At 48.9% G+C, this 56394-nt stretch carries 54 protein-coding genes and 2 tRNA genes (2 of these 56 running past the window's edge); 37 read left to right on the top strand and 19 right to left on the bottom strand.

Annotated elements, in window-relative coordinates; all coding sequences use genetic code 11:
* A protein-coding gene (locus ACTHUR_RS06160; RefSeq protein ID WP_004520108.1) for a type B 50S ribosomal protein L31 crosses the window boundary here: on the bottom strand, positions 1 to 6 show its 5' end (the start). 270 nt of this gene lie to the left of the window's left edge; only the first 6 of its 276 coding nucleotides appear in the window; its start codon is at positions 4 to 6; its stop codon lies beyond the left edge, outside the window.
* Positions 7 to 177: 171 nt separating this feature from the next.
* Here ACTHUR_RS06160 and ACTHUR_RS06155 point away from each other — a divergent pair, with 171 nt between their 5' ends.
* Positions 178 to 1674, top strand: coding sequence for a TrkH family potassium uptake protein (locus ACTHUR_RS06155; protein WP_070608141.1), 1497 nt, complete (start codon positions 178 to 180; stop codon positions 1672 to 1674).
* Between the two features lie 53 nt (positions 1675 to 1727).
* Here ACTHUR_RS06155 and galU read toward each other — a convergent pair whose 3' ends face one another.
* From galU to ampD, 4 genes are all read right to left on the bottom strand, one after another.
* Positions 1728 to 2591, bottom strand: coding sequence for a UTP--glucose-1-phosphate uridylyltransferase GalU (galU, locus tag ACTHUR_RS06150; RefSeq protein WP_049336474.1), 864 nt, complete (start codon positions 2589 to 2591; stop codon positions 1728 to 1730).
* 127 nt (positions 2592 to 2718) lie between these two features.
* Positions 2719 to 5187, bottom strand: a complete 2469-nt coding sequence (ligA, locus tag ACTHUR_RS06145; RefSeq protein ID WP_440361186.1) for an NAD-dependent DNA ligase LigA — start codon at positions 5185 to 5187, stop codon at positions 2719 to 2721.
* Between the two features lie 139 nt (positions 5188 to 5326).
* Complete coding sequence (locus tag ACTHUR_RS06140) at positions 5327 to 6595, bottom strand: cell division protein ZipA C-terminal FtsZ-binding domain-containing protein (RefSeq protein WP_070695495.1); 1269 nt, start codon at positions 6593 to 6595, stop codon at positions 5327 to 5329.
* 175 nt (positions 6596 to 6770) lie between these two features.
* Complete coding sequence (gene ampD, locus ACTHUR_RS06135) at positions 6771 to 7337, bottom strand: 1,6-anhydro-N-acetylmuramyl-L-alanine amidase AmpD (RefSeq protein ID WP_039862241.1); 567 nt, start codon at positions 7335 to 7337, stop codon at positions 6771 to 6773.
* 115 nt (positions 7338 to 7452) lie between these two features.
* Here ampD and mltG point away from each other — a divergent pair, with 115 nt between their 5' ends.
* From mltG to ACTHUR_RS06120, 3 genes are all read left to right on the top strand, one after another.
* Positions 7453 to 8448: an endolytic transglycosylase MltG gene (gene mltG, locus ACTHUR_RS06130; RefSeq protein ID WP_004520116.1), complete on the top strand. Its 996-nt coding sequence runs from the start codon at positions 7453 to 7455 to the stop codon at positions 8446 to 8448.
* A 67-nt stretch (positions 8449 to 8515) separates the two neighbouring features.
* Positions 8516 to 9142, top strand: a complete 627-nt coding sequence (tmk, locus tag ACTHUR_RS06125; RefSeq protein ID WP_004520117.1) for a dTMP kinase — start codon at positions 8516 to 8518, stop codon at positions 9140 to 9142.
* A gap of 263 nt (positions 9143 to 9405) precedes the next feature.
* Positions 9406 to 10686 (top strand): malic enzyme-like NAD(P)-binding protein, encoded by a 1281-nt coding sequence (locus ACTHUR_RS06120; RefSeq protein ID WP_083314053.1) that lies wholly within the window; start codon positions 9406 to 9408, stop codon positions 10684 to 10686.
* 299 nt (positions 10687 to 10985) lie between these two features.
* On the opposite strand, the gene ACTHUR_RS06115 is transcribed toward ACTHUR_RS06120, so the two are convergent.
* The 7 genes from ACTHUR_RS06115 to ACTHUR_RS06085 all read right to left on the bottom strand — a co-directional run bounded on the left by ACTHUR_RS06115 (position 10986) and on the right by ACTHUR_RS06085 (position 18663).
* Positions 10986 to 12329 (bottom strand): aldehyde dehydrogenase family protein, encoded by a 1344-nt coding sequence (locus ACTHUR_RS06115; protein ID WP_070695497.1) that lies wholly within the window; start codon positions 12327 to 12329, stop codon positions 10986 to 10988.
* A 79-nt stretch (positions 12330 to 12408) separates the two neighbouring features.
* Entirely contained in the window at positions 12409 to 13068 is a 660-nt protein-coding gene (locus ACTHUR_RS06110) for a MarC family protein (protein ID WP_004520122.1), read from the bottom strand.
* A gap of 1 nt (position 13069) precedes the next feature.
* Positions 13070 to 14221, bottom strand: a complete 1152-nt coding sequence (gene rodA, locus ACTHUR_RS06105) for a rod shape-determining protein RodA (RefSeq protein ID WP_049336483.1) — start codon at positions 14219 to 14221, stop codon at positions 13070 to 13072.
* Positions 14214 to 16262, bottom strand: coding sequence for a penicillin-binding protein 2 (gene mrdA, locus ACTHUR_RS06100; protein WP_049336484.1), 2049 nt, complete (start codon positions 16260 to 16262; stop codon positions 14214 to 14216). The genes rodA and mrdA overlap by 8 nt, the downstream gene beginning before the upstream one ends.
* 4 nt (positions 16263 to 16266) lie before the next feature.
* Complete coding sequence (mreD, locus tag ACTHUR_RS06095; protein ID WP_049336486.1) at positions 16267 to 16767, bottom strand: rod shape-determining protein MreD; 501 nt, start codon at positions 16765 to 16767, stop codon at positions 16267 to 16269.
* 4 nt (positions 16768 to 16771) lie between these two features.
* Entirely contained in the window at positions 16772 to 17614 is an 843-nt protein-coding gene (mreC, locus tag ACTHUR_RS06090; RefSeq protein WP_049336487.1) for a rod shape-determining protein MreC, read from the bottom strand.
* Positions 17615 to 17625: 11 nt separating this feature from the next.
* A complete protein-coding gene (locus ACTHUR_RS06085) occupies positions 17626 to 18663 on the bottom strand; it encodes a rod shape-determining protein (protein ID WP_039862245.1) in 1038 nt (345 codons plus the stop codon).
* A 224-nt stretch (positions 18664 to 18887) separates the two neighbouring features.
* On the opposite strand from ACTHUR_RS06085, the gene gatC reads away from it, so the two are divergent.
* The 5 genes from gatC to ACTHUR_RS06060 all read left to right on the top strand — a co-directional run bounded on the left by gatC (position 18888) and on the right by ACTHUR_RS06060 (position 24111).
* Positions 18888 to 19178 (top strand): Asp-tRNA(Asn)/Glu-tRNA(Gln) amidotransferase subunit GatC, encoded by a 291-nt coding sequence (gene gatC / locus ACTHUR_RS06080; RefSeq protein WP_003685110.1) that lies wholly within the window; start codon positions 18888 to 18890, stop codon positions 19176 to 19178.
* A gap of 150 nt (positions 19179 to 19328) precedes the next feature.
* Positions 19329 to 20777 (top strand): Asp-tRNA(Asn)/Glu-tRNA(Gln) amidotransferase subunit GatA, encoded by a 1449-nt coding sequence (gatA, locus tag ACTHUR_RS06075; protein WP_049336489.1) that lies wholly within the window; start codon positions 19329 to 19331, stop codon positions 20775 to 20777.
* Between the two features lie 97 nt (positions 20778 to 20874).
* Positions 20875 to 21495 carry a trimeric intracellular cation channel family protein gene (locus tag ACTHUR_RS06070; RefSeq protein WP_049336490.1) on the top strand — a complete coding sequence of 207 codons (621 nt, stop codon included), beginning with the start codon at positions 20875 to 20877 and terminating at the stop codon, positions 21493 to 21495.
* A gap of 101 nt (positions 21496 to 21596) precedes the next feature.
* Positions 21597 to 23027 carry an Asp-tRNA(Asn)/Glu-tRNA(Gln) amidotransferase subunit GatB gene (gatB, locus tag ACTHUR_RS06065; RefSeq protein WP_003685244.1) on the top strand — a complete coding sequence of 477 codons (1431 nt, stop codon included), beginning with the start codon at positions 21597 to 21599 and terminating at the stop codon, positions 23025 to 23027.
* 79 nt (positions 23028 to 23106) lie between these two features.
* Positions 23107 to 24111 (top strand): FAD-binding oxidoreductase, encoded by a 1005-nt coding sequence (locus ACTHUR_RS06060; protein WP_004520131.1) that lies wholly within the window; start codon positions 23107 to 23109, stop codon positions 24109 to 24111.
* A gap of 240 nt (positions 24112 to 24351) precedes the next feature.
* Here the strand turns inward: ACTHUR_RS06060 and ACTHUR_RS06055 are convergent, their stop codons facing one another.
* The gene (locus ACTHUR_RS06055; RefSeq protein ID WP_049336493.1) at positions 24352 to 26460 is read right to left on the bottom strand and encodes a LysM peptidoglycan-binding domain-containing protein; all 2109 of its coding nucleotides are present in this window, start codon (positions 26458 to 26460) and stop codon (positions 24352 to 24354) included.
* A 155-nt stretch (positions 26461 to 26615) separates the two neighbouring features.
* On the opposite strand from ACTHUR_RS06055, the gene ACTHUR_RS06050 reads away from it, so the two are divergent.
* The 5 genes from ACTHUR_RS06050 (at position 26616) to ACTHUR_RS06030 (ending at position 31582) form a co-directional block, all read left to right on the top strand.
* Positions 26616 to 27275 (top strand): class I SAM-dependent methyltransferase, encoded by a 660-nt coding sequence (locus ACTHUR_RS06050; protein WP_049336494.1) that lies wholly within the window; start codon positions 26616 to 26618, stop codon positions 27273 to 27275.
* A 44-nt stretch (positions 27276 to 27319) separates the two neighbouring features.
* On the top strand, positions 27320 to 28147 hold the full coding sequence (gene mutM / locus ACTHUR_RS06045) for a DNA-formamidopyrimidine glycosylase (RefSeq protein WP_070504764.1): 828 nt from the start codon (positions 27320 to 27322) through the stop codon (positions 28145 to 28147).
* Between the two features lie 64 nt (positions 28148 to 28211).
* The gene (locus tag ACTHUR_RS06040) at positions 28212 to 28997 is read left to right on the top strand and encodes a 1-acylglycerol-3-phosphate O-acyltransferase (RefSeq protein ID WP_049336498.1); all 786 of its coding nucleotides are present in this window, start codon (positions 28212 to 28214) and stop codon (positions 28995 to 28997) included.
* Positions 28998 to 29185: 188 nt separating this feature from the next.
* Entirely contained in the window at positions 29186 to 29923 is a 738-nt protein-coding gene (locus ACTHUR_RS06035; protein WP_004520136.1) for a redoxin family protein, read from the top strand.
* A gap of 252 nt (positions 29924 to 30175) precedes the next feature.
* Positions 30176 to 31582: a dihydrolipoyl dehydrogenase gene (locus tag ACTHUR_RS06030; RefSeq protein ID WP_004520137.1), complete on the top strand. Its 1407-nt coding sequence runs from the start codon at positions 30176 to 30178 to the stop codon at positions 31580 to 31582.
* A gap of 79 nt (positions 31583 to 31661) precedes the next feature.
* On the opposite strand, the gene ACTHUR_RS06025 is transcribed toward ACTHUR_RS06030, so the two are convergent.
* Positions 31662 to 32792 carry a PilT/PilU family type 4a pilus ATPase gene (locus tag ACTHUR_RS06025; RefSeq protein ID WP_004520139.1) on the bottom strand — a complete coding sequence of 377 codons (1131 nt, stop codon included), beginning with the start codon at positions 32790 to 32792 and terminating at the stop codon, positions 31662 to 31664.
* A 204-nt stretch (positions 32793 to 32996) separates the two neighbouring features.
* On the opposite strand from ACTHUR_RS06025, the gene ACTHUR_RS06020 reads away from it, so the two are divergent.
* The 3 genes from ACTHUR_RS06020 to lepB all read left to right on the top strand — a co-directional run bounded on the left by ACTHUR_RS06020 (position 32997) and on the right by lepB (position 36643).
* Positions 32997 to 33698 (top strand): 5'-methylthioadenosine/adenosylhomocysteine nucleosidase, encoded by a 702-nt coding sequence (locus ACTHUR_RS06020; protein WP_049336499.1) that lies wholly within the window; start codon positions 32997 to 32999, stop codon positions 33696 to 33698.
* A 132-nt stretch (positions 33699 to 33830) separates the two neighbouring features.
* A complete protein-coding gene (gene lepA, locus ACTHUR_RS06015; RefSeq protein ID WP_049336500.1) occupies positions 33831 to 35624 on the top strand; it encodes a translation elongation factor 4 in 1794 nt (597 codons plus the stop codon).
* Positions 35624 to 36643 carry a signal peptidase I gene (lepB, locus tag ACTHUR_RS06010; RefSeq protein ID WP_049336502.1) on the top strand — a complete coding sequence of 340 codons (1020 nt, stop codon included), beginning with the start codon at positions 35624 to 35626 and terminating at the stop codon, positions 36641 to 36643. The genes lepA and lepB overlap by 1 nt, the downstream gene beginning before the upstream one ends.
* A 53-nt stretch (positions 36644 to 36696) precedes the next feature.
* Here the strand turns inward: lepB and ACTHUR_RS06005 are convergent, their stop codons facing one another.
* Complete coding sequence (locus ACTHUR_RS06005; protein ID WP_049336504.1) at positions 36697 to 37575, bottom strand: DMT family transporter; 879 nt, start codon at positions 37573 to 37575, stop codon at positions 36697 to 36699.
* A gap of 238 nt (positions 37576 to 37813) precedes the next feature.
* Here ACTHUR_RS06005 and ACTHUR_RS06000 point away from each other — a divergent pair, with 238 nt between their 5' ends.
* The 12 genes from ACTHUR_RS06000 to greB all read left to right on the top strand — a co-directional run bounded on the left by ACTHUR_RS06000 (position 37814) and on the right by greB (position 47047).
* On the top strand, positions 37814 to 38353 hold the full coding sequence (locus ACTHUR_RS06000; protein WP_049336505.1) for a gamma carbonic anhydrase family protein: 540 nt from the start codon (positions 37814 to 37816) through the stop codon (positions 38351 to 38353).
* Between the two features lie 14 nt (positions 38354 to 38367).
* A complete protein-coding gene (locus tag ACTHUR_RS05995) occupies positions 38368 to 38967 on the top strand; it encodes a Maf family protein (RefSeq protein WP_049336507.1) in 600 nt (199 codons plus the stop codon).
* An 88-nt stretch (positions 38968 to 39055) separates the two neighbouring features.
* On the top strand, positions 39056 to 39835 hold the full coding sequence (rsmA, locus tag ACTHUR_RS05990; RefSeq protein ID WP_004520146.1) for a 16S rRNA (adenine(1518)-N(6)/adenine(1519)-N(6))-dimethyltransferase RsmA: 780 nt from the start codon (positions 39056 to 39058) through the stop codon (positions 39833 to 39835).
* 7 nt (positions 39836 to 39842) lie between these two features.
* Entirely contained in the window at positions 39843 to 40166 is a 324-nt protein-coding gene (locus ACTHUR_RS05985; protein ID WP_004520147.1) for a hypothetical protein, read from the top strand.
* Positions 40166 to 40894: an amino acid ABC transporter ATP-binding protein gene (locus tag ACTHUR_RS05980; protein WP_003747231.1), complete on the top strand. Its 729-nt coding sequence runs from the start codon at positions 40166 to 40168 to the stop codon at positions 40892 to 40894. Before ACTHUR_RS05985 ends, ACTHUR_RS05980 begins: the two co-directional genes overlap by 1 nt.
* A 63-nt stretch (positions 40895 to 40957) precedes the next feature.
* The gene (locus ACTHUR_RS05975) at positions 40958 to 41317 is read left to right on the top strand and encodes a hypothetical protein (RefSeq protein WP_003747228.1); all 360 of its coding nucleotides are present in this window, start codon (positions 40958 to 40960) and stop codon (positions 41315 to 41317) included.
* 4 nt (positions 41318 to 41321) lie between these two features.
* Positions 41322 to 41774: a protein YgfX gene (locus tag ACTHUR_RS05970; protein WP_039862251.1), complete on the top strand. Its 453-nt coding sequence runs from the start codon at positions 41322 to 41324 to the stop codon at positions 41772 to 41774.
* A 38-nt stretch (positions 41775 to 41812) separates the two neighbouring features.
* Positions 41813 to 43096: a bifunctional tetrahydrofolate synthase/dihydrofolate synthase gene (folC, locus tag ACTHUR_RS05965; RefSeq protein WP_004520149.1), complete on the top strand. Its 1284-nt coding sequence runs from the start codon at positions 41813 to 41815 to the stop codon at positions 43094 to 43096.
* A 13-nt stretch (positions 43097 to 43109) separates the two neighbouring features.
* Complete coding sequence (gene ftsN / locus ACTHUR_RS05960; RefSeq protein ID WP_049336513.1) at positions 43110 to 44255, top strand: cell division protein FtsN; 1146 nt, start codon at positions 43110 to 43112, stop codon at positions 44253 to 44255.
* Positions 44248 to 44781 carry a CvpA family protein gene (locus tag ACTHUR_RS05955; RefSeq protein WP_049336514.1) on the top strand — a complete coding sequence of 178 codons (534 nt, stop codon included), beginning with the start codon at positions 44248 to 44250 and terminating at the stop codon, positions 44779 to 44781. The genes ftsN and ACTHUR_RS05955 overlap by 8 nt, the downstream gene beginning before the upstream one ends.
* Before the next feature lie 152 nt (positions 44782 to 44933).
* Positions 44934 to 46481 (top strand): amidophosphoribosyltransferase, encoded by a 1548-nt coding sequence (gene purF / locus ACTHUR_RS05950; protein ID WP_049336516.1) that lies wholly within the window; start codon positions 44934 to 44936, stop codon positions 46479 to 46481.
* Positions 46482 to 46555: 74 nt separating this feature from the next.
* Entirely contained in the window at positions 46556 to 47047 is a 492-nt protein-coding gene (gene greB / locus ACTHUR_RS05945) for a transcription elongation factor GreB (RefSeq protein ID WP_049336518.1), read from the top strand.
* 65 nt (positions 47048 to 47112) lie between these two features.
* On the opposite strand, the gene plsY is transcribed toward greB, so the two are convergent.
* Positions 47113 to 47724 (bottom strand): glycerol-3-phosphate 1-O-acyltransferase PlsY, encoded by a 612-nt coding sequence (plsY, locus tag ACTHUR_RS05940; protein WP_004520155.1) that lies wholly within the window; start codon positions 47722 to 47724, stop codon positions 47113 to 47115.
* Positions 47725 to 47781: 57 nt separating this feature from the next.
* Here plsY and folB point away from each other — a divergent pair, with 57 nt between their 5' ends.
* Together folB and ACTHUR_RS05930 are read left to right on the top strand one after the other, a co-directional pair.
* Positions 47782 to 48132: a dihydroneopterin aldolase gene (gene folB, locus ACTHUR_RS05935; protein WP_004520156.1), complete on the top strand. Its 351-nt coding sequence runs from the start codon at positions 47782 to 47784 to the stop codon at positions 48130 to 48132.
* Positions 48133 to 48206: 74 nt separating this feature from the next.
* On the top strand, positions 48207 to 48743 hold the full coding sequence (locus ACTHUR_RS05930; protein WP_004520157.1) for an NUDIX hydrolase: 537 nt from the start codon (positions 48207 to 48209) through the stop codon (positions 48741 to 48743).
* 129 nt (positions 48744 to 48872) lie between these two features.
* On the opposite strand, the gene ACTHUR_RS05925 is transcribed toward ACTHUR_RS05930, so the two are convergent.
* Together ACTHUR_RS05925 and ACTHUR_RS05920 are read right to left on the bottom strand one after the other, a co-directional pair.
* Positions 48873 to 49511 carry an alpha/beta hydrolase gene (locus tag ACTHUR_RS05925; protein WP_440361185.1) on the bottom strand — a complete coding sequence of 213 codons (639 nt, stop codon included), beginning with the start codon at positions 49509 to 49511 and terminating at the stop codon, positions 48873 to 48875.
* Positions 49512 to 49552: 41 nt separating this feature from the next.
* Positions 49553 to 50347, bottom strand: a complete 795-nt coding sequence (locus ACTHUR_RS05920; protein ID WP_440361184.1) for a polyamine aminopropyltransferase — start codon at positions 50345 to 50347, stop codon at positions 49553 to 49555.
* Positions 50348 to 50562: 215 nt separating this feature from the next.
* On the opposite strand from ACTHUR_RS05920, the gene ACTHUR_RS05915 reads away from it, so the two are divergent.
* From ACTHUR_RS05915 to ACTHUR_RS05890, 6 genes are all read left to right on the top strand, one after another.
* Positions 50563 to 50638 (top strand) — tRNA-Thr (locus ACTHUR_RS05915).
* 36 nt (positions 50639 to 50674) lie between these two features.
* Positions 50675 to 50750: transfer RNA gene (locus ACTHUR_RS05910), tRNA-Thr, on the top strand.
* 128 nt (positions 50751 to 50878) lie between these two features.
* A complete protein-coding gene (gene panB, locus ACTHUR_RS05905) occupies positions 50879 to 51670 on the top strand; it encodes a 3-methyl-2-oxobutanoate hydroxymethyltransferase (protein WP_049333454.1) in 792 nt (263 codons plus the stop codon).
* Positions 51671 to 51789: 119 nt separating this feature from the next.
* Positions 51790 to 52626, top strand: coding sequence for a pantoate--beta-alanine ligase (gene panC, locus ACTHUR_RS05900; protein WP_254323800.1), 837 nt, complete (start codon positions 51790 to 51792; stop codon positions 52624 to 52626).
* An 88-nt stretch (positions 52627 to 52714) separates the two neighbouring features.
* A complete protein-coding gene (gene mutS, locus ACTHUR_RS05895; RefSeq protein ID WP_440361183.1) occupies positions 52715 to 55315 on the top strand; it encodes a DNA mismatch repair protein MutS in 2601 nt (866 codons plus the stop codon).
* Positions 55316 to 55352: 37 nt separating this feature from the next.
* Positions 55353 to 56204, top strand: a complete 852-nt coding sequence (locus tag ACTHUR_RS05890; protein WP_440361182.1) for a DUF5672 family protein — start codon at positions 55353 to 55355, stop codon at positions 56202 to 56204.
* 43 nt (positions 56205 to 56247) lie between these two features.
* On the opposite strand, the gene ACTHUR_RS05885 is transcribed toward ACTHUR_RS05890, so the two are convergent.
* Positions 56248 to 56394 carry the end of a DUF4198 domain-containing protein gene (locus tag ACTHUR_RS05885; protein ID WP_049343971.1) on the bottom strand. It continues 687 nt past the right edge of the window, so only the last 147 of its 834 coding nucleotides appear in the window; the start codon falls outside the window, past its right edge; it ends in the stop codon at positions 56248 to 56250.

The following is a 56394-nucleotide window of genomic DNA, read 5'->3' as shown; positions in this document are numbered from 1 at the left end:
TTTCATTTTTTTCTCCAGTAAATGTTATGGTATAACATTATACTCCTAGAAAAAGAGCAGGCAAGTGTTTTTTGTTTTTCTTTATCACGGGATTGCGGCATTTTGATAAAATATGCGGTTTCAGGCGGCCTTTTTTATGAGGCCGTCTGAAACATTTTGTTTTCTGATGATAGGAATATGATGTATCTGCATAAGGGTTTCAGATTGGGCGGTGCGGTAAGCAAGGTGATGCCGATTGTCCATGTATTGTCCAAGCTGGGACTGTTGTTTTCATTACTGTTGGCCGTGCCGACACTGATGTCGTATTTTTATCACGACAGCGCGTTTCTCGTGTTTGCCTATACGGCTTTGACTGTATTGCTGGTATCGTGTGTAACTTGGGTGCTGACTTTGCGTTTCAACCGTGAATTGCGGCCGCGTGACGGATTTACCCTGGTATTGATGCTGTGGCTGGCCTTTGCCGTCGTGGCGGCGATGCCGATTTATTTCTATATGCCGTCCATGAGTTTCACCGATGCGTTTTTTGAAGCGATGTCGGGGCTGACGACAACGGGGGCAACAGTGATTTCCGGCTTGGATACGCTGGCGCCGTCTGTAAACTTTTGGCGGCACATGCTCAACTGGCTTGGCGGTATGGGTATTATCGTGCTGGCTGTGGCGATTTTGCCGATGTTGGGCGTGGGGGGGACGCAGCTTTTCAAAGCGGAAATTCCGGGTATGGATAAGGAAAGCAAGATGGCTCCCCGTATTTCGCAAGTGGCCAAACGGCTGTGGTTTGCTTATGCACTGACAACTGCTGCCGCCTTTGTATCCTTGCATATTGCCGGCATGGGCTGGTTTGATGCCTTGTGCCATGCGATGTCGGCTGTGGCCTTGGGCGGTTTTTCGACACATGATGACAGCGTTGCCTATTTTAATTCTGTAGCAGTCGAATGGACGTTGATGTTTTTTACTGTCTGGGGCGGTATCAATTTCGCCAGCCACTTTACTGCGCTGGGCAACCGCTCCTTGCAGGTGTATTGGAAAGATGAAGAATGCCGCACCATGCTGCTGGTTTTGTCGGGCAGTATTTTGATTTCGGCATTGTATTTATGGCAGCAGGACGTTTATCAAAGTCTTGGCGAAGCTTTGCGCTTTGTCAGCTTCAACTTTGTGTCCATCGGATTGGCAAGCGGTTTCTCCAATGCAGACTTTGCCCAATGGCCGTTGATTGTGTCGTTGTGGATGTTTTTCCTGTCGAACGTATTGGCAAGTTCAGGCTCTATGGGGGGCGGTATTAAAAACGTGCGTGCTTTGGTGTTGTTTAAATTCAGCTTGCGCGAAATGTTGATTTTGCTGCATCCGCGTGCGGTTCGTACGGTAAAGGTCAACAATCGCTCCATTCCGGATCGTATGGCGCTGACCGTCATGTCGTTCATCTTTATTTACTTTATGACGGTCATCGTATTCAGCTTTTTACTGATGGCCGCAGGCTTGGACTTTTTATCCGCCTTTACGGCAGTCATTGCTTGTATTACCAATGCAGGGCCGGGTTTAGGTGCAGTTGGTCCGTCGCATAATTACGCTGCGCTGAGCGATGTACAGAAGTGGCTGTGTACGGCGGTGATGTTATTGGGACGTTTGGAGATTTTTACCGTTTTAATTTTGTTTACTCCGGCATATTGGAAGAAATAAGTGTAGAAAAAGGCCGTCTGAAATTTCAGACGGCCTTTTTATAATGGCTGGGCTTAAGCGTATTGCTTGAGTAATTCTTTGAATTGTTCGCCGGTTTCATGGTGTTTCAAACCGTAAGCCACGGTTGCTTCAAGGTAACCCAATTTACTGCCGCAGTCGTAGCGTTTGCCATCAAATGCATGAGCCAACACAAACTCATGGTCGAGCAGGCGCGCAATACCGTCTGTCAGTTGGATTTCGTTACCGGCGCCGCGAGGCAGGTTGGTTAATAAGTCAAAAATACGCGGAGTCAGGATGTAGCGGCCGACAACAGCAAGATTGGAAGGCGCTTCTTCCGGTTTTGGTTTTTCAACAATATTGACTACACGTTGATAGCTTTTCAGGTTTTCAACTTCAACGATACCGTAAGAGCCTGTTTGGGAAGGGTCAACGGTTTCAACGCCTAAAACGCTGTTACCGCTTTGATTGTACACATCAACCATCTGTTTCAATGCACCTTTAGGCGCATCAATCAAATCGTCTGCCAAAATAACGGCGAAAGGCTCGTTACCAACGGCAGCCTGTGCGCACAATACGGCATGACCCAAACCCAATGCTTCAGTTTGACGGATGTACATGCAGGTAATGTTGGAAGGCAGGATATCGCGAACGTGCGCCAACAGTTTGTCTTTTTGACGCAATTCCAATTCGGTTTCCAACTCGTATGCTTTGTCGAAGTGGTCTTCGATACTCCGTTTGTTACGACCGGTGATGAACACCATTTCAGTACAGCCGGCTTCAACCGCTTCTTCAACTGCATATTGAATCAGAGGTTTGTCCACGATAGGCAGCATTTCTTTGGGGCTGGCTTTGGTCGCAGGCAAGAAACGGGTACCCATACCGGCAACGGGAAAGACGCATTTTTTAATGGGTTTCATATTATTATCCTATTTTAACTATGGGTTTATACCCCAAAAAGTGTAAAGATGTAGTCGTATGTAACAATAATACCACATGATAAAGTATCAGGCGGTTTGAAAAGGAGAATTGGTCATAGATACTGTCTTATCCCAGCAACGCCAGTAATTCTTCTTCGGTTAATATGGCCACGCCCAAAGCTTGGGCTTTTTCCAATTTACTGCCTGTAGCTTCTCCGGCGACAACGTAGTCGGTTTTTTTGGATACGCTGCCGGAAACTTTACCGCCTGCGGCTTCGATCAAGGCTTGGGCTTGGTCACGTTTGAGCGTGGGTAAAGTCCCTGTCAATACAAAGGTTTTACCTGCTATGGCCTCGTTAATGTCGTCTAAAATAGTTTCATCTTGAAGATTAGACAGCGTTTGAGCAAAGAAAGTTTTCATATTTTCAAGCAGGGCTGCGTTTTGCGGTTTACTGCGCCATGTCTGCCAATCGGCAGGTAATGCTTTGTCAGTTTGCAGACCTTCTATGTTTTGTCCGGCAAGTTCCCACAAGGCCAGTGCTTTGGTTTCGCTGATTTTAAAATCAGGCAGGCGGGCAATCCAGCGTTGTGGCTCGGCATGGCGCAGCGGCGAGATAGTGACAGCCTGGCTTTGTGGGGCAACACCTACAGCCAGTAGCTCGTCGATCATCGCCTGTTGCGCTTCTTGGGCAAAAAAGTGGGCAATGGAGCGAGCAACCACCGTGCCGATATCGGGCAGACAGGCGAGGATGGGTTCTGGTGCATGGCGGACGTTTTCCAGTGTGCCGAATGCCTGTGCCAGCGTTTTGGCGGTGCGTTCGCCAACGTGACGGATGCCGAGGGCAAAAAGGAAGCGCGCAAGTTCAGGCGTTTTGCTGGCTTCTATGCCTGCAAGGATGTTTTCTGCCCATTTGGTCGGCTGTTTTTTATTGTTTTTGGCAAGCAGAGTATTGCCGGTCTCGCCTTCAAAGTCTCCAATTTCACTGTTTGATGGTTCTTCTTCACTAGCTGACGCTTTATCCGCTGTTTCCTTCATTTTTTGCAGGGTCGGAATATCGAGGCGGTAGAGGTCGGCGAAATGGCGGACGAGGTCTTGGGCGACAAGCTGCTCGATTTGTTTTTGACCAAGTCCGTCGATGTCCATGGCTTTGCGTGAGGCGAAGTGGATTAAACCTTGTGCGCGTTGTGCTTGGCAAAGCATACCGCCGCTGCATCGGGCAACCGCTTCGCCTTCTTCGCGTTCGATTTCGCTGTGACAGATAGGGCAATGGGTGGGCAGGTGGTAGGGTTTGTGAAGCGGTTCGGCTTGGGTTTCAGAAGGTGTTTCGGCAAACAAATCGTCTTGCAGGCCGTCTGAAACGGAAATATTGGTTTCCTGCATTGGGCGACGTTCAAAAATTACGCGCACCACCTCGGGAATCACGTCTCCGGCGCGGCGCACAACAACTGTGTCGCCAACGCGCACGTCTTTTCGAGATACTTCGTCCTGATTGTGCAGGGTGGCGTTGGTAACGGTAACGCCGCCGACAAATACAGGCTGCAGGCGGGCGACGGGGGTTACTGCGCCGGTGCGCCCGATTTGTACATCAATGGCTTCGACAATGGTCAATGCTTCTTCGGCAGGGAATTTGTGGGCAATGGCCCAGCGCGGTGCGCGTGAGATAAACCCCAGTTTTTCTTGTTGCGCCAAGCTATTGACTTTGACCACCATACCGTCGATTTCGTACGGCAGAGTAGGGCGTTTTTGCTGCATTTGCTCGTAAAACGCCAATACTTCGTCAATATTTTTGAAACAGCCGAAATTACCGTCAGGCAGGCTGAAGCCAAGCTCTTTACAGTAGCTCAACTCTTGCAGGTGTTCTTCCGCGACAAAACCGCCTTGTTGTCGGGCGATGGAATAGGGGAAGAAATGCAGTTTGCGCTGTGCCGTAATGCGTGAATCGAGTTGACGCAGACTGCCGGCGGCGGCATTGCGCGGATTGGCGAAAGGTTTTTGTCCGTTTTCAGCCTGTCGTGCGTTTAAGGCGGCAAAATCGGCTTTAAGCATCAGTACTTCGCCACGTATCTCGATAAGCTCGGGAATGTTTTCTCCATGCAGGCGCAGGGGGATGTTGGATACGGTTTTGACGTTTTGGGTAACGTCTTCGCCTGTGGTGCCGTCGCCACGGGTTGCTGCTTGAGTCAATACGCCGTCGCGGTACAGCAGGCTGATGGCCAGACCGTCAAATTTAGGTTCGATAACGTATTCTGGTTTTTCTCCGTTTAATCCGCCACGAACGCGTTCATCAAAAGCGTACATTTCGGCATGGTCAAACACGCCGTTTTCGTCTTGTGGCGAAAAGGCGTTGGTCAGTGACAGCATCGGTATTTCGTGGCGTACTTCGGCAAAGCCTGCTAAAGGCTCGCCACCGACACGTTGGGTCGGGCTGTCGGGCAGTTTGAACTCGGGGTAGTTTCGCTCCAATGCCTCGAGCTCGCGGAACAATTTGTCGTATTCGGCGTCGGGTACGCTGGGCGCATCTAGGGTGTAGTATTCGTAGGCGTAGCGGTTGAGGAGGTCGGTCAGGTATTTGATACGTTGTGCGGTCGGATTCATGAGCAATCGAAATAGAGTTTTCAGACGGCCTGATGATAGAGAGGCCGTCTGAAAATCGATGAATATTGAAGATGAAGGGATTTTACCTGAAAAAAGCGGATATGCCGTCATTGCATATCCGCTTTTTGATTGGGGAAGTTTAAGAGAACAGGCGCAGGGCTTGTTTGCTGCCGGGTTTGATACCGACTTTAAGCATTTCTTCCTGACGGGCCAAAACGTAGTTGCGTACGTCTTTGAGCCATTGGGTGGAAACTTCTTCCATTTGGTCGTTAACCAAATCTAAGCTGAGTTGGCCGGAAAGTTTGACAGCCAAGTCCATAAATTTGTCGAAAGTTTTTTCGCCGGCAGGAACATGCGGAATATCCAACAGCATGCTGAAGCCGCGGTAGGCTTGGTTGTCCAACAGAGGATTGGTAAACGGTTTGTTGTCCAAAGTATGGATGGAGAACAATTGAGGGTTGTTGTTGTCGCAGAAGTGGAACGCGCCGTCTTCACCCAGTTTGAAACCGGTTTCTTCCACGGCGGCACGCAATTCTACGCCGCTGATGTTGGAATGGGAAACCAAGTGAATGGCGATGGTTTGGTCAACACGCGCACAGAATTGGTCGAGAGCTTGTGCGACTTCGGTGAACGCATCCAAGTCGGTATGCAAAACTTTGCCGTCCATCAGTTGGGCAAAAGCATCAACCTGTTGGTCGAAGTGTTGCAGCTCTTCACGCGCTGCCAAACCGTTGCGGCTGACAGCTTGCAAGCCTATGACGAAGCCTTGGTAGTAAACGCCCGGAATCGGCTCGGCAACGCGGAAATGGTCGTCCATAGTGCAACCGATGATTTGGAAGCGGTGTGTGCCGGAAAGGCGCGGCAGGGCGTGCAATTCTTGGGCTTGTTTCAGGGAGATGTAGGCCATGTAGTCGAAGCGCGGGTCAAACCAAGGCAACTCGACTTGCGACAATTCGTCCAAGCTGATCAATGGTACTTGTACCACAGGTTCGGAAGCGGTTTCAACCGGAGCAGAAGCGGCTTCGGCAGGGCTAATGGTAATTTCGTTGTTTAAGCCGATAACAGTGTGTTGGATTTTTTCTTCTGCGGAAAAGTCGTCTTCCACAGTCAATTCGACATCGGTTTTAAGTTGGGCAGGATGAGCCAGTTTGGCTTTTGCCGCGTAGATTTCATCTTGCTCTTGCAGGTTGCGTAATGCCTCTTCGGTTTTTTTGTTTTTCTTGATAAACAAACCTTGGCCGCCAGTTTCTTTGCTGTCGCGGACGTGCTTGGTTTTGCTGGTCAAAAGCGCATCCTTATCGGAATGGCCGAATTGTTCGCGCACTTGTTTGCGGTATTGGTTTTCCTGGTACATGTTGTAACCGATGACCGCCAAAAGAGCGGCGAGGGCTAAGACGATGAAAATCATGGAGTAATCACTTTTTAAAAAGGCAGCATTCCGTCTTTTTCAGGGTGCGGAATCTTGCTGCATGGGAAGTTCGTTGGAGCCGGACTTTATGCGTCCGAATGAATAGCTGAATTATAACGAAAATAAACGGTTGTGACAGCATTATGTCTGCCAATCATTTCAGGCCGTCTGAAAGTTATCCGCGCCGGATGGGGAAACCTGCTTTTTGAAGGCGTGGCCAATCGAAGAAATGCCCAGGATCGGTTTTCCTGTCCGGCGCGATGTCTTGATGGCCGGTAACGGCCTGAATCGGGTAATGCTCGGAAATGGCGGTCAGCAAGGCTTGTAGGCTGGTGTATTGTGCTTCGGTAAAAGGCTCGAAATCGCAGCCTTCCAATTCGATACCGATGGAAAAGGCATTGCATTTTTCTCTGCCTTGAAACGACGATACGCCGGCATGATAGGCCATGTCGTCGCAGGAAACGAATTGGACGGTTTCGCCCTTACGGCTGATGAAAAAATGGCTGGAGACGCGCAAGGTGTGGATGATGCTGAAAAAAGGATGCTCGTTAGGGTTGATTTGGTTGGTAAACAATTTTTCCACTGCCCCTGTGTTGTACTCAAAAGGAGGGAGGGAAATATTGTGGAGGACAACCAATGAGACGTTTTCATCCGGTTCGCGCGGGCTGAAATTGGGCGAATGAGTTTGGCGTGCATTCAGCCAACGGCCGTTTTGCCAAGTGTTTTTTGAAGGGGAATTCATGGTTTCAGACGGCCTTTCGGGATAGGAAAACATACGTTGGGGAAGGTGGCAGGCTTAATGTGCTTGTTTTCGGTTATACTGTTGCCCGACACGTTCACAAACCAAGAATCCTACCATGTTGAAAAAATTGTTGAAATGGCTGGCCGTATTTTTGACGGCATTTGCCGCCGTGGTTGCCGCATTGTTGTTTGTTCCGAAAGACAACGGCAAACCATACCGTATTACCATTACCAAAAACCAAGGTATCTCTTCCGTCAGCCGCAAACTGGCTCAAGACGGCATTGTTTATAACCGTTATGTGCTGGTAGCTGCCGCATATGTGATGGGCGTGCACAACCAACTCAATGCCGGCTCTTACCGCCTGTCTGCCAAAGTATCGGCTTGGGACATTTTAAAACGCATTAAAAAAGGCCGTCCTGATTCGGTCAGCGTGCAAATTTTGGAAGGCGCGCGTTTTGCCCAAATGCGCCGTATTATCGACAATACTGCCGACATTGCCCACGATACGCGCGGTTGGAGTAATGAAAAACTAATGGCTGAAGTGGCGCCCGATGCCTTGAGCAGCAATCCTGAAGGACAGTTTTTCCCGGATAGTTACGAAATTGATGCTGGTGGCAGCGATCTTCAAATTTACAAAATCGCCTACCGTAAAATGCGGGAAAACCTGCAAGAAGCATGGGACGACCGTCAAAGCGGCCTGCCTTATAAAAATCCGTACGAAATGCTGATTATGGCGAGTCTGATTGAAAAAGAAACCGCACACGAAGACGACCGCGCCCATGTGGCCGCAGTATTCGTCAACCGCCTGAATATCGGCATGCGCCTGCAAACCGACCCGACCGTTATCTATGGCATGGGCGATGCGTATAAAGGCAGAATCCGCAAAGCCGACCTGCAACGCGATACGCCTTACAATACCTATACGCGCAGCGGTTTGACGCCGACGCCGATTGCGCTTCCCGGCAAGGCCGCGCTTGAAGCAGCGGGTCATCCGTCTGATGAAAAATATCTGTATTTCGTCTCAAAAATGGATGGTACGGGCTTGAGCGAGTTCAGCCACAATCTTTCTGAACACAACGCTGCCGTGCGCAAATATATTTTGAAGAAATAAACCGAATAGGCCGTCTGAAACATTTATAATCCCAGTTTCAGACGGCCTTTAAATTGACGATATCCATATGAAACCTAGATTTATTACCCTTGACGGCATAGACGGCGCAGGCAAGTCCACCAACCTCGCAGTAATGAAAGCATGGTTTGAGAAACACCAACTGCCCGTATTGTTTACGCGCGAACCGGGGGGTACTCCGGCCGGAGAAGCATTGCGTGAAATCCTGCTCAACCCTGCCACCCAAGTCGGCCTGCGTACCGAAACCCTGCTGATGTTTGCAGCCAGGCAGCAACACTTGGAAACAGTCATTCTGCCTGCCCTGAAAAACGGCACGCATGTCGTTTCCGACCGCTTTACCGATGCAACGTTTGCCTATCAAGGCGGTGGACGCGGTGTTCCCTTGCAAGATATTGCCACGCTTGAGCATTGGGTGCAGGGCGATTTCCGTCCAGATTTAACTTTGCTGTTGGATGTGCCTTTGGAAGTATCGATGGCGCGCATCAACCAAACGCGTGAGAAAGACCGCTTTGAACAAGAAGAAGCCGAGTTTTTCAATCGGGTGCGCGAAGTGTATCTGCAACGTGCTAACGAACAGCCGGAACGCTATGCCGTCATCGACAGCAGCCAAAGTCTGGACGCGGTAAAAAATCAGATTGAAACCGCGCTGGACAGTCATTTTGGATTGAATGTTTAAGTTTAAATAAAATGCCGTCTGAAAGAAGGGTAGTGTGGCGAAGAAATATTATTACAGAAGTTTTTAGACATAAAACTAAATAAAACGAAATATCAAAACAAATGTAATAAATATCGGTATGCGCCACCAAAAGAACATGATAAAATTACGGTCCCTTACAAAGCCGGTCTGTTAACAACCCGACTTTAGAAATTTTAAACGTCTGAAGCAGCCTGTTTCAGACTTGTTCGCTGTAAAATCTCTCTCGCAAACAGGATCGATAAATGGAAAATTCATTAAAAGAAGCCGCCCTGCAGTTCCACGAATTCCCCGTGCCGGGCAAAATCTCCGTTACCCCAACCAAATCTCTGGCCACTTCTAAAGATTTAGCGTTGGCGTACTCTCCGGGCGTAGCCGCTCCTTGTATGGAAATCCATGCCGATCCGCAAACTGCCTACAAATACACTGCCAAAGGCAATTTGGTTGCCGTGATTTCCAACGGTACAGCAGTGTTGGGTTTGGGCAACATCGGCGCATTGGCCGGTAAACCTGTAATGGAAGGCAAAGGCGTATTGTTCAAAAAATTCGCCGGTGTTGACGTATTCGATATCGAAATCGATGAAAAAGACCCGCAAAAATTGGTAGACATCATCGCTTCTTTGGAACCGACTTTCGGCGGCATCAACCTCGAAGACATCAAAGCGCCTGAGTGCTTCTATATCGAACGCGAATTGCGCAAACGTTGCAAAATCCCTGTATTCCACGACGACCAACACGGTACCGCCATCATTACCGCTGCCGCTGTACTGAACGCTTTGCGTTATACCGGCCGCAAAATTGAAGAAGCGACTTTGGTGTGCTCAGGTGCAGGTGCCGCAGCGATTGCCTGCTTGAACCAATTGCTGGATTTGGGTTTGAAACGCGAAAACGTGACCGTTTGCGACTCCAAAGGCGTGATTTACAAAACCCGCGAAGACAAAGACCGTATGGACGAGTCCAAACAGTTCTATGCCATTGAAGATAACGGCCAACGCGTATTGGCTGATGCCGTTAAAGATAAAGACATCTTCTTGGGTCTGTCCGGTGCCAACCTGCTGACTCCTGAAATGCTGAAAACCATGAACGAAAAACCAATCGTGTTCGCTATGGCAAACCCAAATCCGGAAATTCTGCCTCCTTTGGCAAAAGAAACCCGTCCGGATGTGGTGATCGGTACCGGCCGCTCAGACTTCCCGAACCAAGTAAACAACGTATTGTGCTTCCCATTTATCTTCCGTGGAGCATTGGATGTCGGCGCGACCACCATCAATGAAGAAATGAAACGCGCTTGCGTATACGCTTTGGCTGATTTGGCGATGGAAGAGGTAACTGAAGAAGTGGTTGCCGCTTACGGTAAGAAATTTGAATTCGGTGCGGAATACCTGATTCCTACCCCATTCGATTCCCGCCTGTTGCCTCGCGTTGCTACGGCTACTGCTAAAGCAGCAATGGAAAGCGGCGTGGCTACCCGTCCAATCGCTGATTTGGATGCGTATGCTGCTAAACTGGCCGGTTTGAAATTGTAATCCGGTAAGTAGTATTTGATTGAAAATGCCGTCTGAAAGTTGTATTTCAGACGGCATTTTTGTTTATTGGGTATTTTAGAAATGGCTTAATGCAGCAATCGGAATGAAGAACATGATAATCTGCTGCTTCAAAATGGACTGGGGAATATGGATTGCTTTTTAAGATAGGTTTCTATTTTTGAGCGGCTTTGATTTTGCAGGGTTTATACGGGATTAAATACAATATTTTTGCCAGTTTTTTAAACAACATCAGGCCGTCTGAAATTGGGTTTTCAGACGGCCTGAGTTAATGAAACGGTTTATTTTTGCCAATAGGTTTTGACGTTGACGAACTCGTACAGCCCGAATTCTGATAGCTCACGTCCATAACCTGAAGCTTTGACGCCGCCAAAGGGGAGGCGCAGGTCGCTGCTGGTGTGGCGGTTGATAAAGACAGAGCCTGCTTGGATTTTTTCGGCATATTGCCATGCGTTTGCCGTGTCGGCTGTGTAGATACAGGCGCCGAGGCCGAAAGGTGTGTCATTGGCAAGCGCAACGGCGTGATCCGGATTGTCGGCGCGTAAGATCATGGCAACCGGGCCGAAGACTTCTTCGTGCCAAACGCGGCAGTTTGGATTGACTTGATCCAATACCGTGGCAGGGTAAAACCAGATTTCTCCCTCAGGGATATAGCCGCCGCTCAAGCATTGCGCACCGTGTGCAACCGCATCTTGAACCTGCTCGTGAACGGTTTGACGCAGGTCTTGGCGGTGAAGCGGGGCAAGGGTGGTGTTCAAGTCTTTGGGATTGCCGGTTTGCAGTTTGGCACACTCGGCAAGGAAGAGCGGAATAAATTGTTCGGCAATATCTTGGGTAACAACAATGCGCTTGGCGGCATTGCAGGATTGTCCGGCATCGCGAAAGCGCGAATAGCAGGCATCGATGGCTGCGCGTTGCAGATCGGCATCGGGCAGAATGATAAACGGATTGCTGCCACCCAGTTCAAGGACGGTTTTTTTCAGATGTTTGCCTGCATGGGCGGCCAGCAGGCGGCCGGTATGGGTTGAACCGGTAAATGCCATGGCATCAGTATCTTCAATGGCTTTAAGCGTGTCTTCATGACTTAACCATGCGCCGATAAGTGGCAAACCTTCGGGGATAAGGCTGAATAGGGTTTCGCTGACGCGGGCGACACTGGGCGCAGGTTTGACTGCGCAGGCATTGCCGGCGCACAGGGCAGGGATGGCAAATCGTAAAATCTGCCAAACAGGGTAGTTCCACGGCATAACCGCCAAAACAACACCCAAAGGTTCGAAGCGGACTTGGCTGAGGCTGGCTTGGGTAGCGATGGTTTTATGGGCTAGCAGTTCGGGGGCAAGACGGACGTAGTAGCGGATAAGCTCGATGGATTTATTGATTTCGGCACGGCATTCGTGCAGGCAGCGTCCGACTTCTTCGCAAACCATTTCAGCAAGGCGTTCTTGGTTTTGGGTAAGGCTGTCGGCAAATTGCTGTAAGAGGGCGGTGCGCTCGGTAATGCTTGATTGAGCGAAGGTTTGCTGAAGGGTTTGGAGGCGGTTTAATTCGTCGGTAAATTCAGTGTAGTTTTGTGCCGGTCGGCGGCAAATGGTTTCACCGGTAAAGACATGGGTGCTGTGAAACATGGTTGGCTCCTTTGTTTTTATGTTTTTATGAGGCCGTCTGAAAATGTTTCAGACGGCCTTTTATTGTGATAATTGTACTTCAAGCGACCAGTTGGGGAAAAATAGATTTTAAGCCGGCAACAATAATCTCTACGGAAATGGCAGCAAGCATCATGCCCATGATACGGTTGAGGATGGTCAGGCCGGTCGTGCCCAAGCGTTTACTGATGCGTCCGGCAACGATCAGGATGAGATAGCAAATCAGGCTGACCAGAAAGCCGGAGATGATAATTAGGGCAATATCGCTGTAATTTTTGGCGGCAGAGGAGTAAATAATGACGGTAGAGATACCGCCGGGGCCGATGGTAATCGGAATGGCAATGGGTACGACGGCAATGGCTTTTTCATTGCGGCGGACTTGTTGCGCACTTTGATGTTCTTCTGAATGGGAATCAATTTTGGGTTTGGCAGGATTATCGTTGCCGTTCATTAAGGAGATGGCAATCAGCAAAACCAGAATACCGCCGCCGACTTGGAAGGAGCCGACGCTGATGCCGAGTACTTTCAACAAGATACCGCCGCCCAGTGCAAAGACGACAATCACGATGAAAACAGCCAATGCGGCAGTACGCGCGATTCTGCGCTTTTCTTTGGTGCTGTGGTTTTGTGTCAGGTCAAGATAAATTGAGAGCGCGCTGAAGGGGTTGATCAGTACAAGAAGTGCAACGAGAAGTTTGCCGATTTCTACACCTAATTCCATATTATTCCTTGCTTGCAGTTAGGTCGTCGTTGTCTATATTACGACGGCGGAGGTTTTTGTGTTCATTGGCAATACCCATCAACAGGGCGAGTACCACCATGATGGAAAGTGTAGCTGTACCGCCGTAGCTGACCAGGGGAAGGGGGACGCCGACAACGGGCAAAATACCGCTGACCATGCCCATGTTTACAAAGGCATAGCAGAAAAAGGTCATGGTCAACGCGCCTGCCAGAGTACGGCTGTAAAGGGATTGAGCTTGCGCGGCAATCCACAATCCGCGTGCCAGAATGATAAGGTAAACCAGCAGTAAAAGGATATTACCAATCAGGCCGAATTCTTCGCCGAATACTGCGAAAATAAAGTCAGTCGTTGATTCGGGAATATAGTCCAAATGGGTTTGCGTACCGTTGAGCCAGCCTTTGCCCCATACACCGCCCGAGCCGATGGCAATCATGGATTGGATGATGTGGTAGCCTGCACCTAACGGGTCTTTGGTTGGATCGAGCAGGGTGAGGACGCGGGTTTTCTGGTAGTCGTGCATGCCGTAATTCCACAAGAGCGGCAAGGCGGCTACAAAGGCAATAATAGCGGAAAAAATGGCTTTCCAAGGCAGTCCGGCAAAGAAGATGACAAAAATACCTGAAGCCATAATCAGCGCGGCCGTCCCCAGATCTGGCTGCTTCAAAATCAGGGCGACAGGAACAAGAATCAGCACGAGGGCGACAATATAATGTATCCATTTCAGACGGCCTTCATAGCGTTGGAAATACCACGCGACAGTCATGGGAATACCGATTTTCATGATTTCGGAAGGTTGGATACGGGTAAAGCCGATACTCAGCCAACGGGTCGAGCCGTTGACGGTAACGCCGGCGACTTCGACGCCAATCAACAGTAATACGCCGACAATGTAAACAGGCAGGGCGACTTTGGCAGCCGTTTGCGGCTTGAATACGGCGATAATCCATAAAAGGGCAAATCCCAAAACAGTATGGATGGTTTTGTTTTCCAATTGTCCGAACTCTTGCCCGTCTGCAGAATAGAGCAGGAACAGGCTCATGATGTAGATGGCGAGCATGGCAAAAAACAGCCAAGGGTCAATCGGGGCTGCAATGGTGGATTTGAAATTTTTCCACGCTGATGTGTTATTCATGATGAACCTCCGGCTGTGAGGCAGGGCTTGTCGGCGTCAGTCCGTAGGCAGATTGGAAAATGCTGGGAATAGGCTGATGTTTGTCCGTTGTTTCAGTTTTGGCTAAATCTGACTCAAGGCCGTCTGAAAACTGTTGCGGCTTGACGTGAAGCATATAAAAATCAGTCATTTCACGAGCCAATGGCGCGGCATACGCACCCCAACCGCCGTTTTCCAAAATAACGGCAATGGCGATTTCAGGTTTTTCCAATGGCGCAAACGAGATAAACCATGCGTGGTCGCGGTGTTGTTCGCGCAGGGCTACGGCGTTGTAGCGGCCGCCCTGTTTGATTTGTACGACCTGGGCCGTACCGGTTTTACCGCCCATCGTATAGGCGAGTCCGCCACTGATACGGTGCGCCGTACCGCCCGGTTTCAATACCTTTTCCATTGCGCGTTTGACGTATTCGAAGTTGTCTGCTTTGAACGGAATTTGACGCTCGGGATTGGGGTTGATACGGGTAATTTTGCGTGCGCCGAAATCCAATACTTCTTTGACCAAATGCGGCTGATGGACGACACCGTCATTGGCAAGAGAAGCTGTCGCATGTGCCATTTGCAAAGGCGTGTAGGCGTTGTAGCCTTGGCCGATGCTGACAGAAACCATTTCGCCGGCGCGCCATTCTTTGGCGGTAGGGTCGGAAGATTTGGCAAAGCGTTTGGCTTTCCATTCGCGGCTGGGCAAAACGCCTGCGTATTCGCTGGGCAGGTCAATGCCGGTTTTTTGGCCGAAACCGAATTGCGCCAGATACGGAGAGGCTTTATCGATACCCATTTCGTAACCCAAACGGTAGAAGAAGGTATCTGAGGATACTTGAATGGCTTTGCTCAAGTTGGCCGAGCCGTGACCGCTGCGGACGGAGTCGCGGAAGATATGGCGGCTGCCGGGTATGCTCCATGCGCCGGGAGCGGGGACGATGGTGTTTTGAGTGATTTTGCCGCTTTCCAACAAAGCCATGCCCATAAAGGGTTTGAATGTAGAACCCGGCGGATAAAGGCCTTGGGTAACGCGGTTGATCAAAGGCTTTTTCCAATCGTCATTCAGCATTTTCCAAGTGTCGCTGTCGATGCCATCAATAAAGAGGTTGGGATCGAAGGAAGGTTTGGAAACAAATGCCAAAACAGTACCGTCTTGCGGATTGATGGCCACCAATGCGCCACGGCGGTCGCCCAAGATGCGGTCGGCTTCCTGCTGCATGCGGATATCCATGCCTAGGCGCAAGGTTTGCCCCATTTTGGACGGGACATTTTTCAATATGCGGACGATATTGCCGTAAGCGTCTTTTTCGACTTCCTGATAGCCTGGGATGCCATGAAGCTGGTGTTCGTAATATTTTTCCAAGCCTGATTTGCCGATATGCGTACTGCCGCGATAGAGGGCAGTCAGGCCTTCTTCTTCCAGAATTTCTTTGTCTTTATCGCTAATACGGCCGATGTAGCCTAAGAAATGGGAGGTCAGCTTGCCGTAAGGATATTCGCGAAATGTGCGTGAGTTGACCTCTACGCCTTTGAATTCGCGCAGATGCACGGACAAACGGGCTGCCTCTTCATCGGTCAGCCTGAGCTTGAGTGGGATATTTTCAAATTTTCGATAGCTTTCGCGGTATTTTTTGAAGCGTTTTAAATCTGTCGGCGTGATATCGACGTATTTTTTCAATGCTTCAATGACATCTTCCATCTTACCTTCGATGCGGCTGGGAATAACTTCGAGCGAAAAGACTGGATAGTTTTTGGCCAAAGGAACGCCGTTGATATCGACGATTTCGCCACGTACGGGCGGAGTTGGAATCAGGGTGATGCGGTTACTCGATGCCTGACCGGAAAACTCATTGTGTTGAGTCACTTGCAAGTAAAAGAACCGCGCCAGCAAGATGGAAAAGAAGATGACAATCAGGACAAAAGCAACGAGCAGGCGCAATAAAGCGTCGGCTTGTGCAGCCTGAGCAGAAGGTTTTTTGGTATGTTGACCACCGGAAAGACGGCGTGGAAGAATCGGTTTCATCTTTTCAGTGGGAGCGGTAAATACGGGTCACAATCAGCATCAGCTGGCTGAGTATCGGCCAAAGCAATGCGCCGACAAATGGGGCAACAAAGCCTTGCAAAGTAATGACCTGATGATTGAGGAACAGACGGGCAACAGTTAAGACGGCCTGATTGAGAAGCAGCGCAGCCAAGACAGCGGCCAATTGCATAATATGGCCGTAAAGCATGATTTGGCGGCGGCGGTTTAAGATGAAATAAGTCATCACGACGTAAGACAGGGCATGTAATCCCAAAGTCGCGGCGGTTGCTGCATCGACAATCAGACCGATGGCAAAAGCCAGTCCCATGCCTGCGCGTTGCGGTTGGTGCAATGCCCAATACAGTAACATCAGTGCCGTCATTTCAGGCAGCCAGAAGAATCCGTCAAAGGAAAACGGCATAAAGTCCAGTATCATCATCACAATGAGACTGGCCGCCATGATGTGCAGCGGTACTGCACGGTAAGAATCGTCAAAATCGTTCATGAAATCAGCGTGGGGAAGAAGGGCCGGAAGAAAGTACCAAGACAAAACGGCTGCTGCGTAAAGCGGCCAAAGGCGTCAGTTGCGTATCGTAATAAGGCGTTCCCGATGCGCGAACAACCTTGCTGACGGTTGCAACGGGAATCCCCGCCGGATAAGTACCATCCAAACCAGAAGTCAGCAGAATATCGCCGGGTTTCAAGTCTGAGCCGGTTGGGAAATAGCGCAAATCCAAACCGTTGCCATTGCCGTATGCCAAGTTGCGTTCGCCGGTACGGCTGACGGCTATGGGGACAATGCTTTGTCCGCTTGAGATCAGTTCAATTTCCGCGCTTTGTGTGTGGACTTGTGTCAACAGGCCAATCAAACCGCTTTGATCGATGACCGCATCGCCAACTTTCAAGCCATCTTGGCTGCCCTTGCCGATAATCAGTCTTTCGGAAAGCGGATCTTTACCATTGGAAATGACTTCCGCACCGATAACGTTGTGAATGCCTTTTTGTTGCAAACCGTACAGTTTTTTCAATTCGCGCAATTCATCGGTATTGACTTTATCCCGCTGCAAATCGATTTTCAGACGGCCATTTTCTTCCAAAAGCCGGCGGTTCTGTTCCAAGAGCTCAGATTTGGACTGGGAGAGGTCGGCAAAATATTGATAAAGTTGAACAGGTTGATTCGCCAGCCATTGAACAGGATAGAGCATGGGCATTACTGCCGCACGTACAGGCTGCATCAATGAAAAGCGGTAATCGGCCACCATCAGGCCGGCAGCCAGCGTGATATAAACGACAAAACGAGGCAACAGCTTAGGGCCTTTTGCCTCGTCAAAGCGCAAAGAAGAGCGTTCCATAACCATCTACCTTATGGGTTTTCCGTGAATACGGTATCCCATTTGCCGATATAGTCCAAAGCCTTACCGGCGCCATAGGCAACGCAGTTCAGAGGCTGGTCGGCAATACCGACGGGCAGGCCGGTTGCATCGGCTAAGACGGTATCAATACCGTGCAGAAGCGCGCCGCCGCCGGTCAGCATAATGCCTCGGTCGGCAATGTCGCCGGCCAGTTCGGGTGGAGCCTGTTCCAAAGCCAGACGGACGGCACGGATGATTTGATTTACCGTTTCACTCAATGCTTCACGGATTTCATTTGATGTAACCGCCAAGGATTTAGGCGTGCCTTCAGCCAGATCACGGCCTTTAATGCGCATGGCTGTTTCGGTTTCAAAGCCCGATGCAGAGCCGATTTGTTTCTTCAATTCTTCTGCCGTAGCTTCACCAATCAAGACACCGCGATGACGGCGCAGGTAATGGATGATGCTTTTATCGAATTCATCGCCGGCTGCGCGGACAGAAGCAGAATAGGCCATGCCGCCCAGTGAAAGAATACCGATTTCAGTCGTACCGCCGCCAATATCGACAATCATCGAACCTGCCGCATCTTCAATCGGCAAGCCTGCGCCTAAAGCGGCAGCCATCGGTTCTTCAATCAAATGTACGCTTGCCGCGCCGGCGGCAAACGCTGAATCCAAAATCGCTTTACGTTCCACTTGGGTAGAGCCGCCCGGAACACAGATAACCACACGAGGCGGAACCAAAGACCGTCCTTCGGTGGCTTTTTTAATCAACATACCCAGCATACGCTCGGTAATCACAAAATCAGCAATCACGCCGTCCCTCATCGGGCGGACGATTTCAATATTGCGCGGCGCACGGCCCTGCATTTTTTTGGCTTCCGTGCCCACAGCCATAATTTTACTTTTATTGCCTGCGCCGGATTGAATCGCAACCATAGACGGTTCATCCAAAACAATCCCTTTGCCGCGTACAAAAATCAGCGTGTTGGCCGTGCCCAAGTCGATGGCAATATCATTGGAGAGGAAACGAGATAAAAGACGAAACATAGGATTCCTGAAATTCCGGCCCAGCCCGGATGTGTTTAGCATTATTTAAAATAAGAAAAACAGGTACACGGTTTAAGACGGATAAATGCCCCCTTAAAAGGCCGTCTGAATTAAAACACCATGCCAACCTGTTTGGTTTTCGGTTATAATTCTTCGCTTCATAGAAGACGAAATGCAATGATACCCCAAACCTAAGAGGCATTGCTATCAGACAAGGATTTTTTATGGCTTTAAGCTTAAATGATGTGGAAAAAATCGCAAAACTCTCGCGCCTCACTTTAACGGACGAAGAAAAAAACAAAACGCTTGCCGAGTTGAACGACATTTTCGCCATGGTTGAAAACATGCAAAGCGTCAATACCGACGGCATTGAACCCATGGCGCATCCGCACGAAGCCGCTTTGCGCCTGCGCGAAGATAAAGTGACTGAAACCGATCATGCCGCAGAATATCAGGCTGTTGCCCCCGAAGTGCGCAACCGACTGTATATCGTTCCTCAAGTGATTGAAGAATAAGGTTTCAGATGGCCTTTGCTTATCGGCAAGCCCCTATTGCAAGGCCGTCTGAAAGGATACTTTGTTCAGACGGCCCGATTTATTGATTTAAACGGATGTTTTCAATATCTGTTTTGAAAGCAAAAACTGTTTTATAGAAAGTACGGCACAATGACCGCTTACACGCTCAAACAAGCCAGCAGCCTGCTGCAATCCAAACAAATTTCCGCAGTCGAATTGGCGACCGAATATTTGGCCGCTATTGCTGCGAAAAACCCTGCCATCAACGGCTATGTGACCATCGATCAAGATAAGACCCTTGCTGAGGCCAAAGCAGCCGATGCGCGTATCGCAGCCGGCAATGCAACGGCTTTGACCGGTGTGCCGGTTGCTTATAAAGATATTTTCTGCCAAACAGGTTGGCGCAGTGCATGCAGCTCCAAAATGTTGGATAACTTTGTTTCTCCTTATACTGCCACTGTGGTGCAAAACCTGTTGGATGCCGGCATGGTGACTCTCGGCCGTACCAATATGGACGAATTTGCCATGGGTTCGACCAATGAGACTTCATTCTACGGCGCAACCAAAAACCCATGGAATCTTGAGCATGTTCCCGGCGGTTCGTCAGGCGGTTCGGCTGCTGTGATTGCGGCGCGTTTGGCACCGGCTGCGTTAGGTTCGGATACCGGCGGTTCTATCCGCCAGCCAGCATCGCATTGTGGCATTACCGGCATCAAGCCGACTTACGGTACGGTTTCACGCTTTGGTATGGTTGCTTATGCTTCCAGCTTTGACCAAGCCGGTCCTATGGCGCAAACGGCCGAAGACTGCGCGATTTTGTTGAACGCCATGGCCAGCTTTGACGAGCGCGATTCCACCAGCTTGGAGCGCGACAAAGAAGACTACACCCGTGATTTGGACAAGCCGCTCAAAGGTTTGAAAATCGGTTTGCCTAAAGAATATTTCGGCGAAGGCGCGGATGCCGATGTTCAGACGGCCTTGCAAAGTGTTATCGATTTGCTCAAAGCTCAAGGCGCAGAGACTGTTGAAGTTTCCCTGCCGCAAACATCATTGTCGATTCCTGCTTATTACGTTCTCGCCTCTGCGGAAGCAAGTACCAACTTATCCCGTTTTGACGGCGTACGTTATGGCCACCGTGCGGCGCAATTCGGCGATTTGGAAGAAATGTATAGTAACACCCGTGCCGAAGGTTTCGGCAGCGAGGTTAAGCGCCGTATCATGATCGGTACTTATGTATTGAGTCATGGTTACTACGATGCTTATTATCTGAAAGCGCAAAAACTGCGTCGTCTGGTTGCCAATGATTTTCAGACGGCCTTTGGTCAATGTGATTTCATTTTGGCGCCGACTGCACCGACTGCCGCGCCAAAACTCGGCAGCGACATTCACGACCCTGTACAAATGTACTTGTCCGATATTTACACCATCGCCGTGAACCTTGCCGGTTTGCCCGCATTGACTCTGCCAGCCGGTTTCAGCGCAAACGGCCTGCCGATTGGTGTGCAATTTATCGGCAACTATTTCTCCGAAGCCAAAATTTTGGGTGCCGCACATCAGGTTCAGCTGAGCAGCGATTGGCACACCAAAGCGCCGGAATAATGTTTTAGGGCCTTGATGATTCAAGGCCGTCTGAAAATAAACCATATAAAAGCGCCTGAATGTATTGAGGTGCTGCATATTGTAGATATTTAAAAACATGACAGCCACCGACTTCATTCAAATCATTGGGACAGCTGCGTTTGCCATTTCAGGCTATTTGGTCGGCTACAACAAGCGGTTGGATGTGCTCGGTGTCGTCATTACTGCGTTACTGACGGCTGTCGGCGGCGGCATGATACGCGATGGCTTGGTTGGCCGGATTCCGCAAGTGTTTTTGCAAACCGATGCGCTGATTGTTGTGTTTGCTACGCTTGCTATCGCATGGTTGATAAGGGTGCAACGTTATCGCAGCACCTATTTGGCCGCTGCTTTTATTATTGCCGATGCCATTGGTTTGGCAGCGTTCAGCATTACCGGTGCACAAATCGGTATGGCTTTGCAGCTTAATCTGTTCGGCGTTATTTCTTTGGCTTTTGTGACTGCCGTTGGTGGCGGTATTGCGCGCGATATTTTGGTCAATGATGTACCGATGATTTTGCGTACCGACCTTTACGGCAGCGTGGCTATTTTGATTGGCGGGCTGATTTATCTGTTCGGGCATTTGGGCTGGATTAATATTTTTACGTTAAACCTGCTCTTTGCCGGCGGATTGTTGTTCCGTCTGACTGCATACCATTTCCATTGGCAACTGCCCGGTTTCCAACGCCGCAGGAAATAAACTTATCTTACAGGCGGCCTGTTATGGTTTTTTATTCAGGCCGTCTGAAAAACGAATCACTCATTTAACCGATTAACTTTTTTTTCGACAGAAAGACCCTTATGACTTGGGAAACCGTAATCGGACTGGAAATCCACGTCCAACTCAACACCCAATCCAAAATCTTCAGCGGCGCATCCACTGCATTCGGTGCCGAACCTAATGCCCATGCCAGCGTGGTTGAGTGTGCGTTGCCGGGCGTATTGCCGGTAATGAACCGCGAAGTCGTCGAAAAAGCCATCAAACTCGGTTTGGCTTTGGATGCGAAAATTAATCAGAAAAACGTGTTCGACCGTAAAAACTATTTCTATCCTGATTTACCGAAAGGCTATCAAATCAGTCAGTTGGATTTGCCGATTGTTGAGCATGGCAAATTGGAAATCGTAGTGGGTGACGAGGTTAAAACCATCAATGTTACCCGTGCGCACATGGAAGAAGATGCGGGTAAATCCGTACATGAAGGTTTGAACGGTGCTACCGGTATCGACTTGAACCGTGCCGGTACGCCTTTGTTGGAAGTTGTCTCCGAGCCTGAAATGCGTTCCGCAGCCGAAGCTGTGGCATATGCTAAAGCGTTGCATGGTTTAGTGACTTGGCTGGATATTTGCGACGGTAATATGGCGGAAGGTTCGTTCCGTGTTGATGCCAACGTTTCTGTACGTCCAAAAGGTCAGGCCGAGTTCGGTACACGCCGTGAAATCAAAAACCTCAACTCTTTCCGCTTCTTGGAACAAGCCATCAATTATGAAGTGGAAGCGCAAATCGAAATTTTGGAAGATGGTGGTAAAGTACAGCAGGCAACCATGCTGTTTGATCCTGAAAAAGGCGAAACCCGTGTGATGCGTTTGAAAGAGGATGCGCACGATTACCGCTATTTCCCGGATCCGGATTTGCTGCCGGTCATTATTTCAGACGGCCAATTGCAAAAGGCCAAAGAGCAAATGCCTGAGTTGCCGCATGAAATGGCGGCGCGTTTTGTTGCCGATTACGGCGTGTCTGACTATGATGCGCGCCTGTTGACTGCCAGCCGCGCCCAAGCTGCCTATTTTGAAGAAGCGGCCAAAGCCTGCGGCCAAGGTAAATTGACGGCGAACTGGATGAACGGCGAGCTTGCCGCTACCTTGAACAAAGAAGGTTTGGAATTGGCTGAAAGCCCGATTACAGCTCCACGCCTTGCCGAGTTGGTTGCTAAAGTTGCAGATGGAACATTAAGCAGCAAATTGGCGAAAAAAGCTTTTGAAGCGATGTGGGCTGAGCCTGAAGCAGGTATTGCCGAAATCATCGAAAAACATGGTTTGCAACAGATTACTGACACTGGCGCAATTGAAGCGATGGTGGATGAAGTGTTGGCAAACAATGCGAAAGCCATTGAGCAATTCCGTTCCGGTAATGAAAAAGCCTTAAATGCGATTGTCGGCCAAGTGATGAAAGCAAGTAAAGGCAAGGCCAATCCGGCTCAGGTTCAAGAGTTGATTAAAGCCAAATTGGCTTGATAGATAGGATAGGCCGTCTGAAAACAGGTTTTATTTTCAGACGGCCTTTGTTTTTGATAATAAATTTATTCTAAATACCATGACACATACCATTACCTTACCAGATCAAACTACATTTACGGCGAATGAGGACGAAACTGTTCTTGCTGCCGCAACCCGTCAGAATTTAAATTTGCCTCATTCTTGCAAAAGTGGTGCCTGCGGGCAGTGTAAGGCTGAGTTGATTAGTGGCGAATTTGAAATGGGCAAACATATTGATAAAGCCATCAGTGAAGAAGAAAAAGCACAAGGTAAAGTGTTATTGTGCTGTACCACTGCAAAGAGCGACCTCAAAATCAATGTGCCGGGTTTTAATCAAAATGCTTTGCCGGTGCGCACTTTGCCTGTACGCATTGAAACGATTGAAATCAAACATGATGTTGCTTTGTTGCGATTGGCTTTGCCTAAAGCGCCGTCATTTGCATTTTATGCCGGACAATATATTGATTTGCTGCTTCCCGGCAATATCAGCCGCAGCTATTCAATTGCCAATTCTCCTGACCAAGAAGGTGTTTTGGACCTGCATATCCGCAAACGTGAAAACGGCGTATGCTCAGAAATGATTTTTGGTGCCGAGCCTAAAATCAAAGAAAAAGGCATTGTCCGCGTTAAAGGGCCATTAGGTACATTCACTTTGCAACAGGACAGCAATAAACCGATTGTTTTGTTGGCAACGGGTACAGGTTACGCACCTATCCGCAGCATCTTGCTTGATTTGATTCATCAGAATAGCGAACGTCAGGTTCATTTTTACTGGGGAGCACGTCAGCAGGAGGATTTGTACGCATTGGAAGAAGCAGAAGCATTAATAGACCGTCTGAAAAATGCGAAATTCTCGCCTGTTCTTTCTAAGCCTGATTCCGATTGGAAAGGGGAGAATGGGTACGTGCAAAATGTTGCCGCACAAAATTATCCTGATTTGAGCCAATACGAAGTTTATGCTTGTGGGTCACCAGCTATGACCGAGAGTGCGCAAAGTTTGCTGACTCAAAATTGCGCTTTACCGGAAGATGCCTTCTTCTGTGATGCTTTTTCACCGGCATAGGAATATATTTTACGGAATTCATATGTTTGGATAAGGGTATTTAGCATAGGGTTTGACGACAATTCGTTTGAAGAAGAGAGTGTGTTTTTGCACACTCTTTTTTTATACAGTAATTTTCAAAAAATATTTTTATCTTTAAGTAAAGACTATTCTGTTTGTTATCAAACATTAACTTGATTATCTATCATCAAGAAAAAGGCCGTCTGAATCTTTCAGACGGCCTTTGTTTTAAAGATAATATTAGCTACCAATCAGTTTCAAACGTTGACCGGGAGATACGGTACGGGTATTGCGGTTCCAACGGCGGATATCGTTAATATCAACATTGAAACGGCTGGCGATGGTGTTCAGGGTATCGCCTTTACGTACAGTGTAGGAAACGTTTTGAACCGGGTTGCTGCGGACTTTTGCCGGAGTAGCTGTAACACGGAGGATTTGGCCTTTTCTGATATTGTTGCCTTTGATGTTGTTGGCAATAATCAAATCAGCTACGCTCAAGTTGTAACGTTTGGAGATATTAAACAACGTATCACCATCTTCCACACGGTGTGTGCCTGCTGCAAGTGCTGCAGTTTGTGTGTTTTGTTGGCCATTTACACGGGCAAGACGCGCATTGATGCGTTGTTGTTGTTTAGCGGTATTGGCTGCGATACGTGCTGTACGAGCGCTTTCGGCAGTCACAACAGTTTGAACTTGTTTGGCTTCAGAAGTCGCTTCAGCAACAGTCGCTGCAGGTTCCTCCGCAGGTTGGCTTTGTACCAAAGCCATCAGGTCATCATGCTCTTCTTGAACCGGAGCAACAGCAACAGATTCAACTGCTGGAGTAGGGGCTACATCGTTTGCGGCAACAGTCGGTGCAGTCAAGTCGGCAGGGATAGCTGCTTTTGGTGCTTCAGCAACATTTGTGGCAGCAGGCTCAGCAGTAATATGGGTCATGGCTACAATAGGGGCGGCTACTTCCGCACTTGCAACTTGAGGCTGCGCCTTGGTTTCTGTTACCGCTACGGAAGTAACGTTTTCAGTTTTGCTGCGTGCAATAAAGTCAACCGGTTTGCTGGACTGTGGAACAACAGGAGCAACAATATTGGTCACGGTAGTTTGAGCAACTTTAACCGGTTCTGCTACGCTTGAAGCAATAATCGGCGACATAGCCGGCATATTGGATTGGTAAGTATCCGGCGTATTGTCTTTGTCGATAAAGTTAATAATGTCTTGACTTTGGGTAACTGAGTTTTTAGCCACCAAAATGCTGCGGCCTTCAGAAATGGCGCTACCGCTCAGGCCGTTGAGGCGTTTGAGTTCGGCTACGCTCATGCCGGTATCGTTGGCAATGGCGTTAAGCTTCTTGTTGCCCAAAGAAGTATAAATATCCCAAGACATCAGGGTATCTGGATTGGCATTGCGGTAGTTCTTTTCAAATGCAGAAACCGCAGAAACCGGCAACAACAGGCGACGATTGTTTTTAGGGATAAATACCGGGGCATTGAAACCTGGGTTGAGTGCCAACAGTTCGCTTTCGCTGATGTTTGCAAAACGAGCGATTGTGCTGTTATCAATAGGTTTGTCGATGCTGACAGATTTGAAATACGGCTGATTGCTGATTTCGCTGATATTCATACCGAAGGTTTGCGGATTGGCAACGATATTGCGTACTGCCAATAGTTTTGGAACGTAGTTGCGTGTTTCGTTCGGCATACGCAGGTTTTCGTATGTTGGTTCCAAACCTTGCGCACGGGCGCGGTTTACGGCACGGCCGACGTTACCTTCGCCCCAGTTGTAAGCGGCAAGCGCCAAAGACCAGTCGCCGAACATACCGTGCAGGTATTGCAGGTAGTTCAATGCAGCATCGGTAGCGGCGTAAACGTCGTGGCGGCCGTCATACAAAGGCGTTTTTTCCAAGCCGAAGTGGCGGCCGGTAGCCGGCATAAATTGCCACAGGCCGGATGCGCCGACGTGTGATTTGGCTTTGGTTACGAATGCGCTTTCAATGAAGGGCAGCAAAGCGATTTCGGCGGGCATATTGCGTTTTTTAACTTCATTGGCAATATGGTACATATAAGGTTTGCTGCGGGAGATGGTGCGGTCGAAATATGCACTGTTTGCAGCAAATTTGTTTTCATGGCGGCGAACCAGTTCTGTATTGACTTCGTTGATGCGGAAGTCTTTACGCAACGATGCCCATAAGCTGCCGGAGCCGAAGGTTTGTGCTTTGGCTTGGTCGAGCAGGGCGGAGTTGAGGCGCATCATGGCCATGCCGACTTGGTTGGGTGTAGCGTTTTGTGCGTAGGCTGTGGCGGAAACCGCCGACAGGCTTGAAACGGTCAGAGCGATGGTTTTTAGTTTTGCCATAGTAAATAAAGTTATCAAATATATAATAAAATTTCGTCTTTTTGATAGTATCGTTTCAGCATTTAAACGTCAAGTCGAGCAGGGAATTTGCTTGTGTGATGTGGCCGTGGTGTTAAAATTCTGTCACACAAGTCGGGATGCATAGGGGGCCTTTAATGGAAGTTTTTTTTATGCAAACGCCAATGGGACAATATCTTGCTCAAAAAGAGGCGGATTTTTTCAGACGGCATTTGCAGTATTTGAATAGGCAGGTGGCGGTTCAATTGGGCGGTGTATGGCAGAGGCCGTCTGAAAACATGCTTGTAGTGCCTCGCGATGTGCGGATGGATGCTGAAATGTTGGCATTTGAAACGCATTCCGTGGATGTGTTATTGATGCCCCATCTTTTGGAAGTTTCATCTGCAGATTTGGTGTTGCAAGAGGCGTTTAGGATATTAAAACCTGAAGGCAGATTGATTTTGACGGGGTTCAACCCTAAATCTTTGTGGGGGTTGAGCTCTTGGTTTGATGGGGAAAAGCTGCCTTTGAAATCTCAATGCTTGGCTCTGGCTGAGTTGAAACGAAAAATTGCGGATATTGGTTTTGAAATAGAATATGGGCAGTTTATGGATTATCTGCCTGCTGTGAATTCGCCTTCTGCTTTGAAGTTTTGGCGGTTTATGGAAAAGGCAGGGGATAGGTGGTGGCCGCAGTGTGCAGCGGTTTATGGGATGGTGTTAACGAAACATTTGATTGGTGTCCATCCTTTGCCTGAATTGGAATCTGCATTTGATGGCAATACGGTTGCTTTAAGTACGGCACGTTTGGCCGAATAGTTTTCAGACGGCCTGTATATTAATGATGAATTTGGAGAATAACGATGCCTGAATTACCTGAAGTGGAAACGACTTTACGCGGAATCGCGCCTCATATTGATGGCAAGAAGATAGAAAAAGTCATTATTCGCCAGTTTAAATTGAGATGGCCTATTCATCCAAACTTGGCGCAAATTTTGGCTGGGCACAAAGTTTTGGCATGCAGTCGGCGTGCGAAGTATTTGATTATTACTTTTGAAACGGGTATTTTACTTATTCATTTGGGTATGTCCGGAAGTTTGCGGATTTTTACCGCCGATGATGAGCGCATCGCCACGCCGGATAAGCATGATCATTTAGATTTTGTATTTGATGACGGCACCGTATTGCGTTATCACGATCCGCGTAAATTTGGTGCGGTATTGTGGTATGAGGGTATTGCCGAGCATCATCCGCTGTTGGAAAAACTGGGGCCGGAGCCGCTCTCGGACGATTTTGATGCAAATTACCTGTATCAGAAATTGAAAACCCAAAAGCGTGCAGTCAAATTAGCGCTGATGGATAATGCGGTGGTGGTTGGTGTTGGCAATATTTATGCGAATGAAAGTCTGTTTAAGGCAGGTATTTCGCCATTGCATCCGGCAAATAAGCTGACCAAGAAAGAATGCGCATTATTGGTGGAAACCGTTAAAGCGGTTCTGCAAAGGGCGATTGCAACGGGCGGCAGTACGCTGCGGGACTTTGTCAATAGCGATGGCAAAAGCGGCTACTTTCAGCAGGAATATACGGTCTATGGCCGTCACAATGAGCCTTGTGTCCAATGTGGCGGGCTGATTTTTAAAGAAACTTTGGGGCAGCGTGGAACGTTTTATTGTCCAAATTGCCAGAAATAGTTTCAGACGGCCTTAAATGTCAGAGGCCGTCTGAAAATAATGAATACCATACAGAAGAAATTTTATGTCTAAACAAAAAGCTCCTTTTTTTAAACGACTGGGCAGACTTTGCCGTTTGGCGGCTTGGTTGTTCCGAACCGGCCGGAATTTGCGTGCCATCGATGGCAATAATGCAGAGGAACGCAATCATGCTGTGGTTGTTTTGGGAAAAGGCGCATTGGATGCTTTGGATATTGAATTGGAAATCGGCGTACCGCCTCAAGGCAATGTGAGCGGTACATTGGTAGTGGCCAACCATGTTTCTTGGTTGGATATTTTTGCCATGAGCGCCGTTTATCCGAGCAGTTTTATTGCCAAGCAGGAAATCAGCGGTTGGCCGGTTTTGGGGAAAATGGGTAAAAATGCCGGCACGGTGTTTATCAACCGCAATTCCCGCCGAGATATCGAGCCTATTAACCAGGCGATTTGCGCGGCATTGAAAGCAGGACAGAATGTCAGCTTCTTCCCTGAAGCGCGTACTTCTTCCGGCTTGGGTATTTTGCCGTTTAAAGCAGCCCTGTTTCAATCGGCGATTGATGCGAAAGCGCCGATTCAAGCAGTGACCTTGCGCTATTATGATGGCGAAGGACAACGGACGGACTTGCCGTCTTATGCGGAGGTAAACCTGTTTCAATCTTTATGGCGCATTGTTTCGATGAAGAAAATCTGTATCCGTTTGGATTTCTCGCCTCAATACAAACCGACAGATATGCCGGATAAAGACCGCTATGCTTTGAAAGATATTGCGGAAACAGCCATCGGCGAAATTGTGGCTTCGGATTCGCCCGTTCAGCCCTTACCTAAAAAATAATTTCAGTCAGGCACTTGTTTTATTTCAGATGGCCTTCATTTAGAGGAATAGCTGTTTTCGGTTTAATTGAATTGATAGTTTGATGTAATTAATATTATTTGAACTATAAATTATACAAATCGATAGGCCTGCATTAAAATGCAAGCATTGATTCATTTCTCAAACCCGAATTTTTAAGGAGCTTAAAAATGGCTTTGCAAGATCGTACCGGTCAAAAAGTACCTTCCGTAGTATTCCACACTCGCGTTGGCGACACTTGGAAAGATGTTTCTACTGATGATTTGTTCAAAGGCAAAAAAGTAGTCGTGTTCTCTCTGCCTGGCGCATTTACTCCAACTTGCTCTTCTTCTCACCTGCCACGCTACAACGAATTGTTTGGTGCGTTCAAAGAAAACGGTGTTGACGCAATCTACTGCGTATCTGTAAACGACACTTTCGTAATGAACGCTTGGGCTGCTGAAGAAGAAGCCGACAACATCTACATGATCCCTGATGGCAACGGTGAATTCACTGAAGGCATGGGCATGTTGGTTGACAAAGAAGACTTGGGCTTCGGTAAACGCTCTTGGCGTTATTCCATGCTGGTTAACGACGGCGTGGTTGAAAAAATGTTTATCGAACCTGAAGAACCAGGTGATCCTTTCAAAGTGTCTGACGCTGACACTATGTTGAAATACATTGCTCCTGACTGGAAAGCTCAAGAGTCTGTTGCCATCTTCACCAAACCTGGCTGCCAATTCTGTGCTAAAGCTAAAAAAGCTCTGCAAGACAAAGGCTTGTCTTACGAAGAAATCGTATTGGGCAAAGATGCAACTGTTACTTCCGTACGCGCTATTACCGGCAAGATGACTGCTCCTCAAGTATTCATCGGCGGTAAATACATCGGCGGTAGCGAAGACTTGGAAGCTTACTTGGCTAAAAACTAATCGCCTGTATGCTTGAGACGGTTTAAACAGGCCGTCTGAAAGATAAAATATAGAGTTATTCAGACGGCGTTTACAATTCGGCGTTCTGAATAACTCTATATTCGCAAGTAGAATTTGAGATTATTGTTTTAAATCGATATTTAGGTATTGGCTATTGATTTTTAAATTTTGATAGTTTGTGAAGTTTAGGCCGTCTGAAAACGGATAACCTGATGGCAATATCGGTTTGGATATAGACAGTAAGGATAAAATATGAAAAAGATTCAAGCAGATGTGGTAGTACTGGGTGGCGGTACAGCCGGTATGGGCGCATTTCGCAATGCCCGACTTCATACAGACAATGTTTACCTGATTGAAAATAATGTGTTCGGCACGACCTGCGCGCGCGTGGGCTGTATGCCTTCTAAACTCTTGATTGCCGCAGCAGAAGCGCGCCATCATGCTTTGCATACCGATCCGTTTGGCGTGCATTTGGATAAAGACAGCGTAACGGTAAACGGCGAAGAAGTCATGCACCGCGTGAAGTCCGAACGCGACCGTTTTGTCGGTTTTGTAGTCAGCGATGTAGAAGAGTGGCCTGCCGACAAGCGTATTATGGGTACGGCAAAATTTGTTGATGAACACACCGTCCAAATCGATGACCATACGCAAATCACTGCAAAAAGTTTTGTGATTGCCACCGGCTCACGCCCTGTGATTTTCCCGCAATGGGAAGTTTTGGGCGATCGCTTGATTGTGAACGATGATGTTTTCTCTTGGGATACCCTGCCTAAGAGTGTGGCCGTATTCGGCCCCGGCGTAATCGGCTTAGAGTTGGGTCAGGCTTTGCACCGTTTGGGCGTAAAAGTTGAAATTTTTGGCGTGGCAGGTGCTATTGGCGGTATTTCCGACCCTGTTGTCGCTGAAGAAGCCAAAACTGTTTTTGGTGAAGAGTTGACTTTGCATTTGGATGCCAAAACCGAAGTCAAATTGGACGCAGAAGGCAATGTTGAAGTTCATTGGGAACAAGATGGCGAAAAAGGCGTGTTCCATGCCGAATATGCTTTGGCTGCCGCCGGCCGTCGTCCGAACGTGGATAATATCGGTTTGGAAAATATCAATATCGAAAAAGACACGCGCGGCGTGCCCGTTGCTGATCCGCTGACCATGCAAACCAGCATTCCTCATATCTTTATCGCAGGCGATGCGTCCAACCAACTGCCTCTGCTGCACGAAGCTGCCGACCAAGGCAAAATTGCCGGTCATAATGCCGCTATTTTCCCGAATATTGAGGGCGGTTTGCGCCGTAGCGTAATCGGCGTGGTATTTACCAGTCCGCAAATTGCCACTATCGGTTTGAAATACGCGCAAGTTGCAGCGAAATATCAACCTGACGAGTTTGTCATCGGCGAAGTTTCCTTCCGAAACCAAGGCCGAAGCCGCGTTATGTTGGTAAACAAAGGCCATATGCGTTTGTATGCTGAGAAAGCAACCGGCCGTTTCATTGGTGCGGAAGTTGTCGGCCCTGCTGCCGAACATTTGGCACACTTGATGGCTTGGGCGCATCAAATGAAGATGACGATTCCGCAAATGCTGGATATGCCGTTCTACCATCCGGTTATCGAGGAAGGTTTGCGCACTGCATTGCGTGATGCCGATGCAAAATTGAAACAGGCTTGATTATTTGATGGAATAAAGGCCGTCTGAAACTCATAGTAAGGTTTCAGACGGCCTTTTCTATGCTTTGAAGCTTTTACTTTTAAATCAATTCTAAATCTGGACCGGCATTTTGCGCACGACGGCTTCGTAATTGAATGTCTAGGCGCAAATCGTGGGCGGAGTCGGCATTTTTAATGGCGTCTTGATAGCTGATATCGCCGTTTTCATACAAATCATATAAGGCTTGGTCAAAAGTAATCATGCCCATGCCAGTTGATTTTTTCATCATTTCTTTGATGTTGTGGACTTCGCCTTTTCGAATCAAGTCGGCAATAATGGGCGAATTGAGCAAAACCTCGACAGCCGCTACGCGTCCCCGTCCGCCTTCACGGGGAATCAGGCGTTGCGAAATAAAGGCTTGCAGGTTGAGCGATAAATCGGTTAGCAACTGGTTACGGCGCTCTTCGGGGAAGAAGTTGATGATGCGGTCCAGCGCTTGGTTGGTACTGTTGGCGTGCAGTGTCGCCATACACAAATGGCCGGTTTCCGCGAAGGAAATGGCGTAGTCCATGGTCTCGCGGTCTCGGATTTCACCAATCAGGATAACATCCGGCGCTTGGCGCAGGGTATTTTTCAATGCAATCGGCCAATTTTCTGTATCTACACCGATTTCACGTTGGGTGATGATGCAGTTTTTGTGTTGGTGGATAAACTCAATCGGGTCTTCGATGGTAATAATGTGGTCGAAGCTGTTTTCGTTTCGATAGTCGATAAGGGAGGCGAGGGAAGTGGACTTGCCCGAACCTGTACCGCCGACAAAAATAACCAAACCGCGTTTTCTGAGGGCGATGTCTTTCAGAATCGGTGGCAGATTGAGCGTTTCAAATTTAGGGATATTGCTGGTAATGGAGCGGAACACTAATGCAGTTGCGCCGCGTTGAACCATTGCATTGACACGGAAGCGGCTGGTATCGGGCAGGCTGATGGCGAAGTTGCATTCGTTGGTGGAAGAAAATTCTTCGATTTGTTTGGAAGACATAATCGAAAAAGCGATTTCCATACATTTTTCAGCACTCAGCGGCTCATCGCTCAGTCGTGTGATTTTGCCATCCACTTTCATGGCAGGCGGGAAATTGGTGGTAATGAAAAGGTCGGAGCCTTTGTATTTGTTCATATGGCGTAGCCAAGCGAACAATTCTTCTTTTGCGCCCGGAGTATTTTCGTCAAACATAAGAATTTAGATATTTAAAATAGAGTTATTTTATTGAGAATAATTATAACAGAAGCAATCATTATTTGCTGTTTTGCCCGCTAGAGCGGCAATCTGTTTTAAATTGAGTGTCGTGTTGGGAATATAGCAGATTTTTCAGTATCCCTGTGATTTTAAATTCTGCTGTTATAATGTTGCTCGATTAGTGAATGGAAAGGTAACGAGATGTCAGTACAAACAATTGCCGTGGTCGGCGCAATGGAACAGGAAATCGAGCTTTTGCGTGAAAGTATGGCCAATGTCAAGCATGTGTCCTTCGGTAAATTCTCGGCATATGAAGGCGAATTGACTGGAAAACGCATGGTATTGGTTTTGAGTGGTATCGGTAAGGTCAATGCAGCGGTTTCTACTTCTTGGGTCATTCATCAGTTTGCACCGGATTGCGTCATCAATACCGGCAGTGCAGGCGGTTTGGGTAAAGGTCTGAAGGTTGGCGATGTGGTTATCGGCGAAACTGTGGCGCATCATGATGTTGACGTAACGGCTTTTGGTTATGTTTGGGGACAAGTACCGCAACTTCCTGCTGTGTTTGTATCGGATTCAAACCTGATTCGTCAAGCAGAAAAGGCAGCGCAAGTGTTTGAAGGTGCGGCCGTAACGCAAGGCCTGATTGTCAGTGGCGACCGTTTTGTACACAGCAGCGAAGGTGTTGCGGAAATTCGCAGTCATTTTCCTGACGTAAAAGCAGTTGAAATGGAAGCTGCGGCGATTGCGCAAACCTGTCACCAGTTGGAAGTGCCGTTTGTGATTATTCGTGCCGTATCCGATTCGGCAGATGAGAAAGCGGACATTAGCTTTGAAGAGTTTTTGAAAACGGCTGCCGTCAGCTCGGCGAAGATGGTGACCGAGATTGTCAAATCGCTATAAAATCATGCAAAAGCGTTGAATTTCCGTTAGAATACGGAACGATTCAACCTTATTCTAAGGCCGTCTGAAAACCGAATCCCTGTTTTTTCAGACGGCCTTTCAGCCTTTAATTGCATTTATCTTAATAACAATATGAAAAACATACGGAATTTCTCCATTATTGCCCACATCGACCACGGCAAATCTACGCTTGCTGACCGTTTTATCCAATACTGTGGCGGTTTGGATTTGCGCGAAATGAGTACGCAGGTGCTCGATTCCATGGACATCGAAAAAGAGCGCGGCATTACCATTAAAGCGCAAACCGCCGCGCTCAACTATAAAGCACGCGATGGGCAGGTGTATCAGCTCAACCTGATTGATACTCCGGGACACGTCGACTTCTCTTACGAAGTATCCCGTTCGCTGTCGGCTTGCGAAGGTGCGCTTTTGGTGGTCGATGCGTCTCAAGGTGTAGAAGCGCAAACCGTGGCGAACTGCTATACCGCGATTGATTTGGGCGTGGAAGTTGTGCCTGTTTTGAACAAAATCGACTTACCTGCAGCAGAACCCGATCGCGTGGAGCAGGAAATTGAAGACATCATCGGCATTGATGCCGTTGGTGCGGTGCAATGTTCTGCAAAAAGCGGCATTGGTGTGGAAGATGTTTTGGAAGAGATCGTTGCCAAAATCCCTGCGCCGACTGGTGATGAAAATGCGCCGTTGCAAGCGGTTATTGTCGATTCGTGGTTTGACAATTACGTCGGCGTAGTTATGTTGATTCGTGTGAAAAATGGCACCATCAAGCTGAAAGACAAAGTGCGCTTTATGAGCACTAAGGCGGAAACTCAGGTTGAGCAGCTGGGTGTATTCACGCCGAAATCGGTTCAAAAACAAGAACTCAAAGCCGGCGAAGTAGGCTTTTTGATTACCGGCGTAAAAGAATTGGGTCAGGCGAAAGTCGGCGATACGGTGACTTTGGTTGCCAACCCTGCCTCTGAGCCGCTGCCCGGCTTCCAAGAAGTACAAAGCCAAGTATTTGCGGGCCTCTATCCTGTGGAAAGCCACGACTACGAAGCCTTGCGTGACGCTTTGGAAAAATTGCAGCTGAACGATGCTTCGTTGAAATTTGAGCCTGAGGTTTCCCAAGCATTGGGCTTCGGTTTCCGTTGCGGCTTCTTGGGTCTGTTGCATTTGGAAATCGTGCAGGAACGTTTGGAGCGCGAGTTCGACATGGACTTGATTACCACTGCGCCAACGGTGGTTTATGAAGTCGTGTTGAAAAACGGCGAGAAAATCGAAGTTGAAAACCCGTCCAAACTGCCTGAAATCAGCACCATCGAAACTATTCTTGAGCCGATTATCACTGCGACCATTCTTGTGCCGCAGGAGTATGTCGGCAACGTCATGACTTTGTGTAACCAAAAGCGTGGTGTTCAGGTCAATATGCAATACATGGGCCGTCAAGTCATGCTGACTTATGATTTGCCGATGAACGAAGTCGTAATGGATTTCTTTGACAAGCTTAAATCGACTTCGCGCGGTTATGCTTCGTTGGACTACCATTTCAAAGAGTTCCAACCGTCTGATTTGATTAAGCTCGACATTATGGTCAACGGCGAAAAAGTCGATGCCTTGAGCCTGATTGTGCACCGTCAAAGCGCCGTTCACCGCGGTCGAGAGCTGGCATCAAAAATGCGCGAACTGATTCCGCGCCAAATGTTCGACATCGCCGTCCAAGCCGCCATCGGCAGCCAGATTATCGCCCGCGAAAACGTCAAAGCCCTGCGTAAAAACGTTTTGGCGAAATGTTACGGCGGCGATATTACGCGTAAGAAAAAACTTCTTGAAAAACAAAAAGCAGGTAAGCGCCGCATGAAACAAGTGGGCAATGTGGAAATCCCGCAAAGCGCATTCTTGGCGATTCTGCAAGTGAGTGATAAATAATGAGTATAAATCTGACTTTAGGCGCAATCGTTGTACTGCTGGCCGGCTTGGTCCTCAACTTCAAAAGCAGCAAAGAGCGTCAGGAAAACGGCGAATGGAGCTCCGGCTTGCAATGGAGTTATCTCTTGTGCATGGTCGGCGTATTCGGAATTTTGTCCGAATTTATGAGCTTTACCGCCGTATTGCTGGTGTTTGTCGTGTTCACCGGTATTGTTTGGGCAATCCATAAAGGCCGTCTGAAAAAAAGCGAAACCGGCGAAGACAATGCACATTTTACCGACTACATGGGCGGCTTTTTTCCTATCATCTTGGTTATCTTTGTATTGCGTAGCTTTATTGCTGAGCCGTTCCAAATTCCGTCCAGTTCCATGCGTCCGGGCTTGGTCAAAGGCGATTTTATCTTGGTAAACAAATTTTCTTACGGTATCCGCCTGCCGATTTTGAATAAGGTCATTATCCCTGTCGGCAATATTGCCCGAGGCGATGTCGTGGTGTTCAATTACCCACTTCAGCCTGAGATGAATTACATCAAACGTATCGTCGGTATTCCGGGTGATGTTGTGGAATATCGTGATAAGGTTTTGACTGTTAACGGTGAAATTATTCCCGAAAAACCAAACGGCAATTATCAATACGCAGATGATACCGATCCGTCTATGATTCATACGCTTGAGCGTTTTCAGACGGCCTTGAACGGCAAAAACTTTGATGTGGTCAAAGAAGCCGGTCAGCCTTCCGTATCCATTGCCGTATTGAACAAATACACCTCCGAAGTAATGCCTGAAAGCAATTACTCGCTTGAAACGAGCGGTTTGGAAAATTGTGAGTACGCAGAAGACGGCAATGGCTTTATTTGTAAAGTTCCCGAAGGCCGTTATTTCGCGATGGGCGACAACCGCGACAACAGCGCCGATTCTCGTTACTGGGGATTTGTCGATGACAAGTTGATTGTCGGTAAAGCCTTCTTTGTTTGGATGAACTTTGGCGAACTCAGCCGTATCGGTACCAGTATTAAATAAGCAATAACAGATGAAAAGGCCGTCTGAAATTTTTCAGACGGCCTTTTTGGTATCTATTTTTTGTCTTTTAACGAACCTAAATAAATCGCCAATAAAGTCAAAGTAGCGCCGCTCCATTGGACGGCGTTAATCGGTTTATCTAGCCAGAAATAATCGATCAACATGGCGGCAACTGGTTCGGAGAGCAGTAGTAGGCCGGTCAGTGACAAGGATAAAAGCGGGATGGCGTAAGCAATCAATGCCCAAGCAAAGCATTGCATAACGATGCCGTAGATGGAGACTAGAATCACATCGTTTAAAGTTTTGGGGTAAAGATGGGCGGCATCGAATAGCAGAGATGGGATGACCAGCGCCATTGCGCCGCCAAAGCTTAAAATCATCATCAGTGGAAACAAACCGACTTTTTCCTGTTCATGGGTTTTGCGTACGAAAACCATAGACAGGGCCAGCATAGCACCGGACACTACGCCGCTGACAAATCCCCATGCGGCATTGTTGTTATGACCGAATTCTGGGCTGCCGATTAAGGCTACGCCTATGGTAGCCAATATCAAACTTAAAATTTGCAGGGCGCTTAGACGTTCCGAATAAAAGAAGAAGCCGATGGCGGCTAAAAAGAAAATCTGCAGGCTGTTGAGCAAGGTGGAAATGCCGGGGCCTACGGCGTGAATGCTTTCATGCCACAGAGCGAGGTCGAATGCGAGGAAAACGCCGGATAAGACTGCGTAGCCAACTGTTTTTCTTTTCGTGGGCATTTTTTGTCTGAAAAAACGCCCGAGCAGGAAGAATATAGGGGCGGCGATCAGCAAGCGCCAGAATGCGATGGCGTAAGAGCCGACATCGACAAATTTGACGATCAAACTGCCCAAGCCGAAGACGACGCAGCCGACGACTAGCAGGGGCGCTGCATAATTTCCTGAACGTGTGTTCATCGGCTTCTCCAAGAATTAAATGAAGACGATTATTCCATAAAAGACAGATGAGGCGTTAATGATAAATAGTGGTAAGCCAAGATAAAGGGTTTATGATGAAAGGCCGTCTGAAAACTGTTTCAGACGGCCTTTTGATGATTTTCTGGCTTGATTTCGTATTGTTGTAGTATAAAATCGTTTTACGCCGTGTTTTCAGACGGCCTGATCAGTTTTGGTTTTGAGAAAAGGATTATTGGAAATGGCAAACCCTATTCGTGCGTTTTTGGATTATGTGCCGTCGGTTGATGAGTCTTGTTTTGTAGATGAGACTTCGGTAGTGATTGGCGAAGTGTCGCTGGCGGAAGATGTATCGATTTGGCCTTATGCTGTATTGCGCGGCGATGTGAACAGTATCTCTATCGGTAAGCGCAGCAATGTGCAGGATGGCAGCGTTTTGCATGTGTCGCATAAGAATGCGGCGAAGCCTGACGGTTCGCCCCTGATTATCGGCGATGATGTGACGATTGGGCATAAGGTCATGCTGCATGGCTGCCGAATTGGAAATCGTGTTTTGGTGGGCATGGGTTCAATTATTTTGGACGATACGGTTGTCGAAGATGATGTGATGATAGGCGCGGGCAGTTTGGTGCCGCCGCGCAAGCGATTGGAAAGCGGTTTTTTATACGTCGGCTCGCCTGTGAGACAAGTGCGTCCGCTGACGGATGAGGAAAAGGCATTTTTGACGTATTCGGCTGCGCATTATGTCCGCCTGTTCGGACAGCATAAAATTTCAAAATAAGGAAGTTCAATACAATGAACGCAATTTATCTGGCCTCGGGCAGTCCGCGCCGTCGTGAGATTTTGGAGAATTTAGGTTTCACGGTACGCCGCCTTCCTGCGGATATTGATGAAACCCCCAAAGAAGGCGAAGCCGCAGTAGAGTATGTGCGCCGTATGGCCTGCGAGAAAAATCAGGTAGCGGTAGCGCAATGGTTTACTGCTCATGATCAAGAGCCTGAGTTTGCTGTATTAACGGCGGATACGACGGTGGCGGATGGTGCGGCTATTTTGGGTAAACCGGAATCCGAGGCGGATGCGGTCGATATGCTGGAACGCTTGTCCGGACGGACGCATCAAGTGCTGACGGCTGTATGCGTTTACTGGCGAGGCGTGCGCCATGATGTGGTGCAGACGAGCGAAGTGCGCTTTAAAACGTTGACGGCTGAGGAGATTGCAGCCTATGTTGCCAGCGGCGAGCCGATGGACAAAGCCGGTGCGTATGGGATTCAGGGCTTGGGCGGCGTATTTGTCGAGCATTTGCAGGGCAGTTTTACCGGCGTGATGGGTTTGCCGGTTTATGAGACCGCGCAACTACTGAAATCTTTGGGTTTGGAAGCGCCGCCGTTTGCTTAAAATTAGGCAAATGCCGTCTGAAAGCGTGCCGACAAAAACGCCTGTTTCAGTTACAATACTGCCTTAAACAGCTTGCTTGAAGAAAGATATGAAAGAACATAAGGCCCGGAAACGCTTCGGGCAGAATTTTTTGCAGGATACGCGGATTATTAGCGATATTGTCAATGCGGTCAGACCGCAGCCCGATGATATCGTGATTGAAATCGGCCCGGGCTTGGCAGCCATTACCGAGCCTTTGGCGAAAAAACTCAACCGCCTGCATGTTTGCGAAATCGACCGCGACATCGTACGCCGTCTGAAAACCTTGCCGTTTGCAGACAAATTGGTGATACACGAAGGCGATGTATTACAGTTTGATTTTAACAGCATTGAAGGCAAGAAAAAAATTGTCGGCAACCTGCCGTACAATATTTCCACGCCGCTTTTGTTCCGATTGAGCGAAGTGGCAGACGATGTGATCGATATGCACTTTATGCTGCAAAAAGAAGTGGTCGAACGCATGGTGGCGCAGCCGAAAACCAACGACTATGGCCGTCTGGGCGTAATGCTGCAATATTTCTTCGATATGGAAATGTTGATTGAAGTACCGCCTGAATCCTTTGATCCTGCGCCGAAAGTAGATTCGGCCGTCGTGCGCATGATTCCGGTGAAACACCGCATTGGTAAAGCGGAAGATTTTGAACATTTTGCCAAACTGGTGAAACTGGCTTTCCATCAACGCCGCAAAACCATACGCAATAATTTGAAGGAACTTGCCGGCGATGATGATTTGCAGGCAGTCGGCATCAATCCGCAGGACAGGGCAGAACACATTGCCGCTGAAAAATATGTGGCATTGAGCAATTATCTGGTTCAAAAGGCCGTCTGAAACAGTGATGGCAATTTTTAAGCAACCTCCTATTCAATGGGGGTTTCTAGGTAATTCATATTTGTGGCGCAAGTTGGCGCAGTATTTTTCCGGTAAGGATATGCCGCCTGAGCGGCACCGTTTTGAAGCGGCAATTATCGGCGCAGTTTGGGTATTGACCGGGCATCGTCTCGATAGGGAAGAGCAATTTAAAGTCAATCGGTACAATCAAGGTGGAACCTCCGACGGCATAGTCAGCTGCCGTTTTTGGCTTGAAACGGCCATTCCTTTGCTTTGGCAGCGGCAAGCGAAACTTAAGCCCCGAAAATTTTGGCAGTTTGGAAAGAAATAATGATTAAATTCAAAAATGTACACAAACATTTTAAAGATTTGCACGTTATCAACGGCGTGAATCTGGAAGTCAAACAAGGCGAAGTGGTCGTTGTATGCGGTCCTTCGGGCAGTGGCAAATCGACGCTGATTCGTACGGTAAACCAACTCGAGCGCATTGAAAGCGGCGAGATTTGGGTGGACGGCATCAATGTTGCCGATCCGAAAACCGATTTGAACAAAGTGCGCGAAGAAGTGGGCTTTGTGTTCCAAGGGTTCAATCTGTATCCGCATTTGACTGTCTTGGAAAATATTATTCTTTCTCCGATGAAAGTGAAAAACCAAAGCCGTGAAGAGGCGGAAAAGAAAGCGATGGAGCTTTTGGAACGTGTCGGCTTGGCGCATAAAAAAGACGCGCTGCCCGGCCAGCTTTCCGGCGGTCAGCAACAGCGTGTGGCGATTGCACGCGGTTTGGCGATGGAGCCGCGCGTGATGTTGTTTGACGAGCCGACTTCCGCACTTGATCCTGAAATGGTCGGCGAAGTATTGAAAGTGATGAAAGACTTGGCGGAAAGCGGCATGACCATGATGTGTGTGACCCATGAGATGGGTTTTGCGCGCGAAGTCGCCGACCGTGTGATTTTTGTCGATAAAGGCCAGATTCTGGAAGATGAAACGCCGGAAGAATTTTTTACCAATCCGAAACACGAGCGTGCCAAACAATTCCTGCAACAGGTGATGACACATTAAACTCGGGCCGTCTGAAATTTCAGACGGCATGATCGGTTTGAATGATTTTGAAAGTTGAAAATAATGTATTTTGTTGACCGTACTGCTGTTGTGCTGAAGCCGACCGCCCGTTTTTTGGAATGGCTGAAATCCGCCGATGAAAATATGCCCGACCTGACCGTCGAGCAACTGCGCACCAACTGCTCAGTATTCCTTGTGCCGCAATTTGACGAACCCGAATCCGTCATTTCCTATTTTGACGAACGCTACCAGCAGATTTTTGAAGCCGAATTGGCAGGCTGGGACATTGATAAAAGCAAATGGCCGCAAGACATGAGCTTGAAGGCTTTTTGGGAATTTTTCGATACCGAAATCCACGATATGGTTTTGGATATGGAAGAGGCGGAATTGAACATTACGCCTGTTTTCGACAATATGATGTAAAGCCGTGAGAAGTTTTCAGACGGCCTTAAAGCCCTCGCGTTCTTTGAAAATTCTGATTGTTTCCTTACACCTTTCGGCGTTGGCCTTATGCCTTGTCGAGTTTTACGGCTGGATGATGTGGCTGGGTTTGGCGGCATTGGCCGGCAGTTTTGCCTATGCTTGGCGCAGCGTTAATTTTCAGACTCAAAATGCGGTCAGAAAAATCATCATCGACCGCCAATACCGTGCGACGGTTTATTTGAATAACGAGGCAGAGGGAAGAAGTGCGGTTTTGCAAGACAGCAGTATGTTGACGGTTTATGCTTTGTTTTTGCAATGGAATGTTGACGGGAAAATAGTCAAACACTGCATCTTGCCCGATATGGCCGACCGCGATGCCTACCGCCGTCTGAAAGTGTGGGCGCGCTGGTGCCGTGAAAAAGAAGACAAAGCAGAACTTGCGGCAGATATAGATTAAACGGCCGTTTCAGACGGCCTTTTGAAGCGATAAATACAATGAAAACATTACAAGACTGGCTTTCTCATTTGGAGACTGCCCATAGTTCCGGCCTTATCGATATGGGTTTGGAACGCGTGGGAGAAGTGAAAAAACGCATGAATTTGGTGCCGCAATGTCCTGTCGTCGTGGTGGCGGGTACAAATGGCAAAGGCTCTGTATGCGCCTATTTGTCGCATATTTATAAAGAAGCCGGTTTTAAAGTCGGTACGCTGACCAGTCCGCACCTTCTGCGTTACAACGAACGAATCGCCATCAATACTCAGCCGGTTTCAGATGAATTGATTATTTCCTCATTTGAGCGTATCGAAGCGGCACGCGGCGAAATTTCGCTGACGTATTTTGAGTTTAATGCTTTGGCTGCCGTCGATATTTTCATGCGTGAAAATGTGGACGTAATGATTTTGGAAGTCGGTTTGGGCGGACGATTGGATGCTGTGAATGTATTTGACGGCGACTGCTCGGTCGTTACCAGCGTGGATTTGGACCATCAGGCATTTTTGGGCGATACCGTTGAGCAGGTCGGTTTTGAAAAAGCCGGAGTGTTCCGTGGTGGCAAACCAGCTGTGTGCGGTCAGAATCCTGCGCCTGAATCATTGGTCAAACACGCAGAAGAAATTGGCGCAAAACTGTTGATGGTTCAGCGAGATTTTGATTTTGCATCAATGGAAAGCGTACAGTGGAACTACCGCTTCCATCCGCAATCTTCAGACGGCCAAAGCCGTAACCGCAATTCCTTGCCGTTTCCTGCTTTGCGCGGTGCCTATCAGTTGTCCAATGCCGCGTGTGCATTGACGGTGTTGGAGTGTTTGAACGAACAATTGCCGGTTGATATCGGCGCGATTAAACGCGGTTTGCTGTTGGTTGAGAATCCTGGACGTTTCCAAGTTTTGCCCGGCCGTCCGCTGGTGGTTTTGGATGTCGGCCACAATCCGCACGCAGCCCGTGCTTTGCGCCGCAGTCTGATTAACCTTGCCTTTGCCCAAAAACGTACTGCTGTATTCAGTATGTTGTCCGACAAAGATATTGATGGCGTGCTGGAAATCGTTAAAGATCAGTTTGACGAGTGGAACATCGCGCCTTTAGATGTACCGCGCGGCATGACGATAGAGGCTTTGCAGGCCAAACTGGCTGAACACGGCATCGACAATGTAAATGTTTTTGAAACTGTCGCTGCTGCCTACCGCGCTGCTTTGGCTAAAGCAACCGAAAATGATAGAATCGTTGTTTTCGGCTCATTCCATACTGTTGCCGATGTAATGGCTGTTTTGAAAGAACACTAACGAGGAAATTATCATGTCCGACAATAAACAAAAAGAAACTCCAAACGGATACGATTTAGACGGTTACGAACAACTCAAACGTCGCAACCGCCGTCGCTTGGTCTTAGCCTCCGGCTTGGTGGTGGCATCGGGTATGCTGTTCGGTCTGGCACTGACTTCCGGCGACGATAAAAATTCACCGTTTAAAGAAGCACCTGTCGGTCAGAGCCAAGTCAAAACGGCTGATGAGCCGAGCAAGGCCGTTGTTTTAGAGCCGAATAAAGAGGATGTTGCGATGGCTGAAGAAGCAGCCCGCCATGCGGATGCCGAAGCGCAAAGCAAACCTCAAAATGCCGGCGACGAAGAAGACAATGCGCCGGTTGAAGTATTGAAGCCAAACCGTGAGTCTGCTCCCGAAGATGTCGGCGAGCCGTTGGTTTTGATTAATGATACTTTGGATGACGGCAATATTAAAGGTTTGGAAGAGTCTGAGCGTATTCAACGAGCTGAGGCCGCCAAACGCGAAGCTGCGGAGCGCCGAGCCGAAGAACGCCGCCAACGCCAGGCAGAACAACGTGCTGCGGCACGCAAGGCACAAGCCCAACAGGAAGCGGATGAAAAAGAAAACGCATTGGCTGCTAAAAAACGTGCACTTCAAGCGCGTGCTGAAAAAGCAGAGCGTGAAGCTGCTGCTGAACGCAATAAATTAGCACAATTGGAAAAAGCAGAGAAAGCCATTGCCGAGCGTAAATCTGCCAAAAACAGCAAAGACAGCGTAAAAGACAAGGCCGAACCTACTAAGAAAGCAGAAGCCAAAGTTGAAAAACCAAAAAATGAGAAGGCTAAACCAGAAACGGCCAAAGCAGAAAAAGCCGATAAGGTAAAAACTGCCGAGAAGCCGTCTGAAAAAGCCAAACCTAAAGCTGAAAAAGAAAAAGCAGAAGCCAAGCCTGCTAAAAAAGCCGCTATTCAGGCTGGTTATGCTGAAAAAGAACGCGCGCAGAGCCTGCAACGTAAAATGAAAGCCGCAGGTATCGATTCGACCATTACTGAAGTGATGACCGATAAAGGTAAGGTGTATCGCGTGAAATCAGCCAGTTATAAAAATGCACGCGATGCAGAGCGCGATTTGAACAAATTGCGTGTACATGGCATTGCCGGTCAGGTGACCAGTGAGTAATTTGCCTGTTGCCGATTTATTGGCGGCCGCCGTCATCGTCATCTGCATCATTATTTCGTTGACACGGGGTATTATTGCCGAAGCAGGAGCGATGGTGGCCTGGGTGGTATCGTTTATTGCAGCCAGAACGCTCGCCGTGCCGTTTGCCGATGTGGTCTTTAAATCGGTTGAGCCGCATTCCTTGGCGGTTGCCATGGGTTTTGCCGCTGTGTTTTTTCTGGCATGGCTGTTGCAGAAACTGGCACGATCGCTGTTGAGCAGTTTGATGTCTGCCGTTGGTTTAGGAAGCATCAACCGTTTGCTTGGCGGCGTATTCGGTGCTGTGAAAGGTGTGATTTTGGTGACACTGGCAGTGATGGTTTTTTCACACACTGATTTGCCGAAAACGGAAGAGTGGCAAAGTTCGCACACAATTCCGTATTTTGAATCACTTGCAGATGCTGCGATGCCTTATCTGCCTGGAAAAGATGCCGCAATGCCGCATCTTTCGGGTAAAGCAGCTGAAGTTGAAGAATTGGATGATTGAGTTTGACGGATTCAGACGGTCTATGGGCCGTCTGAATCCGTTTTTATTTGCGTAAATTTAGCATCATATTGTTAACAATTTGAGCAAACTCATCTAAATTATTTTATAATGACAGCTTACCCATTTAATCTTCAAACTCGGAGAAGCACGATATGTGTGGTGTATTAGGTTTGGTTAGTCATGAGCCGGTCAATCAGATGTTGTATGATGGTTTGCAGATGTTGCAACACCGTGGTCAGGACGCAGCAGGTATTGTTACTGCCGAAGGCAATATATTTCATATGCACAAGGGCAAAGGCATGGTGCGCGAAGTGTTCCGCACCCGCAATATGCGCGACTTGGTCGGTAATGCAGGCATTGCACATGTCCGCTATCCGACTGCAGGCAATGCGGGCAGCAGCGCAGAAGCCCAGCCGTTTTATGTCAGCTCCCCATTCGGCATTGTTTTGGCACACAATGGTAATCTGACCAATACCGAAGAGCTCTATGAAAACGTATGCAACAAACACCTGCGCCACGTTAATACCAGCTCCGATTCTGAAGTCCTACTCAATGTATTCGCGCACGAATTACGCCGCGAAGTCTCTAAAAATACAGCCCCTTATCAACTTACCATCGACAATATTTTCAACGCCGTTTCCGAAGTACACCGTTTGGTGCGTGGCGCATACGGTGTCGTAGCCATGATTGCCGGATATGGCATGCTGGCTTTCCGGGATCCTTTCGGTATCCGTCCGTTGGTTTTGGGTTCGCAAATTGACGAATCCGGCAAAAAATCTTATGCCATTGCCTCCGAATCCGTTGCCTTTAATGCACTTGCCTATGATTTGGAACGCGATATCCAGCCGGGAGAAGCCGTATTTATTGGTTTTGATGGCACGATTATTTCCCGTCAATGCAGCGATAAAGCCAAATTAAGCCCTTGTCTTTTTGAATATGTTTATTTTGCCCGCCCGGACTCCGTCATCGATGGCGTTTCCGTTTATCAGTCCCGTATGGATATGGGCGTATCTTTGGCAGAAAAAATCAAACGCGAGTTGCCTGTCGATGATATCGATGTCGTGATGCCGATTCCTGATACCAGCCGACCCAGCGCGATGGAACTTGCCGTCCATCTCGAAAAACCATATCGCGAAGGTCTGATTAAAAACCGCTATATCGGCCGCACTTTCATCATGCCCGGACAAGCAACGCGTAAAAAATCAGTACGCCAAAAACTCAGTCCGATGGAAACCGAGTTTAACGGCAAAAGCGTTTTGTTGGTGGATGATTCCATTGTGCGCGGTACGACCAGCCGTGAAATCGTTGAAATGGTACGCGCGGCAGGTGCACGCAAAGTCTACATTGCTTCCGCTGCTCCCGAAGTGCGTTATCCGAATGTGTACGGTATCGATATGCCGACCCGTGAAGAACTGATTGCAAACGGCCGCAGCGCGGCAGAAATCGCAGCCGAGATTGGCGCGGATGGCATCGTCTTCCAAAACTTAGAAGACTTGGAAGCAGTAGTCAAAGCACTCAATCCAAAAATCGAATCCTTTGATTCTTCATGCTTTAATGGTGTTTATCAAACCGGCGATATCGACGAAGCGTATCTAAACCGTCTCTCTACCGAAAAATCAGGTTGTGGCGGTTTGAAAATTCATCCAAGCAAAATGGAACACAGCATCAGTATCAGCGATAGTGATGATGATGAAGAATAAAGTAAATTGACTTACAATAAAGGCCGTCTGAAAATTAATGTTCAGACGGCCTTTAATTATGTTATAGACACATTATGAGTACCGAAACCAAAAATTACATCACACCTACCGGTTGGCAGGCATTGAAAGACGAACTTTATCATCTGGTCAACAAAGAACGCCCAGAAATCGTCCAAATCGTTAACTGGGCGGCAAGCAATGGCGACCGCAGCGAAAATGGCGACTATCTTTACGGCAAACGCCGTATGCGCGAAATCGACCGCCGTATCCGCTTCCTAACCAAACGCTTGGAAGCCGCCGTTGTCGTCGATCCAGAAGCGCGCGAAGCCACGGACCAGATTTTTTTCAGCGCCACCGTTGGTTTATTGCGCGGAGACGGTCGTGAACAAACCGTCAAAATCGTCGGCGTAGATGAAATCGATACTGCTAAAAACAAAATCTCATGGATTTCCCCTTTGGCGCGCAGCCTGATTAAAGCACGCGAAGGCGATGAAGTTGTCTTGAATACACCGGAAGGGCGTGAGGTTATAGAGATTCTGTCGGTGGAATATATTAAGATTGACTGATTATGCGTGAATAAAAACTATAAAGGCCGTCTGAAAAATATATTTTCAGACGGCCATCTACACTTTTAAGATTTTCCGGCTTTATCCCCGATTTTGCTTTCTTTGCCTTGAATCAGGTTTTGAATATTGCTTTTATGGCGGTACAACACCAATGCTGCAATGAATACGGTTGCCCATGCCCAAGAGGCGTGTGGCATCATGAAGAAGGCGAAGATTGGGGCACAGACGGTGGCGACCAGTGCAGCGAGGGAGGATACTTTGAAACCGAATGCCATGACCAGCCAAATTAAGGCACAGAGCAGGGCGGTTGCAGGGGAGAGGGCGAGCAAGACACCCAATGCGGTGGCTACGCCTTTGCCGCCTTTAAAATTGAAAAATATTGGCCACATATGACCGACCAATGCGGCAATGGCGACCAGGGCTATCGTTGCATCCGATAAATCTAAAGCATCTTGCAGACAGCGTGCCAAGATGACGGCAACCAAGCCTTTTACTGCATCGCCGAGCAAGGTCAGTGCGGCCGCTTTTTTCTTACCGCTGCGCAAGACGTTGGTGGCACCGGGGTTGCCGGAGCCGTAAGTGCGCGGATCGTCCATGCCGTAATATTTTGATACGATGACGGCAAAAGACAGGGAGCCGATAAGATAGGCGGCAATAATGGCGAGTACATTGAACATTTTGGGTGCTTTACTTAAAATGGGAACGGTTATTCTATCAAAAAAACGGACAGGCAAATGGATAAAATCTTTTTGTACGGCATGAAGGCCGATACTTTAATCGGCGTATATGATTGGGAACGCGAGCGTAAACAGACTTTGATTTTGGATTTGGAAATCAGTGTTCCCGAGCGTACCGGCACGAGCGACGATATCGGCGATACCATCCATTATGGCGAAGTATGCGAAGTCGTACGCCGCAGCCTTGCCGAACAGGATTTTTTACTGCTGGAAGCTTTGGCGGAATATATCGCCCAATTGATTTTAAATGATTTTGGTGCGGCCAAAGTGCGCGTCCGTATTGTGAAACCGGGTATCTTGCCCGATGTGGCGCAGGTCGGTATTGAAATTGAACGCGCTCGGGAATAAGGCTTATCTATGCCGTCTGAAAAAGGATTTCAGACGGCCTTTAATATTTTAATAATTTGGAAATGAGGTAAAAAATGGATTTGAAAGAAACTAAATTAAGCAGTGAGCCAATCTACGAAGGTTCTTTTGTTACCATCAGCCGCGATCGGGTGCGCCTGCCCAACGGCAACGAAAGCCAACGGGTTGTGATCCGCCATCCGGGTGCTGCGTGTGTATTGGCGGAAACGGAAGACGGCAAAGTTGTTTTGGTGCGCCAATGGCGTTATGCAGCCGATCAGGCGACGTTGGAATTGCCTGCGGGTAAATTGGATATTGCAGGCGAAGATCCTGCCGAATGCGCTTTGCGTGAGTTGGCGGAAGAAACGCCATATGTCGCCGACAGTGTCAAACTGTTGTACTCCTTTTATACCGCAGTCGGTTTTTGTGATGAAAAAATGTATCTTTACCAAGCGCAAGGCGTGCGTTTGGGCAGCGAGTTGAGCAACGATGAGGATGAAATTACAGAAACTGTCCTGATGAGCAAGGACGAGGTGCGTAATGCATTGGTAAACGATGAAATCAAAGATGGTAAGACTTTGATTGGTTTGCAGTATTGGTTGACTCAGAATTGAGATGTTAAGTAGAAAATCCTTGATGGATTTCTGAATACTTGAGCCTGATATTTGATAATAAGGTTTTCATACAAACAAGGCCGTCTGAAAAAGCTTTCAGACGGCCTTGTTTTATTTTGTAGCTGTATTTTAGCCTAATAAAGCCGGTGCAAACCGTGTGATCGTATCGCGTAAAACGATGAGTTTGCCGTGGAAGAAATGGGACGAGCCGGCAATGGTTACAACCGGCAGGCCTTGTGGTTCTGCCCATGTCAGGGCTTTGTTGATTTCAACGACTTCGTCTTCCGCGCCATGAATCATCAATGTTTTGGCGACGTTGGGAACGTCTGATGGTTCCGGGCGGTCGGTGTAGTGATGGACGGCGGCGCCCATCAGCAACAGCAAATCAGGCGTGCGTTCTTGGGCGGCAAAGGTGGAAACGTAGCCGCCGAATGAGAAACCGGCCAGAACGAATTGCGGTGCATCAGGATGTTGCGCTCGGGCGTAGTCGATAACGGCAATGCAGTCTTGCGTTTCGCCGCGGCCGTAGTCGTGTTCGCCTTCGCTATTGCCTACGCCGCGCAAATTGGGCAGGTAGCAATGAAAACCGAGTTGGCTGAGGGCTTTGGCGGCGGTTTGGATGACCTTGTTGGTGTTGGTGCCGCCTTGCAGGGGATTGGGGTGGTTGATGACGGCAACGCCGCGGGCGGATTCTTGTGTGCTTGGCAGGTAGATGGTTTCCAGTAAACCGGCCGGACCGGGGATTTGAATGATGTCGGGTTTGAGCATGAGTGTGTCCTTGTTTGTTTTTTCAGACGGCCTGAAACGGTTTACAGATAAAAATTCTTGCCGTTGTTTTGATTGTTGGCTTTCAAATCAACAAGCATCCGTTTGAAGTCCAAGCCGTATTTTTCGCTTAATTTTTCGGCGCGTTTTTTTAAGTTGTCGATATTTTGTTCTTTAGGGCTGCTTTGGAATGCCATGACTGCTACGTTGCCGTGGCTTTCGGCAGGCAGCTCGAGTACGCGGCCGTCAAAGACGTTGAGCAGGCGTTCGACAAAGCGTTGATAACGCTGGTCGCCGCTCCACCAGTTGGTAACAAATACGCCATCGGGAGAGAGGGCATTGCGGCAGTCTTGGAAGAAAGGCTCTTCTACCAAAGCATCGATAATCTGTTCGCCGTCAAAACCATCTACCAAAATTACATCGGTATTGTGGCGGAACACTTTAATATATTCCGCGCCATCCGCCTCGATAATTTCAAAATTTTCACCTTCGTGCGGCAATTCAAACAGGCTGCGCGCCACGGCGATGACTTGCGGATTGATGTCCACAGCGGTTTGCTTGGTGTGGGGCAGATAGCTGTCTATCCAACGGGCAAACGAGCCACCGCCCAAGCCGATTTGGGTGATGTGTTTGGGCGGGGTTTCTGCAAACAGCAGCCAACCCATCATGGCGCGGCTGTACGACAACACCAGCTCGGACGGATGATCGACATTCATAGAGCTTTGAATGGTGTCGCTGCCCAAGTGCAGGGAACGGATATTGCCTTCTTCAGAAATACCGACTTCGGGCAGATGGGATTTGGCTGGGCGCAGGCGGCGGTAAGGATGGCGGGGTGGCATGGGTGCAGACGAAAGATGTAAAAGGCGTTATTTTAACAGAAACCATGATGTTTTGTGCTGGGGCGGTTTTCAGACGGCCTTTGAGCGTGTTAGATTGGAAAATAAGGCAGGTATTTAATTTTCTTTAAAATCATTGGTTTTTATAATTTCGTGAGTAACTTTGTTTTAAAATGCTTGCCAAGATGGGAACTTATCGGCATAATGCCGACTTCCTTGCCGGTATAGCTCAGTTGGTAGAGCACCTGACTTGTAATCAGGGGGTCCCGAGTTCGACTCTTGGTGCCGGCACCAGTTAAAGACTGATGGTGCCACAAGGCATTTCAGTAAGCCGGTATAGCTCAGTTGGTAGAGCACCTGACTTGTAATCAGGGGGTCCCGAGTTCGACTCTTGGTGCCGGCACCAATTAAAAGCCCGATTGTGAAAGCAGTCGGGCTTTTTGCTTATGCTTTGATATTTTAAAAGCAGACCTTATAATACCGCGTTTCCATTACAACAAAGGGCTGCCCGTCGGGCGGAACACACAAAACACCATGATTACCGTAAACACTTTGCAAAAAATGAAAGCAGAGGGCGAGAAAATCGCCATGCTGACCGCTTATGAATCCAGCTTTGCCGCGCTGATGGACAATGCCGGAGTAGATGTACTGCTGGTCGGTGATTCTTTGGGTATGGCGGTGCAAGGCCGTCAGTCCACTTTGCCGGTGAGCTTGCAGGATATGTGCTACCACACTGAATGCGTGGCTCGCGGTACTAAAAATGCCATGATTGTCAGCGACTTGCCGTTTGGTGCTTATCAGCAGAGCAAAGAGCAGGCATTTGCGGCGGCGGCTGAGTTGATGGCGGCCGGCGCGCATATGGTCAAGCTCGAAGGCGGTGTCTGGATGGCGGAGACCACTGAATTTCTGCAAATGCGCGGTATCCCTGTTTGCGCCCACATCGGCCTGACTCCGCAATCCGTGTTTGCATTCGGCGGCTATAAAGTTCAAGGCCGAGGCGACAAGGCGGAAGCGTTGCTCAACGACGCTAAAGCGCATGATGCGGCAGGTGCGGCAATCGTATTGATGGAATGCGTTCCTGCGGAATTGGCGAAAAAAGTGACCGAGACCGTTTCTTGCCCGACCATCGGCATTGGCGCAGGCGTGGATTGCGACGGTCAGGTTTTGGTGATGCACGATATGCTCGGCATTTTCCCAGGTAAAACCGCCAAATTCGTGAAGAACTTTATGCAGGGCAAAGACAGCGTTCAAGCTGCGGTCAAAGCCTATGTGGACGAAGTCAAAGCAAAAACGTTCCCATCTGTCGAACATACGTTTGCCGGATAAAATAAAAACCAGGCCGTCTGAAACTTATTTCAGACGGCCTTTTCGATGAATAAAAGCGTATAATCGGCGCGTGATTCCCGTTGATGAAACAGCGGAAAAAATAAAGGATTTTTCAAACCATGCAAATTATTCATACGATTAAAGAATTGCGCGAGTGGCGCAAAACTGCCGGAAAAGTGGCATTTGTACCGACCATGGGCAATCTGCACGAAGGCCATCTTGCGCTGGTGCGCGAAGCAAAAAAACGTGCCGATAACGTTGTGGTCAGTATTTTTGTCAACCGCCTGCAATTCGGACAAGGCGAGGATTTCGACAAATATCCGCGCACTTTGCAACAAGATGCCGACAAATTGACAGGCGAGGGCGTTGCCGTCGTGTTCGCGCCTGATGAAAAAGAGCTGTATCCGAATGTAGAACAGCGTTTCAATGTCGAGCCTCCGCACCTGCAAAATGAATTGTGCGGCAAATTCCGTCCGGGCCATTTCCGCGGCGTTGCGACCGTTGTGACTAAGTTGTTCAACATTGTTCAACCCGATACCGCCTGTTTCGGCAAAAAAGACTATCAGCAGCTGGCGATTATCAAAGGCTTTGTCGAAGACTTGAATTTCAATATCGAAATCGTTCCTGTCGATACCGGTCGCGCTTCAGACGGCCTGGCACTTTCCAGTCGCAACCAATATTTGAGCGAAGCAGAACGCGCAGAAGCGCCCCGTCTCTATCAAGAGTTACAAAACATTGCCGCCGCCTTGAAAAACGGCAATCTGGATTACGCCCAGCTTGAAGCCGAATGTATCCGCCGTTTGACCGATGCCGGCTGGGTGGTTGATTACGTTGAAATCCGCCATGCACACAGTTTGGCAGTGGCTCATGTTGGCGATAAAGAATTGGTGGTGCTTGCTGCCGCACGTTTGGGTACCACGCGCCTGATTGATAATTTGGAAGTAGCTTTGGCTTAAAACCAAGCTGCTGTTAAAGGCCGTCTGAAACCTGTTTTTCAGACGGCCTTTTGTTACAATAACGCTTTTGCGTTTCTAAGGCTTTTCCATGTCCAAACCCACCGTTTCCCCGATGATGCAGCAGTATCTCGCCATCAAATCGCAACACGCCGACAAGCTGGTGTTTTACCGCATGGGCGATTTTTACGAGTTGTTTTTGGATGACGCAGTGGAGGCGGCAAAGCTGTTGGACATTACCCTGACCACGCGCGGGCAGATGGACGGCGTGCCGATTAAGATGGCGGGTGTGCCGTTTCATGCGGCGGAGCAGTATCTGGCGCGGCTGGTGAAGATGGGCAAAAGCGTGGCGGTGTGCGAGCAGGTGGGCGAAGTCGGCGCGGGCAAAGGACCGGTGGAGCGCAAAGTCGTGCGCATCGTTACGCCCGGCACGCTGACCGACGCGGCATTTTTGGAAGACAAGGAAACCAACCGCATCGCGGCGGTGAACGCGGATAAAAAACACATCGCCATCGCGTGGGCATCTTTGCAAAGCGGCGAATTCAAAACCAAGCTGACGACGGCGGACAAACTCGCCGACGAGCTGGCGCGTTTGCAGGCGGCGGAAATCCTGTTGCCCGAAGGCAAAAGCCTGCCTAATGGTTTTCAGACGACCTCTGCCAACATCACGCGCCTGAACTCATGGCAGTTTGCCGCCGACGCGGGCGCGAAATTATTGACCGAATATTTCGGCTGCCAAGACCTGCACGGCTTCGGTTTGGACGGCAAGGAACACGAAGCCGCTGTCGGTGCGGCGGGCGCGCTGTTGAACTACATCCGCCTGACGCAAAACCTGATGCCGCAACACTTAGACGGCATTTCGCTCGAAACCGACAGCCAATATATCGGCATGGACGCCGCCACGCGCCGCAATCTCGAAATCACGCAAACCCTCTCCGGCAAAAAATCGCCGACCCTGTTTTCCATACTCGACGGCTGCGCCACCCACATGGGCAGCCGCCTCTTGGCACTCTGGCTGCACCACCCCTTACGCAGCCGCGTCCATATCCGCGCCCGCCAAGAAGCCGTTGCCGCGCTGGGTTCGCAATACGAAACCCTGCAAGGCCGTCTGAAAAACATCGCAGACATCGAACGCATCGCCGCCCGCATCGCCGTCGGCAACGCCCGTCCGCGCGACCTCGCCGCCCTGCGCGACAGCCTGTTTGCCCTATCCGAAATCGAATTATCCGCCGAGGGTAGCAGCCTGTTGGAAACCCTCAAAGCCGTTTTCCCCGAAACCCTGCCCGTTGCCGAAACCCTCAAAGCCGCCGTAATGCCCGAACCCGCCGTCTGGCTTAAAGACGGCGGCGTCATCAACCAAGGCTATTGCGCAGAACTCGACGAACTGCGCCACATCCAAAACCACGGCGACGAATTCCTGCTCGACCTCGAAGCGCGCGAACGCGAACGCACCGGCCTCTCCACCCTCAAAGTCGAGTTCAACCGCGTCCACGGCTTCTACATCGAGCTATCCAAAGTCCAGGCCGAACAAGCCCCCTCCGACTACCAACGCCGCCAGACCCTGAAAAACGCCGAACGCTTCATCACCCCCGAACTCAAAACCTTCGAAGACAAAGTCCTGACCGCGCAAGAGCAGGCATTGGCATTGGAAAAACGCCTGTTTGAAGCCCTCCTCAAAGACATTCAGACGACCCTTCCCCAGCTTCAAAAAGCCGCCAAAGCCGCCGCCGCCCTCGACGTACTCTCCACCTTCGCCGCGATTGCGGCCGAACGCGGTTTCGTCTGTCCCGAGTTCGCCGACTATCCGGTCATCCATATCGAAAACGGCCGCCATCCCGTCGTCGAGCAACAAGTGCGCCACTTCACCGCCAATCACACCCGCCTCGACCACAAACACCGCCTCATGCTCCTGACCGGCCCCAACATGGGCGGCAAATCCACCTACATGCGCCAAGTCGCCCATATTGTCCTCATGGCGCACACCGGCAGCTTCGTGCCTGCCGATTCAGCCCAAATCGGCCCTATCGACCAAATCTTTACCCGTATCGGCGCATCGGATGATTTAGCCTCCAACCGCTCCACCTTCATGGTTGAAATGAGCGAAACCGCCTACATCCTCCACCACGCCACCGACCAATCCCTCGTCCTTATGGACGAAGTTGGTCGCGGCACTTCGACTTTTGACGGCCTCGCCCTTGCCCAAGCCATTGCCGAACACCTGCTGCAAAAAAATAAATCCTTCAGCCTCTTCGCCACCCACTATTTCGAGCTGACCAAACTGCCCGAAGCCCACGCAACAGCAGTCAATATGCACCTCTCCGCACTTGAACAAGGACAGGACATCGTCTTCCTCCACCACATCGAACCCGGCCCCGCCAGCAAAAGCTACGGTATCGCCGTTGCCAAACTCGCCGGCCTGCCCAACCGCGCATTGAAGGCGGCTCAAAAGCATTTAAACGATTTGGAAAACCAAGCCGCCGCCAACCGTCCGCAGTTGGATATTTTCAGCGCCATGCCGTCTGAAAATAGGGAAGATGAGGAAGGGAAAGAACAAGAAGTTGAGCCTGTCGATAATTTGCAGACCAATGAATTGGCTGAAGCTTTGGCGCAAATTCAGCCCGACAACCTTACGCCGCGCGAAGCCTTGGATGCCTTGTATCGCTTGAAAGATATCTGCAATAAGGCGTCGTAAATAACGTAAAGGCCGTCTGAAACAGGAGAAACATATAATGAGTTTTGCTGACATTACCGTGGTTAGTATTACCGGCGCAGATTCTTATACCGAGGGCACGATGTATGCCATTATCCGCAGCTGCGCCGAATTGCCCGGAAGCCGTGGATTGCTGATCAGCCCGAGTTGTCCGCAAGGTTTGCCGGAAAATATCCGACATCAGCCTTGCCGGAAATTCGGTTATTTAGAATACAATCTGTTTGTTTTGTACCAACTGATGTATTACATCGATACTGATTATTGTTTGATCGTTCAAAATGACGGCTGGGTGTTGAACGGTCAAAACTGGCAGGATGCCTATCGGGAATATGATTATATCGGCGCACCTTTGCCGATTTTGTTGGAAACCGAAGCAGACGGGCAGTTTTTCCTGAAAGGAACCGACCAATATTTGGCTAAACAACATCTGATTCAGACTTCTCCGAATTTGGACGAGCCGCAGAACGGCGGTTTCAGCCTGCGCAGCAAGCGGCTTTTAACCATGCCGCGACAACTGGGTTTAAATGTAGAAATCCGACCGCCTTTGCCGCCGAAAGACGAGAAAATTGCCGATATGGAATGGCTGGTACGGCTGCACCACGAGGATATGTTTTTGACGGCGCAACACCGTTATAGATTGCAGGACTTAGGTTTGAAATTTGCGCCTCCGAATATTGCTACGCAATTTTCTTCAGAAGTACCGTTTATCAATCGAATGAGGAATGTCCCTTTAGAGCGCGTCTTTGGGGCGCACTGGATGGGAAGTGTGGTCTTGACCGGCTGCAACCGTATCCGTTTTACCCAATTAAATGGTGATGAGTTGGAAACATTCTCCCGTTTTTTTAGAAATTTGGGTTATGAATTAGAATAAATGAAGGCCGTCTGAAAGTTCAGACGGCCTTTTTTAATGGTTGTTAATGATGATGGTGGGCATGGCGTGCGGCTGCGCGTTTGGTGCCGACAGGCACAATCAGCGTTGCGTAAGTATTATCTTTCTGACATACGCTTTTATCGCCGTAATCGGTCTCGTTCACGACTTTGATTTTCCACAAACCGTCAAT

The organism is Neisseria sp. P0021.S007 (assembly GCF_051956855.1).
This window is presented reverse-complemented; position numbering and strand designations above follow the sequence as displayed.

What these genes read in the sequence shown, in the direction of transcription:
- ACTHUR_RS06155 (WP_070608141.1), top strand. Translation starts at nt 178, where the DNA reads ATGATGTATCTGCATAAGGGTTTCAGATTGGGCGGTGCGGTAAGCAAG.
- galU (WP_049336474.1), bottom strand. Translation starts at nt 2,591, where the DNA reads ATGAAACCCATTAAAAAATGCGTCTTTCCCGTTGCCGGTATGGGTACC.
- ligA (WP_440361186.1), bottom strand. Translation starts at nt 5,187, where the DNA reads ATGAATCCGACCGCACAACGTATCAAATACCTGACCGACCTCCTCAAC.
- ACTHUR_RS06140 (WP_070695495.1), bottom strand. Translation starts at nt 6,595, where the DNA reads ATGATTTTCATCGTCTTAGCCCTCGCCGCTCTTTTGGCGGTCATCGGT.
- ampD (WP_039862241.1), bottom strand. Translation starts at nt 7,337, where the DNA reads ATGAATTCCCCTTCAAAAAACACTTGGCAAAACGGCCGTTGGCTGAAT.
- mltG (WP_004520116.1), top strand. Translation starts at nt 7,453, where the DNA reads ATGTTGAAAAAATTGTTGAAATGGCTGGCCGTATTTTTGACGGCATTT.
- tmk (WP_004520117.1), top strand. Translation starts at nt 8,516, where the DNA reads ATGAAACCTAGATTTATTACCCTTGACGGCATAGACGGCGCAGGCAAG.
- ACTHUR_RS06120 (WP_083314053.1), top strand. Translation starts at nt 9,406, where the DNA reads ATGGAAAATTCATTAAAAGAAGCCGCCCTGCAGTTCCACGAATTCCCC.
- ACTHUR_RS06115 (WP_070695497.1), bottom strand. Translation starts at nt 12,329, where the DNA reads ATGTTTCACAGCACCCATGTCTTTACCGGTGAAACCATTTGCCGCCGA.
- ACTHUR_RS06110 (WP_004520122.1), bottom strand. Translation starts at nt 13,068, where the DNA reads ATGGAATTAGGTGTAGAAATCGGCAAACTTCTCGTTGCACTTCTTGTA.
- rodA (WP_049336483.1), bottom strand. Translation starts at nt 14,221, where the DNA reads ATGAATAACACATCAGCGTGGAAAAATTTCAAATCCACCATTGCAGCC.
- mrdA (WP_049336484.1), bottom strand. Translation starts at nt 16,262, where the DNA reads ATGAAACCGATTCTTCCACGCCGTCTTTCCGGTGGTCAACATACCAAA.
- mreD (WP_049336486.1), bottom strand. Translation starts at nt 16,767, where the DNA reads ATGAACGATTTTGACGATTCTTACCGTGCAGTACCGCTGCACATCATG.
- mreC (WP_049336487.1), bottom strand. Translation starts at nt 17,614, where the DNA reads ATGGAACGCTCTTCTTTGCGCTTTGACGAGGCAAAAGGCCCTAAGCTG.
- ACTHUR_RS06085 (WP_039862245.1), bottom strand. Translation starts at nt 18,663, where the DNA reads ATGTTTCGTCTTTTATCTCGTTTCCTCTCCAATGATATTGCCATCGAC.
- gatC (WP_003685110.1), top strand. Translation starts at nt 18,888, where the DNA reads ATGGCTTTAAGCTTAAATGATGTGGAAAAAATCGCAAAACTCTCGCGC.
- gatA (WP_049336489.1), top strand. Translation starts at nt 19,329, where the DNA reads ATGACCGCTTACACGCTCAAACAAGCCAGCAGCCTGCTGCAATCCAAA.
- ACTHUR_RS06070 (WP_049336490.1), top strand. Translation starts at nt 20,875, where the DNA reads ATGACAGCCACCGACTTCATTCAAATCATTGGGACAGCTGCGTTTGCC.
- gatB (WP_003685244.1), top strand. Translation starts at nt 21,597, where the DNA reads ATGACTTGGGAAACCGTAATCGGACTGGAAATCCACGTCCAACTCAAC.
- ACTHUR_RS06060 (WP_004520131.1), top strand. Translation starts at nt 23,107, where the DNA reads ATGACACATACCATTACCTTACCAGATCAAACTACATTTACGGCGAAT.
- ACTHUR_RS06055 (WP_049336493.1), bottom strand. Translation starts at nt 26,460, where the DNA reads ATGGCAAAACTAAAAACCATCGCTCTGACCGTTTCAAGCCTGTCGGCG.
- ACTHUR_RS06050 (WP_049336494.1), top strand. Translation starts at nt 26,616, where the DNA reads ATGGAAGTTTTTTTTATGCAAACGCCAATGGGACAATATCTTGCTCAA.
- mutM (WP_070504764.1), top strand. Translation starts at nt 27,320, where the DNA reads ATGCCTGAATTACCTGAAGTGGAAACGACTTTACGCGGAATCGCGCCT.
- ACTHUR_RS06040 (WP_049336498.1), top strand. Translation starts at nt 28,212, where the DNA reads ATGTCTAAACAAAAAGCTCCTTTTTTTAAACGACTGGGCAGACTTTGC.
- ACTHUR_RS06035 (WP_004520136.1), top strand. Translation starts at nt 29,186, where the DNA reads ATGGCTTTGCAAGATCGTACCGGTCAAAAAGTACCTTCCGTAGTATTC.
- ACTHUR_RS06030 (WP_004520137.1), top strand. Translation starts at nt 30,176, where the DNA reads ATGAAAAAGATTCAAGCAGATGTGGTAGTACTGGGTGGCGGTACAGCC.
- ACTHUR_RS06025 (WP_004520139.1), bottom strand. Translation starts at nt 32,792, where the DNA reads ATGTTTGACGAAAATACTCCGGGCGCAAAAGAAGAATTGTTCGCTTGG.
- ACTHUR_RS06020 (WP_049336499.1), top strand. Translation starts at nt 32,997, where the DNA reads ATGTCAGTACAAACAATTGCCGTGGTCGGCGCAATGGAACAGGAAATC.
- lepA (WP_049336500.1), top strand. Translation starts at nt 33,831, where the DNA reads ATGAAAAACATACGGAATTTCTCCATTATTGCCCACATCGACCACGGC.
- lepB (WP_049336502.1), top strand. Translation starts at nt 35,624, where the DNA reads ATGAGTATAAATCTGACTTTAGGCGCAATCGTTGTACTGCTGGCCGGC.
- ACTHUR_RS06005 (WP_049336504.1), bottom strand. Translation starts at nt 37,575, where the DNA reads ATGAACACACGTTCAGGAAATTATGCAGCGCCCCTGCTAGTCGTCGGC.
- ACTHUR_RS06000 (WP_049336505.1), top strand. Translation starts at nt 37,814, where the DNA reads ATGGCAAACCCTATTCGTGCGTTTTTGGATTATGTGCCGTCGGTTGAT.
- ACTHUR_RS05995 (WP_049336507.1), top strand. Translation starts at nt 38,368, where the DNA reads ATGAACGCAATTTATCTGGCCTCGGGCAGTCCGCGCCGTCGTGAGATT.
- rsmA (WP_004520146.1), top strand. Translation starts at nt 39,056, where the DNA reads ATGAAAGAACATAAGGCCCGGAAACGCTTCGGGCAGAATTTTTTGCAG.
- ACTHUR_RS05985 (WP_004520147.1), top strand. Translation starts at nt 39,843, where the DNA reads ATGGCAATTTTTAAGCAACCTCCTATTCAATGGGGGTTTCTAGGTAAT.
- ACTHUR_RS05980 (WP_003747231.1), top strand. Translation starts at nt 40,166, where the DNA reads ATGATTAAATTCAAAAATGTACACAAACATTTTAAAGATTTGCACGTT.
- ACTHUR_RS05975 (WP_003747228.1), top strand. Translation starts at nt 40,958, where the DNA reads ATGTATTTTGTTGACCGTACTGCTGTTGTGCTGAAGCCGACCGCCCGT.
- folC (WP_004520149.1), top strand. Translation starts at nt 41,813, where the DNA reads ATGAAAACATTACAAGACTGGCTTTCTCATTTGGAGACTGCCCATAGT.
- ftsN (WP_049336513.1), top strand. Translation starts at nt 43,110, where the DNA reads ATGTCCGACAATAAACAAAAAGAAACTCCAAACGGATACGATTTAGAC.
- purF (WP_049336516.1), top strand. Translation starts at nt 44,934, where the DNA reads ATGTGTGGTGTATTAGGTTTGGTTAGTCATGAGCCGGTCAATCAGATG.
- greB (WP_049336518.1), top strand. Translation starts at nt 46,556, where the DNA reads ATGAGTACCGAAACCAAAAATTACATCACACCTACCGGTTGGCAGGCA.
- plsY (WP_004520155.1), bottom strand. Translation starts at nt 47,724, where the DNA reads ATGTTCAATGTACTCGCCATTATTGCCGCCTATCTTATCGGCTCCCTG.
- folB (WP_004520156.1), top strand. Translation starts at nt 47,782, where the DNA reads ATGGATAAAATCTTTTTGTACGGCATGAAGGCCGATACTTTAATCGGC.
- ACTHUR_RS05930 (WP_004520157.1), top strand. Translation starts at nt 48,207, where the DNA reads ATGGATTTGAAAGAAACTAAATTAAGCAGTGAGCCAATCTACGAAGGT.
- ACTHUR_RS05925 (WP_440361185.1), bottom strand. Translation starts at nt 49,511, where the DNA reads ATGCTCAAACCCGACATCATTCAAATCCCCGGTCCGGCCGGTTTACTG.
- ACTHUR_RS05920 (WP_440361184.1), bottom strand. Translation starts at nt 50,347, where the DNA reads ATGCCACCCCGCCATCCTTACCGCCGCCTGCGCCCAGCCAAATCCCAT.
- panB (WP_049333454.1), top strand. Translation starts at nt 50,879, where the DNA reads ATGATTACCGTAAACACTTTGCAAAAAATGAAAGCAGAGGGCGAGAAA.
- panC (WP_254323800.1), top strand. Translation starts at nt 51,790, where the DNA reads ATGCAAATTATTCATACGATTAAAGAATTGCGCGAGTGGCGCAAAACT.
- mutS (WP_440361183.1), top strand. Translation starts at nt 52,715, where the DNA reads ATGTCCAAACCCACCGTTTCCCCGATGATGCAGCAGTATCTCGCCATC.
- ACTHUR_RS05890 (WP_440361182.1), top strand. Translation starts at nt 55,353, where the DNA reads ATGAGTTTTGCTGACATTACCGTGGTTAGTATTACCGGCGCAGATTCT.